51 protein-coding genes and 2 pseudogenes (1 of these 53 running past the window's edge) are annotated in these 57,671 nt (G+C 71.5%); 22 read left to right on the top strand and 31 right to left on the bottom strand.

Going from position 1 to position 57,671, the window contains the following annotated elements; genetic code table 11:
• The 3 genes and pseudogenes from Mam01_RS25340 to Mam01_RS25355 all read right to left on the bottom strand — a co-directional run.
• On the bottom strand, positions 1-5,650 hold a 5,650-nt coding region (locus Mam01_RS25340), incomplete at its 3' end, for a non-ribosomal peptide synthetase (RefSeq protein WP_204287714.1).
• Between the two features lie 1,061 nt (positions 5,651-6,711).
• A pseudogene (locus Mam01_RS25350) lies at positions 6,712-8,349 on the bottom strand (ABC transporter ATP-binding protein); the annotation flags it as partial.
• Positions 8,350-8,384: 35 nt separating this feature from the next.
• Entirely contained in the window at positions 8,385-8,594 is a 210-nt protein-coding gene (locus tag Mam01_RS25355; RefSeq protein ID WP_150938947.1) for an MbtH family protein, read from the bottom strand.
• A gap of 248 nt (positions 8,595-8,842) precedes the next feature.
• Between Mam01_RS25355 and Mam01_RS25360 the strand changes: the two genes are divergently transcribed.
• Both Mam01_RS25360 and Mam01_RS25365 read left to right on the top strand, forming a co-directional pair.
• On the top strand, positions 8,843-9,508 hold the full coding sequence (locus Mam01_RS25360) for a response regulator transcription factor (RefSeq protein ID WP_150938945.1): 666 nt from the start codon (positions 8,843-8,845) through the stop codon (positions 9,506-9,508).
• 26 nt (positions 9,509-9,534) lie between these two features.
• Complete coding sequence (locus tag Mam01_RS25365; RefSeq protein WP_204287715.1) at positions 9,535-10,788, top strand: sensor histidine kinase; 1,254 nt, start codon at positions 9,535-9,537, stop codon at positions 10,786-10,788.
• A gap of 186 nt (positions 10,789-10,974) precedes the next feature.
• On the opposite strand, the gene Mam01_RS25370 is transcribed toward Mam01_RS25365, so the two are convergent.
• The 9 genes from Mam01_RS25370 to Mam01_RS25410 form a co-directional block, all read right to left on the bottom strand.
• Positions 10,975-11,778, bottom strand: coding sequence for an alpha/beta fold hydrolase (locus tag Mam01_RS25370; protein WP_204287716.1), 804 nt, complete (start codon positions 11,776-11,778; stop codon positions 10,975-10,977).
• Positions 11,779-11,793: 15 nt separating this feature from the next.
• Positions 11,794-13,284, bottom strand: a complete 1,491-nt coding sequence (locus Mam01_RS25375) for a tryptophan 7-halogenase (protein ID WP_204287717.1) — start codon at positions 13,282-13,284, stop codon at positions 11,794-11,796.
• A gap of 20 nt (positions 13,285-13,304) precedes the next feature.
• Positions 13,305-14,651: a (3,5-dihydroxyphenyl)acetyl-CoA 1,2-dioxygenase DpgC gene (gene dpgC, locus Mam01_RS25380; RefSeq protein ID WP_204287718.1), complete on the bottom strand. Its 1,347-nt coding sequence runs from the start codon at positions 14,649-14,651 to the stop codon at positions 13,305-13,307.
• A complete protein-coding gene (gene dpgB, locus Mam01_RS25385) occupies positions 14,648-15,301 on the bottom strand; it encodes an enoyl-CoA-hydratase DpgB (RefSeq protein WP_204287719.1) in 654 nt (217 codons plus the stop codon). Before dpgB ends, dpgC begins: the two co-directional genes overlap by 4 nt.
• Before the next feature lie 26 nt (positions 15,302-15,327).
• Positions 15,328-16,437, bottom strand: a complete 1,110-nt coding sequence (gene dpgA, locus Mam01_RS25390) for a 3,5-dihydroxyphenylacetyl-CoA synthase DpgA (RefSeq protein ID WP_239101600.1) — start codon at positions 16,435-16,437, stop codon at positions 15,328-15,330.
• Positions 16,438-16,759: 322 nt separating this feature from the next.
• On the bottom strand, positions 16,760-17,941 hold the full coding sequence (locus Mam01_RS25395) for a TIGR04500 family putative peptide maturation system protein (protein ID WP_204287720.1): 1,182 nt from the start codon (positions 17,939-17,941) through the stop codon (positions 16,760-16,762).
• 1 nt (position 17,942) lies between these two features.
• On the bottom strand, positions 17,943-18,929 hold the full coding sequence (locus Mam01_RS25400) for an MvdC/MvdD family ATP grasp protein (RefSeq protein ID WP_204287721.1): 987 nt from the start codon (positions 18,927-18,929) through the stop codon (positions 17,943-17,945).
• 97 nt (positions 18,930-19,026) lie between these two features.
• On the bottom strand, positions 19,027-19,179 hold the full coding sequence (locus Mam01_RS25405) for a hypothetical protein (protein ID WP_204287722.1): 153 nt from the start codon (positions 19,177-19,179) through the stop codon (positions 19,027-19,029).
• A gap of 17 nt (positions 19,180-19,196) precedes the next feature.
• Positions 19,197-19,352 (bottom strand): hypothetical protein, encoded by a 156-nt coding sequence (locus Mam01_RS25410; protein ID WP_204287723.1) that lies wholly within the window; start codon positions 19,350-19,352, stop codon positions 19,197-19,199.
• A gap of 245 nt (positions 19,353-19,597) precedes the next feature.
• Between Mam01_RS25410 and Mam01_RS25415 the strand changes: the two genes are divergently transcribed.
• From Mam01_RS25415 to Mam01_RS25425, 3 genes are all read left to right on the top strand, one after another.
• Positions 19,598-21,748 (top strand): peptidase domain-containing ABC transporter, encoded by a 2,151-nt coding sequence (locus tag Mam01_RS25415; protein WP_204287724.1) that lies wholly within the window; start codon positions 19,598-19,600, stop codon positions 21,746-21,748.
• A gap of 251 nt (positions 21,749-21,999) precedes the next feature.
• The gene (locus tag Mam01_RS25420) at positions 22,000-23,109 is read left to right on the top strand and encodes a hypothetical protein (protein WP_204287725.1); all 1,110 of its coding nucleotides are present in this window, start codon (positions 22,000-22,002) and stop codon (positions 23,107-23,109) included.
• A gap of 193 nt (positions 23,110-23,302) precedes the next feature.
• Positions 23,303-24,709, top strand: coding sequence for an AMP-binding protein (locus Mam01_RS25425; protein ID WP_204287726.1), 1,407 nt, complete (start codon positions 23,303-23,305; stop codon positions 24,707-24,709).
• Between the two features lie 19 nt (positions 24,710-24,728).
• On the opposite strand, the gene Mam01_RS25430 is transcribed toward Mam01_RS25425, so the two are convergent.
• From Mam01_RS25430 to Mam01_RS25440, 3 genes are all read right to left on the bottom strand, one after another.
• Positions 24,729-25,334: a DUF1707 SHOCT-like domain-containing protein gene (locus tag Mam01_RS25430; RefSeq protein WP_204287773.1), complete on the bottom strand. Its 606-nt coding sequence runs from the start codon at positions 25,332-25,334 to the stop codon at positions 24,729-24,731.
• An 80-nt stretch (positions 25,335-25,414) separates the two neighbouring features.
• Positions 25,415-25,834: a hypothetical protein gene (locus tag Mam01_RS25435; protein WP_204287727.1), complete on the bottom strand. Its 420-nt coding sequence runs from the start codon at positions 25,832-25,834 to the stop codon at positions 25,415-25,417.
• 195 nt (positions 25,835-26,029) lie between these two features.
• Positions 26,030-26,428 (bottom strand): histone-like nucleoid-structuring protein Lsr2, encoded by a 399-nt coding sequence (locus tag Mam01_RS25440; protein ID WP_239101601.1) that lies wholly within the window; start codon positions 26,426-26,428, stop codon positions 26,030-26,032.
• Between the two features lie 139 nt (positions 26,429-26,567).
• On the opposite strand from Mam01_RS25440, the gene Mam01_RS25445 reads away from it, so the two are divergent.
• Both Mam01_RS25445 and Mam01_RS25450 read left to right on the top strand, forming a co-directional pair.
• On the top strand, positions 26,568-27,323 hold the full coding sequence (locus Mam01_RS25445) for a DNA-formamidopyrimidine glycosylase family protein (RefSeq protein ID WP_204287729.1): 756 nt from the start codon (positions 26,568-26,570) through the stop codon (positions 27,321-27,323).
• Positions 27,320-28,429 (top strand): spore photoproduct lyase family protein, encoded by a 1,110-nt coding sequence (locus Mam01_RS25450; RefSeq protein ID WP_204287730.1) that lies wholly within the window; start codon positions 27,320-27,322, stop codon positions 28,427-28,429. Before Mam01_RS25445 ends, Mam01_RS25450 begins: the two co-directional genes overlap by 4 nt.
• Before the next feature lie 108 nt (positions 28,430-28,537).
• Here the strand turns inward: Mam01_RS25450 and Mam01_RS25455 are convergent, their stop codons facing one another.
• Positions 28,538-29,335, bottom strand: coding sequence for a class I SAM-dependent methyltransferase (locus Mam01_RS25455; RefSeq protein ID WP_239101602.1), 798 nt, complete (start codon positions 29,333-29,335; stop codon positions 28,538-28,540).
• Between the two features lie 96 nt (positions 29,336-29,431).
• Here Mam01_RS25455 and Mam01_RS25460 point away from each other — a divergent pair, with 96 nt between their 5' ends.
• The 4 genes and pseudogenes from Mam01_RS25460 (at position 29,432) to Mam01_RS25470 (ending at position 31,828) form a co-directional block, all read left to right on the top strand.
• Positions 29,432-30,025, top strand: a complete 594-nt coding sequence (locus tag Mam01_RS25460) for a TetR/AcrR family transcriptional regulator (protein ID WP_204287731.1) — start codon at positions 29,432-29,434, stop codon at positions 30,023-30,025.
• 122 nt (positions 30,026-30,147) lie between these two features.
• Positions 30,148-30,927 (top strand): class I SAM-dependent methyltransferase, encoded by a 780-nt coding sequence (locus Mam01_RS25465; protein ID WP_204287732.1) that lies wholly within the window; start codon positions 30,148-30,150, stop codon positions 30,925-30,927.
• Positions 30,928-31,112: 185 nt separating this feature from the next.
• A pseudogene (locus Mam01_RS37740) lies at positions 31,113-31,358 on the top strand (hypothetical protein); the annotation flags it as partial.
• 131 nt (positions 31,359-31,489) lie between these two features.
• Positions 31,490-31,828 carry a VOC family protein gene (locus Mam01_RS25470; RefSeq protein WP_239101603.1) on the top strand — a complete coding sequence of 113 codons (339 nt, stop codon included), beginning with the start codon at positions 31,490-31,492 and terminating at the stop codon, positions 31,826-31,828.
• Between the two features lie 111 nt (positions 31,829-31,939).
• Here the strand turns inward: Mam01_RS25470 and Mam01_RS25475 are convergent.
• Positions 31,940-32,814 (bottom strand): IS5 family transposase gene (locus Mam01_RS25475; RefSeq protein ID WP_373868724.1). Its coding sequence is split into 2 segments (ribosomal slippage): positions 31,940-32,424 and positions 32,424-32,814, totalling 876 coding nucleotides; the frame shifts between segments, so codons are not numbered across the junction.
• Positions 32,815-32,862: 48 nt separating this feature from the next.
• On the opposite strand from Mam01_RS25475, the gene Mam01_RS25480 reads away from it, so the two are divergent.
• A complete protein-coding gene (locus tag Mam01_RS25480; protein ID WP_204287734.1) occupies positions 32,863-33,117 on the top strand; it encodes a hypothetical protein in 255 nt (84 codons plus the stop codon).
• Positions 33,118-33,214: 97 nt separating this feature from the next.
• Here Mam01_RS25480 and Mam01_RS25485 read toward each other — a convergent pair whose 3' ends face one another.
• Positions 33,215-33,832 carry an HAD family hydrolase gene (locus Mam01_RS25485; protein ID WP_204287735.1) on the bottom strand — a complete coding sequence of 206 codons (618 nt, stop codon included), beginning with the start codon at positions 33,830-33,832 and terminating at the stop codon, positions 33,215-33,217.
• 469 nt (positions 33,833-34,301) lie between these two features.
• Complete coding sequence (gene tnpA / locus Mam01_RS25490; RefSeq protein ID WP_204287775.1) at positions 34,302-34,694, bottom strand: IS200/IS605 family transposase; 393 nt, start codon at positions 34,692-34,694, stop codon at positions 34,302-34,304.
• A 49-nt stretch (positions 34,695-34,743) separates the two neighbouring features.
• On the opposite strand from tnpA, the gene Mam01_RS25495 reads away from it, so the two are divergent.
• On the top strand, positions 34,744-35,940 hold the full coding sequence (locus tag Mam01_RS25495) for an RNA-guided endonuclease InsQ/TnpB family protein (RefSeq protein ID WP_204287736.1): 1,197 nt from the start codon (positions 34,744-34,746) through the stop codon (positions 35,938-35,940).
• 152 nt (positions 35,941-36,092) lie between these two features.
• On the opposite strand, the gene Mam01_RS25500 is transcribed toward Mam01_RS25495, so the two are convergent.
• Positions 36,093-37,043, bottom strand: a complete 951-nt coding sequence (locus Mam01_RS25500) for a Gfo/Idh/MocA family protein (protein ID WP_204287737.1) — start codon at positions 37,041-37,043, stop codon at positions 36,093-36,095.
• A 127-nt stretch (positions 37,044-37,170) separates the two neighbouring features.
• Between Mam01_RS25500 and Mam01_RS25505 the strand changes: the two genes are divergently transcribed.
• Complete coding sequence (locus tag Mam01_RS25505) at positions 37,171-37,818, top strand: Ohr family peroxiredoxin (RefSeq protein WP_204287738.1); 648 nt, start codon at positions 37,171-37,173, stop codon at positions 37,816-37,818.
• Between the two features lie 72 nt (positions 37,819-37,890).
• Here the strand turns inward: Mam01_RS25505 and Mam01_RS25510 are convergent, their stop codons facing one another.
• Complete coding sequence (locus Mam01_RS25510; protein ID WP_204287739.1) at positions 37,891-38,667, bottom strand: lytic polysaccharide monooxygenase; 777 nt, start codon at positions 38,665-38,667, stop codon at positions 37,891-37,893.
• 191 nt (positions 38,668-38,858) lie between these two features.
• Here Mam01_RS25510 and Mam01_RS25515 point away from each other — a divergent pair, with 191 nt between their 5' ends.
• Both Mam01_RS25515 and Mam01_RS25520 read left to right on the top strand, forming a co-directional pair.
• The gene (locus tag Mam01_RS25515; RefSeq protein ID WP_225312068.1) at positions 38,859-39,266 is read left to right on the top strand and encodes an ArsR/SmtB family transcription factor; all 408 of its coding nucleotides are present in this window, start codon (positions 38,859-38,861) and stop codon (positions 39,264-39,266) included.
• Entirely contained in the window at positions 39,259-40,434 is a 1,176-nt protein-coding gene (locus Mam01_RS25520) for a cation diffusion facilitator family transporter (protein ID WP_204287740.1), read from the top strand. The genes Mam01_RS25515 and Mam01_RS25520 overlap by 8 nt, the downstream gene beginning before the upstream one ends.
• Before the next feature lie 18 nt (positions 40,435-40,452).
• Here the strand turns inward: Mam01_RS25520 and Mam01_RS25525 are convergent, their stop codons facing one another.
• Together Mam01_RS25525 and Mam01_RS25530 are read right to left on the bottom strand one after the other, a co-directional pair.
• Complete coding sequence (locus Mam01_RS25525; RefSeq protein ID WP_204287741.1) at positions 40,453-41,373, bottom strand: hypothetical protein; 921 nt, start codon at positions 41,371-41,373, stop codon at positions 40,453-40,455.
• Positions 41,374-41,863: 490 nt separating this feature from the next.
• A complete protein-coding gene (locus tag Mam01_RS25530) occupies positions 41,864-42,436 on the bottom strand; it encodes an RNA polymerase sigma factor (RefSeq protein ID WP_204287742.1) in 573 nt (190 codons plus the stop codon).
• Positions 42,437-42,683: 247 nt separating this feature from the next.
• Between Mam01_RS25530 and Mam01_RS25535 the strand changes: the two genes are divergently transcribed.
• The 5 genes from Mam01_RS25535 to Mam01_RS25555 all read left to right on the top strand — a co-directional run bounded on the left by Mam01_RS25535 (position 42,684) and on the right by Mam01_RS25555 (position 48,310).
• Entirely contained in the window at positions 42,684-43,733 is a 1,050-nt protein-coding gene (locus tag Mam01_RS25535) for a glycosyltransferase family 9 protein (protein WP_204287743.1), read from the top strand.
• 263 nt (positions 43,734-43,996) lie between these two features.
• A complete protein-coding gene (locus Mam01_RS25540; protein ID WP_204287744.1) occupies positions 43,997-44,560 on the top strand; it encodes a hypothetical protein in 564 nt (187 codons plus the stop codon).
• A 264-nt stretch (positions 44,561-44,824) separates the two neighbouring features.
• A complete protein-coding gene (locus tag Mam01_RS25545; protein WP_150938880.1) occupies positions 44,825-45,292 on the top strand; it encodes a DUF6220 domain-containing protein in 468 nt (155 codons plus the stop codon).
• Positions 45,289-47,454 (top strand): multicopper oxidase family protein, encoded by a 2,166-nt coding sequence (locus Mam01_RS25550; RefSeq protein WP_204287745.1) that lies wholly within the window; start codon positions 45,289-45,291, stop codon positions 47,452-47,454. The genes Mam01_RS25545 and Mam01_RS25550 overlap by 4 nt, the downstream gene beginning before the upstream one ends.
• A 142-nt stretch (positions 47,455-47,596) precedes the next feature.
• Positions 47,597-48,310 (top strand): SH3 domain-containing protein, encoded by a 714-nt coding sequence (locus Mam01_RS25555; RefSeq protein WP_204287746.1) that lies wholly within the window; start codon positions 47,597-47,599, stop codon positions 48,308-48,310.
• Positions 48,311-48,675: 365 nt separating this feature from the next.
• On the opposite strand, the gene Mam01_RS25560 is transcribed toward Mam01_RS25555, so the two are convergent.
• Positions 48,676-49,596, bottom strand: coding sequence for a GNAT family N-acetyltransferase (locus Mam01_RS25560; protein WP_204287747.1), 921 nt, complete (start codon positions 49,594-49,596; stop codon positions 48,676-48,678).
• A gap of 127 nt (positions 49,597-49,723) precedes the next feature.
• Between Mam01_RS25560 and Mam01_RS37420 the strand changes: the two genes are divergently transcribed.
• A complete protein-coding gene (locus Mam01_RS37420) occupies positions 49,724-51,418 on the top strand; it encodes a glycosyltransferase family 39 protein (protein ID WP_204287748.1) in 1,695 nt (564 codons plus the stop codon).
• Here Mam01_RS37420 and Mam01_RS25570 read toward each other — a convergent pair.
• The 7 genes from Mam01_RS25570 to Mam01_RS25600 all read right to left on the bottom strand — a co-directional run.
• A complete protein-coding gene (locus Mam01_RS25570) occupies positions 51,408-52,265 on the bottom strand; it encodes a carbohydrate ABC transporter permease (protein WP_204287749.1) in 858 nt (285 codons plus the stop codon). The two genes, Mam01_RS37420 and Mam01_RS25570, sit on opposite strands and share 11 nt — an antisense overlap.
• Positions 52,262-53,188 carry a carbohydrate ABC transporter permease gene (locus Mam01_RS25575; RefSeq protein ID WP_204287750.1) on the bottom strand — a complete coding sequence of 309 codons (927 nt, stop codon included), beginning with the start codon at positions 53,186-53,188 and terminating at the stop codon, positions 52,262-52,264. The genes Mam01_RS25570 and Mam01_RS25575 overlap by 4 nt, the downstream gene beginning before the upstream one ends.
• Positions 53,189-53,195: 7 nt before the next feature.
• Positions 53,196-54,368 (bottom strand): extracellular solute-binding protein, encoded by a 1,173-nt coding sequence (locus Mam01_RS25580; RefSeq protein ID WP_239101604.1) that lies wholly within the window; start codon positions 54,366-54,368, stop codon positions 53,196-53,198.
• Positions 54,369-54,755: 387 nt separating this feature from the next.
• Positions 54,756-55,343 carry a GTP-binding protein gene (locus Mam01_RS25585; RefSeq protein ID WP_150938866.1) on the bottom strand — a complete coding sequence of 196 codons (588 nt, stop codon included), beginning with the start codon at positions 55,341-55,343 and terminating at the stop codon, positions 54,756-54,758.
• Complete coding sequence (locus Mam01_RS25590; RefSeq protein ID WP_150938864.1) at positions 55,324-55,698, bottom strand: DUF742 domain-containing protein; 375 nt, start codon at positions 55,696-55,698, stop codon at positions 55,324-55,326. The genes Mam01_RS25585 and Mam01_RS25590 overlap by 20 nt, the downstream gene beginning before the upstream one ends.
• Positions 55,695-56,129: a roadblock/LC7 domain-containing protein gene (locus tag Mam01_RS25595; protein ID WP_204287751.1), complete on the bottom strand. Its 435-nt coding sequence runs from the start codon at positions 56,127-56,129 to the stop codon at positions 55,695-55,697. The genes Mam01_RS25590 and Mam01_RS25595 overlap by 4 nt, the downstream gene beginning before the upstream one ends.
• Positions 56,126-57,671, bottom strand: partial view of a sensor histidine kinase gene (locus Mam01_RS25600; protein ID WP_204287752.1) — the 3' portion only. The gene runs 740 nt beyond the window's last position; only the last 1,546 of its 2,286 coding nucleotides appear in the window; the start codon falls outside the window, past its right edge; it ends in the stop codon at positions 56,126-56,128. Before Mam01_RS25600 ends, Mam01_RS25595 begins: the two co-directional genes overlap by 4 nt.

The raw sequence follows: 57,671 nt of genomic DNA on the forward strand, positions 1-57,671 counted from the left end.
CGCCCACGCCCAACTCGCGCAGGTAGGAGGCGAGACGGTTGGCCGCCTCCTCCACCTCCCGGTAGGACACGCCGACCCCGTCACACCACACCGCCACCGCATCCGGCGCCCGATCGGCCCACTCCTGGAACCAGTCCAGGACCGTCCCGGCTACCACGGGGGTAGCGGTGGCGTTCCACCCCTCCACCACCGACCGCCGCTCGGACTCCTCCAGCACATCGACCTGGCTGAGCCGTACAGAGGGGTCGGAGGCCACCTGCTCCAGCACCCGTGCCAACCGCCGCGCGAACGCCTGAGCAGTGGACTCGTCGAACGACTCCGTCAGGTAGTCGAGGCGGAGCCGCAGTTCGCCGATCGGATTCACGCCCAGGGCCAGGGAGAAGTTGGTCGCCTCCCGGACTTCCGTTCCGACGAGCTTCAACGGCTGAGGTGGTTCGCTGTCGCCCGCGCGATAGTTCTCGAAGGCCATCAGGGTGTCGAAGGTCGCACCCGGCCCCGCCAGACGCTGGATCTCCGTCAACCCCAGGTGTTGGTGATCGAGCAGTTCCGACTGGGCTGCCTGGACCTCCGCCAGGGTTCGTACGACCGAGGCGGCCGGATCCAGGCGTACCCGCAGCGGGATGGTGTTGATGAAGAGCCCCACCATGTGTTCCATGCCGGGAAGCTCGGCGGGCCGCCCGGCGACGGTGACGCCGAACACCACATCTCGACGCCCGCTCAGCATCCCCACGAGCACCGCCCACGCCACCTGGAGCACCGTGTTCAGGGTCACGCCCTGCCGGCGGGCCAGGTCTCGCAGGGCCTGGGTCAGCTCCCGATCGGGTTCGACCACGACCTGACCTGTGGTGGACCCCGTTGACGCCGATGCGACCAGCGTCGGCTCCTCCACCCCGGCCAGCGCCCGCCGCCACGCCTCCCGTGCCGCCTCCTTGTCCTGCCGGCCCAGCCAGGCCAGGTGCTCCCGGTACGGCGTGACAGGTGCCAGCGTTCCTGCGTCGCCACCTCCGGAATAGGCGGCCCATAGCTCTCTCTGCAGGATCGGCAGCGACCACCCGTCGAGCACCACGTGATGCAGCGTGATCACCATGCGGTGTTGATCGGTGGCCAGCTTGACCAGGAGGACCCGCAGCAGCGGTGGTGCGCCCAGGTCGAACCGCCGGGCCCGCTCCTCGTCCGCCAGGCGCTGCGTCTCCGTCCGGGCCTCGTCCAGAGGAAGCGCCGACAGGTCCACCTCGCGCCACGGCAGCGCGGCCCGCCGTACGATCGCCTGCACGGGGTGCTCCAAGCCGCTGACCTGGTGGAACCCCGCGCGCAAGCTGGCATGCCGTTCGAGCAGCGCCTCCCAGGACGCCCGCAACGCCCGCGCGTCCAGCGGCCCTTCCAGTTCGAGGGCCATCTGTTCCGCGTAGACGTCCCGCGTCTGGTCGTCGTACAGGGCGTGGAAGAGCAGCCCCTCCTGCAGTGGTGACACCGGCAGGACCTCGACCAGGTCAGGAACGTCCGCCTCAAGCCGCTCGATCTGCGCCTGGTCGAGAGGCACGAGAGGAAAGTCGGAGGGAGTGTGCCCGCCACTCCCGGGGGCGGCCGTGTGCGCGACGAGGCCGGCCAGCATCGCCGCCCACGCGTCGACCAGGCCCTGCGCGGCGCTCTCGGACAGCAGCCGCTTCGGCCAGGCAAGGGTCAGTACGAGCGACGGTCCTTCCGCGAGGTCTCTGACCATGCCTTCGGCTTCGAGGGCGTGCATGACCGGCGACCGGTTCGCGATGCCCTCACCAAGTCCGTTGTCCTCGGCGAGCTGCCAGCTCCGCTGCTGGGTCGTGAACCGTCCCAGGTAGTTGAAGCCGATCTGCGCCCTGGGGATCGCCGCCAACTCCGCGGCGGTGTCGTGGTTGAGATAACGGAGCAGGCCGTATCCCAAGCCGTCGCCGGGGAGCGCCCGCAGCTGCTCCTTGACGCGCTTGACCGCTCGTCCGGCGGACGGGCCGCCGTTCCGTACGTCGGTGAAGTCCACGGCTCCGGCGTCGAGCCGGGCCGGATGGATGCTCGTGAACCAGCCTGCGGTCCTGGTCAGGTCCTCGCCGTCGGCCAGCGGCACCCTGCCGTGCCCTTCGACGTCCACGACAATGCCGTCGCCCACGTCCCGTCCGTCACGCGACTCGGCGACGGCCGTGACCAGTCCGGTCAGCAGGATGTCGTCGATGCCCGCGTGGAACGCGGCCGGCACCGTGGTCAGCAGGGCCGTGGTGACATCCGCGGGTACGGTCGCCGCGACACGCTGCACCGTCGCGCCGACGTCCCGAGCCGGGTCCAGGGGTTCGGTGGTCAGCAGCGGCTCGGGGCCTAGAAGAAGGGCGAGCCAACCGGGCAGTTCCGGCGTCCGCGCGCTCGCCTCGGCGGTGAGCTCCCGAGCCCAGTGGCGATAGGACGTCGGGACGGGTTCGAGGGTGATCTCGTGCCCGGCGGACAGCTTCTCGTAGACCTCGGCCAGATCGGGCAGAAGTACGCGCCAGGAGACGCCGTCCACGACAAGGTGGGCGATGACCAGCAGCAGCCGTCCGGGCTCGTCGGGCCCGGCGTCCAGCCAGACCACCTGGACCATCACCCCGGCCAGCGGATCCAGCCGTTCAACCGCCGCCCTGGTCTGCTCGTCAACCTGACGCGCCCAGTCCGCGCCGGCCCCCTGCCCATCGACTTGCCCCGCCCAATCCGCAGCAGCCCCCCGCTCACCGACCCGGCCCGCCCAATCCGCGCCGTTCGCCTCCACCCGCCGCACCCACGTGGTGATGTCGGCCGCCTGCGGCACCACCAGATGCGGTTCCGGCACGGTAACCAGCCGGGCACGCAGCACCTCATGGCGATCCGTCACCGCCTGAACCGCAGCCACCAAAGCGTCGAAGCTCAGCCCCGGCGGTGTGACCAGCACAGCGGACTGGAACACCTCACCCAGCGCCGCCGGAGCCACCCGCTCCAGCAACTCCCACATCACCGGCGTCAACGGGATCTCACCCACGCCCGGCTCACCGCCGCTTCCCGACGCGGCCTGGCCGACGGTACGGACGACACCGGCGAGCGCGGCCGGAGACTGGTGATCGAACACCTCACGGGTGGTGATGACCAGTCCAGCGCGGCGGGCGGCGGCCACCAGCAACATCGACATGATCGAGTCGCCGCCCAATTCGAAGAATGACGCCTCCGCCCCGACCTGATCCACGCCCAGGACCTCGGCGAACAGCCCGCAGAGGATCTCTTCCATCGGCGTTTCCGCCGCCCGCCCCACACCGGGCAGATCGGGCGCCGGTAGGGCGGCCCGGTCCAGCTTCCCGTTGACCGTCAGCGGAATCGCCTCGATCGGCACCACCAGCGGAACCATGTAGTCCGGCAACCGCGAGGCCGCATACTCCCGCAACGCCGCCACATCCACCCACCCGGCACCCGCCCCGCCAGCGGCCCGGCTCCCGGCCTCGCCACTCGCGGCGTCCGGACCGGCGACTTCCACGCTCGCCGCGCTCGGGGAACCCTCCCCGCCCAGCGCGCCGGAGCCTGCGACGTCCGGGCTCGCAGCACCCGCGCTCGCGGTGGCCGGGCTGATAGCGGCGGAGGCTTGCGCGCCCAGGTTGTGGGCGAGGACGACATAGGCGACCAGGCGCTTGTCACCCGGGCGGTCCTCACGGACGATGACGGCGACCTGCGCCACCGACTCATGGCTCGCGAGGACGGCTTCGACCTCGCCCGGTTCGATGCGGAACCCGCGGATCTTCACTTGTTCGTCGGCCCGGCCGACGAAGGCAAGCTGCCCGTTGTTGAGCCAGCGGGCCAGGTCGCCGCTGCGGTACATCCGCTCCCCGTCTGCGAAGGGGGCGGCGACGAACCGCTCGGCAGTCATTGACGGTCGTCCGACGTAGCCGCGGGCCAGGCCGGTGCCGGCGATGTACACCTCCCCGGTGACGCCGGGCGGGACCGGGCGGAGGAAGTCGTCCAGCACGAACACGCGGGTGTTGGCGAGCGGCGCGCCGATCGCCGGGTCCTGCTCCACCGGGATCGCTATCGGGCTGGCGGTGGTGATCACACTGGCCTCGGTCGGGCCGTAGGTGTTCCACACCTCCGCCCCCGACCCCAGCCACCGTGCGGCCAGGCGGGCGCTCAACCGCTCGGCACCCAGAACCCACCGACGCACCCCCGGCACGGCCTCCGGGTCCAGCACACTCAGCAGGGACGGCACGACGCTGGCCACCTCGACGCCCGCAACGGCGATCATCTCTGCGAGGGCGCCGGGTTCGGCCCGCTCGGCCTCCGTCGCGATCGCCAGCGTTCCGCCGGCGGCCAGGGTGACGGCGACGTCGAGTACGGCCGCGTCGAACCCGAAGGAGGCGAACTGCAACGCCGTCACCCCCGGCCCCACATCCAGGGCGGGCCGCATCGCATGCGCCAGGTTCACCACCCCGGCATGCGGCACCGCCACCCCCTTCGGCCGCCCCGTCGACCCCGACGTATAAATCACATACGCCAACCCCGCCGCCTCGACCGCCACACCGAAGCGCTCCGCCGGTTGCGCGTCGATGCGCTCCGCCGTGCGCTCGTCGTCCAGCACGACCACACGCAACCCACCCACATCGGCGTTGGCGTCGGCACCTGCACCGACGTCAGCGTTGGCGTTAGCGATGGCGGTGCCGTTCGCATCCGCGTCAGCGGTCGCGCCCGCACCCAGGTCTGCGTCGGCGGTGGCAGCGACGTTCGCACGCACACCTGCGGTCTCCACCGCGTCGATGTCGGCGCCGGCACTCGCGCTCGTGCCGGTGTCGGTGTGGGGGGTGGTGATGCGGGACAGGGTGGCGGTGGTACCCATAACTACCTGGGCGGCGCTGTCGGCGAGGATGAAGCCGATCCGGTCGGCAGGGTAAGCAGGGTCGATCGGCACGTATCCGGCTCCGGCTTTCCAGGCCGCCAGGATCGACACGACAAGCTGGACCCCGCGCGGCAGTACCAGCCCGACCCTGGACTCGGCCCCCACGCCCAACTCGCGCAGGTAGGAGGCCAGGCGGTTGGCCGCCTCCTCCACCTCCCGGTAGGAGACACTGACCCCGTCGCACCAGACCGCCACCGCATCCGGCGCGCGATCGGCCTGCTCCTCGAACCGGTCCAGCACCGTCCCGGCCGCCACAGGGGCGGCGGTGTCATTCCAGCCCGCCACCGTCAGCGAACGCTCCTCCGGCGTCAGCACGTCGATCTCACCGATGGGGGTGGCAGGAGGAGCAGCGGAGGCGTTCCTCGCGAATGTCGTGAACATCCGCCTGTAGGCCGCCTGCCCGTCTTCCCGGCTGTCCTCGCAGACCCCGCATGCATCGCCCGGAGCGGTCATGGACCCGTCGTCCGTAAGGGTCTCTTCGGCCAGCCGTACCAGCTCGTCCACACGGCTCCCCGGCTTCACCTCAAGCCGGACCGGTGAGCGATGCCCTTCGACGTCGAGGACGACCTCACGTGCTCCGCTCACGCGGTGGAGATAGGCCGTCGCGATGGCGACGGCCTCGGCCGGAGACCGGTCCAGCCACACCACCGGCTCCGGCCGCTCGGCGAACCGGATGTGCCAGCCGCCGGCGACGAAGCACCTCGTGAGCCGACCGGCGGCAGAAGGGAGGGGACGGGAATCAGACACAGCGGAGCTCCCACCGATTCTTAGCTCGATCGACATTCCCGAGGTGCCGGCGTGTGGCCGGGGTCCCGCTGTCTCCGCTGGTTCGCTGTCCGCCAACGTTCACCGGGGTGGAGGGAGCGGAGCGGAAGGGAGCGAGGACCGCAGCGAAGGCCCAGCGAAGCGGGCTTCGCGAGGACCGGAGGTTCCTTCCGCCGCAGTGACCGACTCGGCCAAAGAAGGACCGGAGGTTCCTTCCCGCGCAGTGACCGACCCGGCCAAGGTCCGTGGACTTCCCACTAAGGGCGTCCCGGGGGCGGCCCGCCGTGGAACGGCCCGGGAGGCCCTCCGGGTACGGGACCGGGACCATTGGGGCCGGGACCGGGACCATCGGGGCCGGGACCGGGACCATCGGGGCCGGGACCGGGACCATGAACACCGGGATAGGGACCGGGAGGGCCACCCGGGCCCGGGCTGCCGGGACCATGACTACCAGGACCGTGACCGCCGGGACCGTGGCCACCGGGACCATGGCCACCGGGACCATGGCCACCGGGACCATGAACACCGGGACCATGAACACCGGGACCATGAACACCGGGACCATGAACACCGGGACCGTGGCCACCGGAGAAGGGGCCGGGAGGGCCACCGGGCACGGGGCCGTGACCACCATGACCGCCAGGACCGCCGGGGCCGGGCCCGCCGAAATGAGGGCCGCCGGGATAGGGGCCGCCCATGGGCCGGGGTCCGGGGTGGGCGAGGTGACCGTCGTGGGGAGCCGCCCCGACCGGGAGCGGACCGGCGGCGAAGTCGTCCGCAGGAGCGGAGTCGCCGTTCAGCGAGGACGGCCGGCCGGCGAACTGCGTGTGGTAGAGCTCGGCGTACATTCCGCCGCGCTCCAGCAGTTCCTCGTGGGTCCCGCTCTCCCTGACCTGTCCCTTGTCGATGACGAGGATCTGGTCGGCGTCCCTGATCGTGGAGAGCCGGTGGGCGATGACGAGCGAGGTGCGTCCGGTCAACGCGGTCTTGAGCGCCCGCTGCAGGGCCGCCTCCGACTCGGAGTCGAGGTGCGCGGTCGCCTCGTCCAGGACGACGATCGGCGGGGCCTTGAGCAGCAGCCGGGCCATCGCGATGCGCTGCTTCTCGCCGCCGGACAGGCGGTAGCCGCGGTCGCCGACGACGGTGTCGAAGCCGTCCGGCAGGGATGTGATCAGGGGCCAGATCTGTGCGGCCCGGCACGCCTCGACCAGTTCCTCCTCGGTCGCGCCCGGCTTGGCGTAGAGCAGGTTCTCCCTGATGGTCTGGTGGAAGAGGTGGGCGTCCTGCGTGACCATGCCGACGGTGTCGCGGAGCGAGTCGAGCGTCAGGTCGCGCAGGTCGCGGCCGCCGATCCGTACGCTGCCCTCGACCGGGTCGTACAGCCGCGGCACCAGGTGGGTGATGGTGGTCTTCCCCGCTCCGGACGGCCCTACAAGCGCGGTCAGTTTCCCGGCCGGCACGCGGAAGCTCAGCTCACGCAGCGTCCAGGCGTTGCCGACGCGTTCCACGGCGGGCAGCGCGATCGACTCCAGGGAGGCCAGCGAGACGTCGGCGGCGGCCGGATAGCGGAAGGACACACCGTCGAACTCGATGTCGGGCGCGGCCTCGGTGACGGGCAGGGGCGCCGCGTCCGGCTTCTCCGCGATGAGCGGCTTCAGGTCGAGCACCTCGAAGACGCGGTCGAAGCTGACCAGTGCCGTGAGGATGCTGCTCTGGGCGCTGGAGAGCTGGTTTATCGGGCCGAACAGCCGGGTGAGCAGCGTCGCGAGCGCGACCAGCGTGCCGATCTGGAACACGCCGTTGATCGCCAGGCCGCCGCCCAGGCCGTACACCATGGCGGTGGCGAGCGCGCTCAGCAGGGTGATCGACAGGAAGAGGAGCTGACCGTAGACGTACGTCCGGACGCCGATGTCGCGGACCTTGGCCGCCAGCCGGGAGAACGCGCGGGTCTCGGACTCGGGCGAGCCGTAGAGCTTGGCCAGCAGGGCGCCCGTCACGTTGAAGCGCTCGTTCATCAACGAGCCCATCTCGGCGTTGGTCTCCATCATCGTCCGGGTGAGCCGCTGCAGCCGGTTTCCGACGAGCTTGCCCGGCAGGACGAAGAACGGCAGCACGAGCAGGGAGATCAGCGTGATCTGCCAGGACAGCGCGAACATCGTGATCATGACGAGCACGAGCGTCAGCCCGGCGGAGGCGACGGTGGACAGCAGCGACGTGACGGCCTGCTGCGCCCCGATCACGTCGGTGTTCAGCCGGCTCACCAGCGCGCCGGTCTGCGCCCTGGTGAAGAACGCGAGCGGCTGCCGCTGCACGTGGTCGAAGACCTGCGTGCGCAGGTCGTAGATGAGCCCCTCGCTGATCCGCGCGGAGTAGGCGGCGACGGCGTAGCCGAGCCCGGCCGACAGGACGGCCATGCCGGCCGCGGCCAGGGAGGTCCAGACGACCACGGGCACGTCGTGCCTGAGGATGCCGTTGTCGATGACGGCCTTGAACAACAGGGGCGTCGCCACCGTGATTCCGGCATTTATCACGGTGCAGCTGAAAAGTAAAATGATATGGCGAAGATATGGCCTGGTGTACGGCAGGATCCTTCTCGTGGTGCCCGGCTTGATCTGCTGCCTGGACACCGGCGAATCGGGCCCCATTCCGCGTATCATCACCGGCCCCGGGCCGCCGATCATCGAGGATGTCCCCCGTTTCCGCGGTCGCCCGGCACCTACTGCCCCATCTGGTCGATGAGGCTCTTCGGGCGCATGTCGGTCCAGTTCTCCTCGACGTAGTCGAGGCAGGCCTTACGGGTGTCCTCGCCGAACACGACCTTCCAGCCGGCCGGCACGGTGGCGAACGCCGGCCAGAGCGAATGCTGCCCCTCGTCGTTCACCAGGACGTAGAAGGTGCCGTTTTCATCGTCGAAGGGATTGGCCATGACCACTCCAATTTAATTGTCCGCGGCTGACCGGGGTCACACTAATCCGGCCCTTAGGGACCGGCAAGGGCCGCCCGTCCAAGTGCGCGTTCCCCGCACTTGGACGCCAATTCATCGGCGTCCGCCAATTGATTTACGGCCGCGAATAACGACGAACGCGCGATGATACGTCGCGGAAACCGCCGCTGGACGATGATGGAGGAACTTGTCAAGGTTGATGTCGTCTGACGGGAAGCGGGGACGGACCAGTGCGAGTGCTGGTGGTTGAGGACGACGAGGAGATGGCGCAGACCGTGGCGGTCGGCCTGCGGCGCGCGTACATGGCGGTGGACGTCGCGCTGGACGGCCCGAGCGGCCTGGAACGCGCGTTGTGCAACGACTACGACGTGATCGTGCTCGACCGCGACCTGCCGGGGCTGCACGGGGACGAGGTGTGCGCCAAGCTCGTCGAGGCGGGCTGCCGGAGCCGGGTGCTCATGCTGACGGCCGCCGCGACGACGGAGGACCTGGTCGACGGCCTCAACCGCGGAGCCGACGACTACCTGCCCAAGCCGTTCGACTTTCCCGCGCTGCTCGCCCGGATCGGGGCGCTGGCGCGGCGGTCGCATCCCGCGGTGCCGCCGGTGATCCGCCACGGCGATCTCGTGCTGGACACCGCCCGTCGCACCGTCACCAGGGGCGGCCGGGTGCTGGATCTGGCGCCGAAGGAGTTCGGCGTGCTGGAGTTGCTGCTGGTCTCCAGGGGCCGGGTCGTGTCGGCGGAGGAACTGCTCGAACGCGTCTGGGACGAGGCCGCCGACCCCTTCACCAACGCCGTGAAGATCACGATCAGCAGGTTGCGCACGAAGCTGGGCGACCCGCCGATCATCCAGACCGCGGCCAAGCGCGGCTACCAGATATCGGGGAGCCCATGAGCGGAATTTCCGGATTATCCAGGCGGGTGGCCCTGAAGCACCTGCCGCGCCGCACCGTCCGGCTGCGGCTGACGTTCCTGTACGGCGGCCTGTATCTGGTCTCGGGGGCGGCGCTGCTGGCCGTCACCTACATCCTGGTGCACCACGCCGTGTCCAGCCAGGTCGTCTCGGGCCAGACGCTGCTCCCTCCGCACGACGGCGGTGGCCTGCAGCCGGGCGGCGTGCCGGGCCCGGGTCCGGGCAGCTCCGAGGGGGCGGTCATGGACATGCTCCCGCCGGAGGCGGCCGAGGCGATGGCGCACCAGCGCTCGACCCTGCTCGACCAGTTGCTCATCCAGTCGGGGATCGCGCTCGGGATCATGTCGCTGATCTCGCTCGCGCTCGGCTGGATCGTGGCCGGCCGCATCCTGCGCCCCCTGCGTACGATCACCGCGGCCGCCCGCGACATCTCGGCGACGAGCCTGAACCGGCGCCTGGCGCTCCAGGGTCCGAGCGACGAGCTCAAGGAGCTCGGCGACACCTTCGACGACCTGCTGAGCCGGCTGGAGGCGAGCTTCCTGGCGCAGCGGCAGTTCGTCGCGAACGCCTCGCACGAGCTGCGGACGCCGCTGGCCCGGCAGCGCACGCTCGGCCAGGTCGCCTTGTCGGACCCCGAGGCGAGCGTGGACTCCCTGCGCGCGGCGCACGAGCGGATCCTCGTGGCGGGCGCGCAGCAGGAGCGGCTGATCGAGGCGCTGCTCACGCTGACCCGCGGGCACGCGGGGATCGAGGTGCGCCAGCCGTTCGACCTGGGACAGCTCACGCGGGAGGTGACCGGCGCGCGCACCCAGGAGGCGGCGCTGCGGTCGGTGACGCTGCGGGTGCGGACCGAGCCGGCGACGGCCGCGGGCAACCGGAACCTGGCCGAGCGTCTCGTCGTCAACCTCGTGGACAACGCGATCAAGTACAACGCGGACGACGGCTGGGTGGACGTGTCGGTCCGCGTGATGGCCGGTCACGCGGTGCTCACCGTCGCCAACAGCGGGCCGGTCGTGCCACCCGAGGCCGTCGAACGCCTCTTCCAGCCGTTCCAGCGGCTCGGCACGGCGCGTACGGGCGGACGCCGGGACGGGCTCGGCCTGGGGCTGTCGATCGTGCAGGCCATCGCGGCGGCCCACGGCGCCCGCCTCACGACGGTCGCGCGGCCCGAGGGCGGCCTGATCACGACGGTCTCCTTCCCCGTCGTGACCATGCACCGCGCCCTGAACGGCAACGGCGCGATGCCGGTACGGACCGGCTGAGACGCCGGGCCGTGTCCGGCACTCGCTAGGTCGTGTCTGACAAATCAAGCCCTGCTGCGCGTGGCCCAGGCGGCGCCTCGCTGCGTTGTCGTCGTCGCCGATAACGCTGTTATCGGCTCCTCCTCCGCCTTGCGATGCATCCACCTGGATCCCCGCTCGCGACGGGCAGCATTTGTCAGACACTCCCTAGCCGCGGCCGAAGAACTCGATGATCGCGGCGTTCACCTCGCGGGGCCGCTCCAGGTATCCGTAGTGCCCGCAGCCGGGGATCTCCAGGTGGAGTGCCCCCGGGATCGCCTCGGCCACCTCCCGGGGCAGCCGCGGCCGGATGATCAGGTCGTCGGCGAAGCCGATGACCAGGCAGGGGCAGTCGATGTCGCGGTAGGCCGGCAGCCGGTTGGGGATGACCTGGAGGCTGAGCTGCCCGCGCACGCCCGCGCGGTCCACCGCCGACATCTCGAACACGTCGAGCCAGTCCCTGATCTGCTCCTCGTCGCTGAGCGTGCGCGGCGACAGGTTCGACACGGCCTGGAGGTAGGCGCCGAAGCGCGGCGGCAGGACCGTCCCGCTGTCGCACAGTTCGAGCTCGGCGGCCGTCATCGCGTCCACGAACGCGTCGGTGCGGCCGCAGGAGGCTATCAGGACGGCCTGCCGTACGAGGCCGGGCCGGGCCAGGAGCAGCTCCTGGACGATGATCGCGCCCAGGGAGAAGCCCACGACCCGGCACGGTCCCAGTTCGAGGTGCTCGATGAGGCCGGCGACGTCGGCGGCCATGTCGTCGAGCGTGAAGCCGCCGGGGCACAGATCGCTCGGCGGAACGCCCCGGTTGTCGACGGTGACGACGCGATGGCCGGCCGCCTTCAGCGCGGGCACCTGGTGCGTCCGCCAGATCCGGCCGGGCGCCCCGGTGCCCGTGACCAGGACGACCGGGTCTCCGGAGCCGTAGTCGTCGTAACCCAGGGTGATCCCGTTGACCCGGGCGACCGGCATCGTGTCCCCTCCCGCCTACGCCTTGGCCGGCAGCCAGAACAGCCCGTCGTTGCTGGTGACGAGGCCGCCGGGGAACATGGGGACGTCGGGCCCGAGATCCTCGCCGAGGAAGGCCCGGCTCTGCACCTGGGCGCCCTCCTGCATCGCCTGCCGTACGGCCGACGACTTGAACAGAGGTGCCATGTTGCCCTCGCGGTCGGCGGCCAGCTCGTCGATCGCGGCGGCGAACTCGGCCGACTTGTCCTTCATCCGCACCGCGGCCGACTCGGCGTCCCTGAGGGCGAACTCCGAGGAGGACACGCCAGCGACGAGCTCGACGAAGGACTCCAGCTCGGTGTGCCCGCTGTGGGTGACCTTCTTCGCCGACCAGAAGTAGGAGTCCTCGTCCCGGTGCATGTCGTAGAACGACATCAGGAACTCGTAGAACACGCCGTACTCCCGGCGGTAGCGCGCCTCGAACTCGGTGAAGGCCTCCTCCTCGCCGACCAGCCCCGCGAGGGCGCTGTTGATGGAGCGCGAGGCCAGCAGGGCGCTGTAGGTGGCCAGGTGGACGCCCGACGAGAAGACCGGGTCGACGAAGCACGCCGCGTCGCCGATCAGCACGAACCCGGGCCGCCAGAACGTGGTGTGGTGGTAGGAGTAGTCCTTCCGCGCGCGGATCTGGCCGTACTGACCCTCCGTCACGCGGGTGGCGCCGGACAGGTAGTCCTTGATCAGCGGGCACTCGTCGATCAGCGCGGACAGCGAGGCCTCGGGGTCGCCCTGGACCTTCTCCGCGTTCTCCCTGCGGACGACCGCGCCCACGCTCGTGAGGGTGTCGCTGAGGGGGATGTACCAGAACCACCCGCTGTTGAAGGCGACCGACAGGATGTTGCCGGAGTAGGGCGCGGGCAGCCGCCTGCCGCCCTCGAAGTAGCCGAACAGCGCCAGGCTGCGGAAGAACTCGGAGTAGACGCGGGTGCCGCCGACCCGCTTGTAGATGCGGCTGCCGTTGCCGGAGGCGTCCACCACGAACCGCGCGTACGCCCGGTGCTCGGCGCCGTCCTCGCCGGAGTACGTCACGCCGACGACCCGGCCGTCCTCCTCGATGACGTCGGACACCTGCGTCCGGAAGCGGACCTCCGCACCCTTCGACACGGCGTTGTCCAGCAGGATCTTGTCGAACTTCGACCGCTCCACCTGGTACGCGTACGACGTGGAGCTCGCGATCTTGGGGGACACCGAGAACGAGAACGTCCACGGCTCCGGCTTGGCGCCCCAGCGGAACGTGCCGCCCTTCTTGTGGGTGAATCCCGCCGCCGCCAGGGCGTCGGTCACTCCGATCATTTTGCACACGCCGTGGATCGTCGACGGCAGCAGCGACTCACCGATCTGGTACCGGGGAAAGGTCTCCTTCTCCAGGACGAGCACCCGGTGGCCCTGCATCGCCACGAGAGCGGCCAGCGTGGCGCCGCCCGGGCCGCCGCCCACCACCACGACATCGAATTCCTCGCGTTCCACCGGCATTGCCTCCTTTTTCGTTCCCTTTACCGGGATCCCGGCTTGGCACCGAATTTGCCGACCTTGTCGATTACGTCCTCGCTGTAGAGGCGGATGGCCTGCTGGAGCGCGAATTCCGCCATGTAGGTGCGGAAGGCGTCGACGGACTCGTCGGCGAGGTTCAGCATCCGCCGGTTGGCCAGCACCGCCGCGCCGTCGAGCCGGGCCAGGGCGCGCTCGACGGCGGCGTCCAGCTCGGCCGGCTCCACGATCTCGTCGGCCAGCAGCCGCGCGTCCGGCTCGGAGGCCCACACGCGGCGGCCCGTCAGGATGACCTGGCGGGCCAGGCGTGGCCCGGCGAACCTGGTCAGCCTGAGGTTCGCGACCCCCGGGACGATCCCCTCCTTGGCCGCGGGCAGGCTGAAGTAGGCGTCGGAGGCGGCCAGCACGTGGTCGAAGACCAGCAGGAGCTGGGTCGCACCCCCGATGGCGAACCCGTCCACGGCGGCGACCCAGGGCTTCTCGACGAACGGCGAGTGCCAGGCGCCGTCCCGTACGCGCACCCCACGCATGATCTTGTGGAGGTAGCCGAGCTCGCGCCGCAGCAGGAAGTCGACCAGGGAGATGCCCCCGGAGCTCAGGCTCTTGAGGTTGATGCCGGCGCTGAAGACCCGCCTGCCCCGATAGCGGGGGTGGCTCATCTCCCCGCCCCGCACGAGGCACACGCGGACGCCGGGGTCGAGCAGGGCCAGGTCGACCGCGGTCTCCATGTCGTCGACCTGCCGGCCGTCCTCGGCGTTCAGGCAGTCGTCGCGGCACAGGGTGAGACGCGCGACCCCGTCGTCACGCACCAGCCGTACGGCCTCCATCTCGGCCACGCCGGTCCTGAGGAACTCGGGCAGCAGGCGCAGGGCGCGCGGGGTGGGCCGGAGCATCGCGTCGATCAGGTGGCGTCCGGGCCGGGGCGAGGCGAGGATCGCCCGCAGGAAGATGCCCTGGTCGATCTCGCGCCCCTCCTTGCCGGCCTGCGGCCGGTCGCGCTCGGCGGCGAGCTGCGCGGCGGTGGGCACCAGCCCGGGGAACGCCTCCGCGGCGGCCTCGACCAGCTCGCCGACGCGCAGTTCGCGCTTGCCGCCCTCCGTGAGCCGGTCGTGGACGTCCTCGGCGTACGCCTCCATGAACCGTGTGCGGAGCAGCCGGATCTCGTCCTTGATCTCGGTGGCCGTCGCGCGCTCCGCCTCCGTGCGGGCACCCGGCTCGGGCAGCTCGGCCAGCCGGGTCTCGGCCCGTTCGGCCGCCTCGGACAGCGCCGCGCTCGCGACCTCCAGGACCGTGCCGCTCACAATGCCGCTCACAATGCCGCTCACAATGCCGCTCGCGGGGTCCGCTCTCATGAGGCCGCGCTCCTGCGCAGGGCGCGGTCGCAGGCCGCCAGGTGGGTCCCGAGCGCGTCCTCGAAGCTGGTCCTGGCCGCGTCGAACATGAGCTGGCGCCGGATCGCCAGGTCCCTGCCGGGCAGGTCGTCCGTGAGCGCCGCCAGGGCGGCGGCGGGATCGTCGCTCAGCCCGTCGAGGAGGTGCAGCGCCAGCGCCCGCTCCGCGGAGATCGGCGCGCCGCCGAGCACCGCCCGCCGTACGCCGCCGACCCCCGCCTGCTGGGTGAGCCGGTAGAGCGCCATGCCGGGCCACACGGCGTCGCCGTACGCCGGGACGACCAGACGGGCGCCGGGCGTGGCGACCCTGAGGTCGGTGGCCAGCAGGACCTCCAGCGCGGTGCCGCCGCAGTCGCCGAGGACCACCGCGCAGGTGCGCACGGGCAGCCGTTCGAGGCGGCGCAGCGCGCGCTCCCACTTGGACACCAGGCCGATGTCGAGCCCGCCGGGCGCGGGGCCGAACGTGGTGCCGGACGCGGCGCCGTCCGGGACGCCGGACAGGGCGATCACGACCGGGCCGGGGTCCGCGTGGTCCTCGGCGGCGTCGCAGAGCGTCTGGACCGCCTCGACCAGCCCGGCCGACAGAGGGAGAGCGCCGTCGACCGACAGCATGGGTTCACCTTCGCTTCCGGGCGGCCTCACCACTGGACCAGCGCCGTCTCGATGGTGGAGCCGGGCCCCATGGTCATGAGCACGCCGTAGTCGCCGGGCCGGGCGACCTCCTCGGCCAGCAGGCGCTCGTAGGAGAACAGGAACGAGGCGCTGGAGACGTTTCCGTAGTCGCGCAGGACGCCGATCGTGTGCCGGACGTCGTGCCGGCTGAGCCCGAGGTTGACCATGACGGCGTCGATGACCTTCTTGCCGCCGGAGTGGACGAGCCAGTGCCCGATCTCGCTGCGGCGCAGCCCCGTCCCGGCCAGCAGGCGGTCGACGACGATCTCGGCGTGCGCGCCCACGACGTAGGGGATCTGCGGGTCGAGGAAGAAGCTGAACCTGTCCTGGGCCCGGTCCCAGTCGTAGCGCATCGCGTCGAGGGCGTCGGTGATGATGAGGCTGGCGAACTTGAGGATGCGCGGCCCGGCGGGCGCGGCCTCGCCCGCGCCCGCGACCAGGGCGAGCGCGGCGGCGCCGTCGCCGAAGAGGCTGTTGACGACCGCTGTGCGCATGGTGCCGTCCAGCGCGTACGCGGCCGAGCACGCCTCGCTGCACAGGACGACCGCGAGTTCGCCGGGATGGGCAGCGGACCAGCCGGACACGACGCCGAGCGCGTTCAGCCCGGCGTTGCAGCCCATGCCGACGATGTCGGAGCGGCTGCAGTGCGGGTCGATGCCGAGCTCTCTGATGATCAGGGCGCTCAGGCCGGGGGTGAGGAAACCGGTGGAGGTCACGCAGCACAGGTGACGCAGGTCGGACAGGCCCGCGCCGGCGTTCTTCAGGCACGATTCCAGCGCCCGCGCGCCCATCTCGACGGCGAGCCTCTTGTGTTTGTCGAGCAGGTCGCCCTGGGGCTCCGGGGCGCGCCTGCCGCTCTCGTCCGCCGGGGGCAGCGTCAGGTGACGCCGGGTGATCGCGCTGTTGAGGAACACCGAGCGGATCTTGGGGTTGTCGATGTCGAGGAGTTCGAGCACTTCGGACTGCGTGAACGACGTGTCGGACACCGCGGTGCCCACGCCGGCCATGCGCGAGATCTCCGGCAGCCGGGGGGTGGCCGTGACGACGGCGGCGGGGCGCTCCATGCTGATCGTCATCGGTACATCCATCCCCACGTCCGGAGCTTGCTGCGGAGAATTGTCTTCACCTGGTCTTCCGTCATTTCCTCACCTCTGGCGAAAAATCCGGAACAGAGGTGAGAACCGTAATCTCCACAATGGAAGATCAGCAATGGAAAGTGTCCAAGTGCGGAATTCTCCGCCCGCGACCACCGCTTCAGCAAGCCCGGGACGGCGGGAACAAAAATCACAAAATCCGTGATAATTCAACGACGGGACGGTTTATTACGCGGTCTCGCTCACGCGCCGTCGCCGACGTACTCCATATAGATGTCGATCGTGCCGTTTTCCCGCCGGGCCGTCACCCGCCGGCGGCCGGGGACGTCGGCGAGGCGCCGCGCGAACCGTCCGGCGCCCGGAGCGCCCGCGTGACCGATCCCGTCTGCAGTGCGGTGCCCCACATCCACTCGACGCTCGCCTCGGCGCGCCTGCGCGCGAGCCAGTCGTCGAAGATCCGGTTCTCGATCGCGCGCCGGGTCTCGTCGTCGAGGACGGCGGGGCGCACCTCCAGTACGCAGGTGACCAGCGGCTCCGGCCCGCCGCCGAGGACGTCCCCGGCGCCGGCGCCGGCGGCCTCCGGGCCGAGTTCGCGGCGGTACACGAGCGCCGGCCGGACGTCCGCGCCGTACTCGAAGGCCTCTTCTGCGGCCTTCGCGAAGATCTCCGCACGCGCCTCCCCGACGTCCTTCCCGGCGTCCTTCCCTGCGATCGGGACGAGCGGCCCGCTCCCAGGCCGTTCGATCCCGGGACGTCCGATTCCGGGCCGTGCGCCGTTTCGCAGCCGCCTGGCCGCCGTACGGGCGGCTTCGAGGTGGGGATACCGCAGGCGTAGAACGCTGAGGCGGTCGTGGCCGTCCCGGTCGGCGGCGAACCGTCCGGCCGCGCCGTCGGCGGCCACCCGGCGGCGCAGCCGGGCGATGGCGGCCTCCTGGTGGACGATCGTCTCCAGCGACGCGTGGTCGAGCCCGCGTTCCGCCATCCAGTCACGGGTGGCCCGGACGGTGAGCAGGCCGCGGGCCCGCCGGAAGGCGTCCATGGCCTCCTGAAGCTCCTCGGCGGACAGTTCGACCGGCTCCCGCTCCAGTTCCTGCTCCACCAGGGCGGCGTTCACGAGGCGGGCGGCGAGCGAACTGTCCCCCCACAGCCCGTCGAGCACGGCCATGGCCTGCTCCATCCTGACGTCGACGCCGTCGACGCGGACGACGACCTGCTCGCCGGCGCCCTGGCTGCCGCGCAGCGGCCACGGGACGGCCCGGGCCGGCGCGAACGCGACGGACACCGTGCCGTCCGGCGCCGTGATCAGCAGGTCGTAGTGGTGGCTCCCGCCGGGATGGTCGCGCTGCCAGACGAGGCGCATCGGCACGTCCGGGTGTCCGGCTCGCAGGTCGCCCAGCAGGCGCCTCGCGTCGGCCGGCTCGGCGCCGGAGACCCGGCGCAGGAAGGCCAGGGCGTCGTTCAGCAGGTGGTCGGGGAAAAGCGGCACGTCAGGCTCCTCGCAGGAGGTGTTCGCAGATGGCCTCGCTGATCGGAAGGCCGGTGAGGTGCTCCACCCACAGCCACTGCGCGTTGGGGTTCACCTCGAGGAAGACGTGACGGCCCTCGGGGGTGAGGATCAGGTCGATCGCCCCGTACGCGAGGCCGAGCCGCTCCATGAGGGTGAGACAGCGCGCGGCGACGTCGTCGGGCAGGCGGTGCGGACGGTGCGGGGTGATCCCGGTGTCGTAGCGCCGCCAGTCGACGGCGGACCGGTTGGACACCTGGGAGTGGATCTCCGCGGCGAAGATCCGGCGGCCGACGACGGTGACGCGCAGCTCCAGGCGCTTGTCCACCCGCTCCTGCACGATCATCGGGCAGAACCGCAGCCCGTCGGCGTACGCCAGGTCGCGGGGCGACACCGGCTCGCTGAGACGCGTGACGGTGAGGCCGTCACCGACGCCCTCGATGAAGGGGATGTGGAACGTCTTGGTGATGACGCGGCCGTCGTGCCGCCCGTGGAACTCGAAGAACGCCTCAGGGTCCGTGGTGATGAGCGTGTCCGGTACGGCGAAGCCGAGCTCCGCCGCGAGGGCGAGCTGGGAGGCCTTCTGGCCGGACCGCCGCCAGACCGACTCGCGGGCGGGCAGCTGCGGGCACGGCAGGTGCTCCCACAGATCGCTGAGCAGGCTCTGGCACTCCCTGGCCGCGTGCGCGGCGACCGCCGGTTCGGTCAGCTCCGGATGCGGCGCGGGCGGGCTGGGACGGCGCCACCACAACGCGGTGACCGTGTCGAGCGCGATCTCCTCCCCACCGCCCCGCAGCAGGCGCGTCATGCGCCCGTCCGCCGTGTAGCCGACCTCCACCCGCCAGGAGACGGGGAAGCCGCCGGGGTCGAAGACGGTGACCCGCGCGCCGCGCTCGGCGAGCAGGGCGCCGACGCGGTCGGCGTGGGGATCGTCCTCACCCGTGAGGACGAGAACATGCGGAGATGGCAAGGCCGGGCCTTTCGTGATCACGGTGAAGGCGGGAGCGCCGACGCGGGCGCTCCCACCCCGTGCCTCAGCGGCGGTTCAGAGGCGTTTCACAGTCCGCTCAGAGGGCGATGTCGTCCCAGGAGCACATGTTGCCGCCGTACGAGCCCGTGTTGTACTCGGGCCACATGCCGCCGCTGACGCCCCGCAGGGTCTCCTCGTCGAGTTCGGCGCCCACGGCGTCGATGTCGGCGAGAACGGTCCGCACAGTCATTCCGGTGTCTCCTCGTGCTAGCAGTAGACGTCGTCGCGGCTGGCGTACAGGCCGGTGTGGCTGTAGGCCCCCTCGGGGTCCATGCCGCCGTTGATCCCCTGCAGCCGGCTCTCGTCCAGCTCGGCGCCGACCTCGGAGATGTCGCGCAGCTCCGTGCGCGGATTCCTGCCCATGTGATCTCCCTCCTTTCCGTACGGGAGCCGGGGCGGCTCCCACGCTCCCAAGGCTCGGTGGAAGATCTTGGAACCGTCTTGCGGGCAGATTGGAGGGAGGCTGAGCACCGCTGCAACCGCAGGTCGGGGGCATGTCCGGCCTTCTCGCCGGGCCCCCGGCGGCGTCGGCAGGCGGCCCCGGGACCCGTTCCCGCGCCGGATGATCCAAGTCGCCGCGCAGTGGGCGGCGGAACACTGCGGGACCCATGAGGTTCAATCGCACACGGGTCCCGCTGCTGTTCCAGGACTCCATGACCGAGTGCGGCGCCGCCTGCCTCGCCATGGTCCTCGGGGCGCACGGTCACCACACCACGGTCCGCGCGCTCGCGGACGAGATGGGGATCGGGCGCGACGGCGGGACCGCTCTCTCACTCATCCGGGCGGCACGCCGGCGGGGCCTCACCGCACGTGCCTTCTCGCTGCCCGCGGAGGCGATCCGGCACGTCCCCCTCCCCGCCGTGGCCCACTGGGAGTCGCGCCACTTCGTCGTCGTCGAGGCGCTCGGGCGTGGCCGCGTCACGATCGCCGATCCGGGAACGGGACGTCACCGGATCGATGAGGAGGAGTTCGCCGGGTCCTTCAGCGGGGTGGTGCTCGTCTTCGAACCGGGGCCGGAGTTCGCCCGAGGGCGGTTCGGGCACGCGCGGAGCCGTTCATGGCTCCAGTTCATCCGTACGGCGTTCGCCGCGCGGCGGCCGCTGGTCGCCCTGCTGGCCCTGTTCAGCGTCGTGACGCAGGCGTTCGGGCTCGTCCTGCCCGTCCTGACCGGGCTGATCGTCGACCGGGTGGTGCTCGCGGGCGAGCGGGATCTGATCACCGCCCTCGGCGCGGGCCTGCTCGCGGTCTTCGCCACGCACACGGCGGTGGGGGTGCTGCGGGCGTTCACGCTCGCGGCCCTGCGCGTCCGCGCGGACGCCGACCTGCTGGAGATCACCGCGACCCGCCTGCTCGCGGCGCCGTTCCGGTTCTTCGCCGGGCGGACGTCCGTGGACCTGTCCAACAAGGTCATGGGAACCGTGCTGATCAGGGAGATCGTGATCGGCCAGGCCCTCCTCGCGGTCTTCGACGGCCCGCTGGCGCTGGGATACCTGGTCGCGGTGGCCGTCCGCAGTCCGCTGACCGGCGCCTGCCTGCTGGCCTTCGCGGCGGCCCAGGTCGCCCTGCTGCTGGCCACCCGGCGGCACGTCAGCGACCTGGCCCGCCGCGAGGCGGACACGCGCAGCGACGTCCAGGGCCGGCTCGTCGAGGTGGTGCGGGGCATCGAGAGCATCAAGGCCTCGGGTTCCGAACCCCGCGTCCGGCACCGGTGGACGAAGCTGCTGGCGGTGTACGTCGGCCGGGCCGGGCGCAGCAGCCGGGCCCAGGGCCTGCAACAGGCGGTGTTCGACGCGCTCAGGTTCACGGCCCCACTGGTCCTGGTCTGGGTCGGGGCGGGGCAGGTCGTCGGCGGGGAGATGTCACTGGGCGAGATGCTCGCGCTGCAGGCGCTCGCGGCCGTCGCGCTCTCCCTGCTGTCCTCGCTGATCGGCGGTCTGCAGGCACTCCAGGCGGCCCGGCCGTACGTGGACCGCCTGGCCGACGTCTGGGAGGCCGAGGCGGAGCCGGTCCCCCCGGACGCGGTGACCGCCGAGGTGAGCGGCCGCGTCAGCGCGGAGGGCGTGGGCTTCCGGTACACGGCGGAGGCGCCCTGGGTGGTGCGGGACGTCAGCGTGGAGGTGGCGCCGGGCCGGAAGCTCGCCCTGGTGGGCCGGTCGGGCTCGGGCAAGACGACCCTCGCCCGCGTGCTGCTCGGGCTCTTCGCCCCCACCGAGGGGGAGATCCGCTACGACGGCCTGCCCGCCTCCCGCTTCGACCCGGGCGCCCTGCGCCGCCAGTTCGCGGTGGTGCCGCAGGAACCCGTGCTGTTCACCGGGACCATTGCCGAGAACATCGCGCTGAACGCGCCGGGCGCGCCGGCCGAGGAGATCGCCGAGGCGGCCCGCCTCGCCTGCGTCCACGACGACATCATGGCCATGCCCATGGGGTACGGCACCCTGCTCGCCGAGGGGGGCGGCCTGTCCGGCGGGCAGCGGCAGCGGATCGCCCTGGCCAGGGCCCTGCTGTCCAGGCCGAGGCTGCTGCTCCTGGACGAGGCCACCAGCCACCTCGACACGGCGACGGAGGCGGCGATCGAGGCCAACCTCGCCGGGCTGGACATGACGCGCATCGTCATCGCCCACCGGCTGAGCACCGTGCTGGACGCCGATCTCATTCTCGTGCTGGAGGCCGGACGGGTCGTGGAGGCAGGCGCGCACGCCGACCTGCTGCGGGCGGGCGGGCCGTACGCGCGCCTGGCCGGCGGCTCAGCGCGGTCGTGACCGGCGACGGGCCGCCCCAAGATTTTTCACGCCGTTTGTCACCCTTCCGACCTGCCCAGAAGCCGCCGGGCCGCCGCGCGGCGACGAATCCGCCCGCATGGATTTGGAGTAGATGGGAAAGGTCTCCACAAACCCACGGAAGAGACACGGTTTGACAACAAATATAACGATCGCCACTGTCGGGTAGCGGAGCGACGCGCTCCGGCCGCCAGTCCGGCGGAAAACCTCACACCGCACGATATGGAGGAACGGTGACGCCGACCAACCCCCACCGCCCGAAGGAAGGACAGTCGTCCGGCCCGGGCGGACCTCGCAGGCGCATCTCCCACCCCATGATCCTCGCCACCGCGTTCGTCCTCACCGCGACCGGCGGCGTCGGAGTGGCGGCGGCCTCCGCCGCTCCCGTCACCCCGCCGACCGACGCTCCGGAACCCGTGGTGACGGCCACCGTGACGATCACGCCCACGCAGGAGACCATCCCCGCCGAGACCACCACCCCCGCGACCGCCACCACGGTGCCCCTCGTGGGCCCGTTCATCGGCGTGCTGCACGGCGAGGTGGTCGTGCCGGCCAGGAACGGGTGTGACACCGTCACGGTGTTCACCCAGACCGGCCAGGCCGTCGCCGTGGCCGAGGGCTCGGTCACCGTCCGGAGCCAGGACGGCTTCGAACAGTCCTACGCCGTCGACGACTCGACGCGGGTGTTCACGGGCCGTCGCGGCGGCGAGATCCGGCAGGACGCCTGGGTCTCGGTGGTCGCCGCGGTGCCCGCCTCCCAGTCGCCCGCCCCGCCGAGCCCGACTCCTCCGACGACGCCTGAAGCCACCCCCACTCTCCCCGAGGAGACCCCCACAGCGCCCGAAAGCACGCCGACTCCTCCCGAAGCCACCCCCACTCCCCCTCAGGAGACGCCGGCTCCCCCCGGGGAGACCCCCACGCCCGCTCCCGAGACCCTGACCCCTCCGGCTCCGGAGGCTCCCGCGGCGCCGGGCGCGACGGACTCCGTCGCGCCGAAGACCGAACCGTCGCCCGCCGCCTCTCAGGGGGAGACCGCGGCGGCCGCCTACGTCTTCGATCTCTCCCGGCCGAGCAGGAAGCTGTGGAACCTCGGCAAGGGCTCGCCGTACTTCCCGCACTGGCGCTCCGGCAAGCTGGCCTGGCACACGCCGAAGCCCTGCGCGACGCCGACGGTCACGCCCACGGCGCCGAACGACACTCCCACCGAGACCCCCACAGAGACCCCCACCGACACCCCGACCGCACCGACCACCCCGAGCGCTCCGGCGGAGACGCCCACCGACCCCGTGTCCCCCACCGCTGAGCCGACGCTCCCGGACGCCCCGGCTCCGCCCGGGTCCTGATCGCCCCGTACGGCCGGCCCTCGCCTCGGCGCGAGGGCCGGCCGTACGGCTGCCCGGCGTGAGAAGAGGCCGCGCGCCGGGAGGCGGCCATCCCCGGCGCGCGGGAGGAAGCCGCCTATACTGCCGCTGCCGGCGGATCGGAGCGATGCCTTCCGTGCCACCCTCGAAGTACCGACGAAAGGTGACGCAGGCCATGCTGGAAGGACTTCGACAGGCGGCCGGAAGAGACGGCGCCGCCGCCGTACGGCTCGGAGACGACGCGCTGGCGCCGGAGGAACTGCTGCGCGCCGCGAGCGCCGTGGCCGGCGGGATCGCGGGCGCCCCCTCGGTCGCCGTCCACGCCACCCCGACCATGGACACCGTGATCGCGGTGGTCGCGGGACTGCTCGCGAACGTCCCGGTCGTGCCGGTGCCCCCCGACGCCGGGCCGATGGAGCGCGACCACATCCTCCTGGACTCGGCTCCCGCGCTCATGCTGGCGGCGAAGGGCGCGCTGGAGGACCCGGGCGTCTCCGGCATCCCCGTCGTCCCGGTGGACGACGTCGCGGGCGCGGAGACGTCCTTCCTCAGCCCGGAGCCCGGCTCGACCGCCCTGGTGCTCTACACCAGCGGCACGACGGGCCGCCCGAAGGGCGTGCGGATCTCCCACGGCGCGATCACGGCCAACCTCGGCGCGCTCGCGGAGGCGTGGGCGTGGACGGAGGAGGACACCCTGGTCCACGGGCTGCCGCTGTTCCACGTCCACGGCCTGATCCTTGGCGTGCTCGGCGCCTTCCACACCGGCTCGGCACTCGTACACACGGGACGGCCGTCCCCCCGCGCGTACGCCGCGGCGCCGGGGACCGTCTACTTCGGCGTCCCCACCGTGTGGTCGCGGGTCCGCGACGACCCGGAGTCGGCGCGGGCGCTGCGCGGCGCCAGGCTGCTGGTCTCCGGCAGCGCTCCGCTCCGGCCGGCGCTCTTCGACGACGTGCGGGCCCTCACCGGGCACGCCCTGCTCAACCGGTACGGCATGACCGAGACGCTGGTCACGCTCAGCGGCCGGGCCGGAGAGGACCAGACACCCGGCTGGGTCGGGACCGCCCTGCCGGGCGTGGAGACCCGGCTGGTGGCGGAGGACGGCGCCCTCCTGCCCCACGACGGCTCCGCCCTGGGCGAGCTCGAGGTGCGGGGGCCGAGCCTGTTCACCGAATACACCAACGCGCCGGAGGCCACGGCGGCCTCGATGACCGCGGACGGCTGGTTCCGCACCGGCGACCTGGCGATCGTCGGACCCGGTGGCGCCCACCGGATCATGGGCAGGGCGTCGACCGACTTCATCAAGACCGGCGGCTTCAAGGTGAGCGCCGCCGAGGTGGAGGACGCTCTCCTGGCGCATCCGGCGGTGCGCGAGGCCGCCGTCGTGGGCGCCCCCGACGACGATCTCGGGGAGCAGATCCACGCCTACGTCGTGGCGGACGCGGTCGCGGCCGACGAGCTCGTGAACTTCGTCGCCACCGAGTTGTCCGTCCACAAGCGGCCCCGGCAGGTGAACTTCGTGCCGGAGCTGCCCAAGAACCGGCTCGGCAAGGTCGTCAAGGGCGAGCTCGGCCGCCGGTGAGCGCATCGGGGGGCGCGGCTCAGCGGTCGCGCCTGCGCTTGGTCCTGCCGCTCACCCCGCCGAACAACGCCAGGCCCCGCACCACGACCACGGGCGCCGAGGGATCGATGTCCGGGCCGTTGTTCACGTCGAAGCCGCCGAATATGCCCGTCCCGTGACAGCGCAGCTCGACCCCCTCGGGCACGATGATCTCGGCGCCGCCGAAGATCGCGTTGACCGTTATCTCGACCTCCTTCGCCTCGAACTCGGCGGAGGTCAGGTCGAACTGCACCCCGCCGAAGACGGCGAGCGCCCTGGTCCGCCGCCGTACCCTCCAACGGCCCTTGCGCACGGCGCCGCCGAAGACGGCGACGACGCTCTCGGGCTCGGAGGTCGCGTCCGGGTGGTAGGACACCGGGGTCGCGGCCGGACGGTGCCGGTCGACCTGCAGGTCGTGGGTGAGCACGTCGAGCTCACCCACGGTCTTCGCCTGGTAGAGGGTGTCCAGGCGTTCGGAGTACTCGTCATGACTCAGCTGGCCGTTGCTCAGGGCCTCGCCGAGCAGGGCGGCGACCTGCTCCCTGTTGCTGTCCGAGGCACGCAGGTGCGACGTCCGCGAGTCACGACGCTCGGGGGGGTTATCCATGACGGTCACGATAGTTCTCCTCGGCGGCCGGCGCCCCTCCACACGCCTGACGGGCGTGGAGGGGCGCCTTCCACCGGTGTTTAGTTGTAACAGCCGTAGTCGTCGTAGCAGTCGTAACCCCAGACGGCGTTGGCCCAGAGACAGGTGTCCCACCAGGAGTCGTTCCACGAGGGAACGACACTGCCGCACGTCTCCCCGTACCCATAGGAGGAGGTGGTGCCCCAGTTGTTGAAACTGTTGTCGGCGGTGTTGTTGATACCGACGGCGGAGTAGCCGTCTCCGTACCCGGTGGTGCCGCACGGGTTGAGGGCGGTGGTGCGCCAGTTGTCGAAGCTGTTCGCGAAGGTGTTGTTGAACAGGACTTCTTCAGCCGGGCTCGAGTATCCGTATTCGGTTGGAGCGGTCGCCGCGCCCGCGGCCGTGGCGCTCAGCGCGAGAGCGCCACCGGCGAGCGCGGTGGAGAATGCGAATCCGGCGATGACCTTCTTGAGCTTGGACATTCGTCCCCCCTAAAGGATCAACTGCCTGATTTGCACGACATGCACTCTTAGAGTGCTATGTCGTTTAGTGACCGTTGTGCCGCCATCACCCCGCGCTTGCATGGTTTCCAGGCCGAATGACCGATAAACGGCGATTTACCGTGTTTGATGCCTCATTGTGAGCATTAGAGCGTCACAAGTCCACTTATGAGTTATTCATCCCGAAATGTCCGATTCTGTGTCGCCTGCGGACGCCTCCTCGGAGGCCTCCTCCGGAGCGGCGTCGGGGTGGGCCGCGACGAACCGTTCGAGGATCTCGTCGGGCACCTTTCCGCGCGCGGGCACCTCCAGCCCCTGCTCGCGGGCCCACTCGCGGACGTCGGTGAGCGTGTGGCCGCGCAGGCGCGGCGAGGCGTCCGCGGCCTTCTTCGCGCGCGACGCCTGCTTCACCTCGCGGGCGTTCTCCAGGACTTCCTCGACGAAGGCGAGCGCCTCGTTCAGGCGCTTGTGGTTCTCGTCGCACAGGTCGATGGCGAAGGTCCGGTTCAGCAGCGGGAACTCCCGTCTCGCCACGTCGTCGCCCTCGGAGTGGTCGAGGTCGTCAACCAGTATCACCTTCTGCGCCACGTGCCGCCCTTTCCCAGGTGGATCTACGTCTTTGCGAACCGTGGCATCCTACTCGGGCCGGTCCCCCGCCACTCGCCGGTGCGCCGGCCGGGTGTGACTTCGGAGGCGGGGCGGGTAGGGCCAGGGCATGCCGGAAGGGCATCTGGTCCATCGCCACGCACGCGAGCAGCACGACGCGCTCGCCGGGCGCGTGGTCAGGGCCACCAGTCCCCAGGGCAGGTTCGACGCGGGCCCGTACGACGCCAGGGTCGTCGAGCGCGTGGAGGCCCTCGGCAAGCACCTGCTCTACCGACTGGAGGGCGCCCCGCCCATCCACGTCCACCTCGGCATGCGGGGCCTCTTCCTGCGGTACGACGACCCCTCGGCCGAGCCGCGCAGGGGCACCCGGCTGCGCCTGGCCACCGGCGACGTGGCGTTCGACCTGATCGCCCCCATGCGGTGCGAGCCGCTGGGCGAGGAGGAGCTCCGGGCGCTCAGGGCGGCGACCGGCCCCGACCCGCTGCGCGCGGACGCCCGCCGGGAGGACGCCGTACGGCGCCTGCTCGCGGCCCGCTCCCCGGTCGGCGCGGCCGTGCTCGACCAGCGGGTGTGGGCCGGGATCGGCAACGCCTGGCGGGCGGAACTGCTCTTCCTCGCCGGCCTCGATCCCCGCGCCGCCGGCATCGGCGCGGAGGCGGCCGGGCGGCTGTGGGACACCGCCGTGCGCTATCTCGCCCTCGGCCGCGACGCCGGGCAGGTGGTCAGCGACCCGGACGCGCCGGACGAGCGCTGGGTCTACAAACGTGAGCGCTGCCGCCGCTGCGGAACCGCCGTCCGCACCTGGACGCTGGCCGCGAGGACGGCGTACGCGTGCCCGCTCGACCAGCCCGCGCATGCCCCTTGACCTGGGAAGTCACGCCGCCGCCCGGGCGTTACACCCAGGTGAACGAAGGCCACCGGCTCCTGGACATCCGCCGCCTTTACGTCGAGCCCGCGGCGGCCGAACTGCCGCGCGGCAAGGAGATCCTCCAGCGGTTCCCCGACGCCGAGCGCGTCGAGATCGAGTCGCACCACCGGATCCCCGAGCTGTACGGAGACGAGGCGAACGTCGCCCGCTGGGTGAGGATCAAGACCGAGGCGCTGGTCCTCGGCGTCAAGAAGTCGCTCACCGCGCGGCCGAACGGCCGGTCGAGCGACTTCATCGCGCCCTCCACCGCCAACGGCTGCGCGATGGCCTGCGCGTACTGCTACGTGCCGCGCCGCAAGGGCTACAGCAACCCGATCACGGTGTTCGCGAACATCGACAAGATCACGGGGTATCTCGCCCGGCACGCGGGACGGCAGGGCGTCAAGCCCGAGCCCAACCAGGTCGACCCGCACGCCTGGGTGTACGACATCGGCGAGAACTCCGACTGCTCGGTGGACGCGACCGTCTCCGGGAACGTGCGCGACCTCGTCGGCCTGTTTCGCGACCTGCCGAACGCCAAGGCGAGCTTCGCGACCAAGTACGTCAACCGCGAGCTGCTCGGCTGGGACCCGCGCGGCCGTACGCGCGTCCGGTTCAGCCTGATGCCGGCCGCGGACGCCAAGCTGCTCGACATCCGCACCTCGCCCGTCGCCGACCGCATCGCGGCCATCGACGACTTCGTCGAGGCGGGTTACGAGGTGCACGTCAACTTCAGCCCCGTCGTCGTACGGGACGGCTGGCTGGAGGACTGGGCGGAGCTGCTCGGGCAGCTCGACGACGCGCTGGGCCCGGCGGCGCGCGCGCAGCTCGCCGCCGAGGTCATCTTCCTGACGCACAACGACCGGCTGCACGAGGTCAACCTCGGCTGGCATCCCAAGGCCGAGGAGGTGCTGTGGCGCCCCGACCTCCAGCAGCCCAAGCGCTCGCAGACCGGCGGATGGAACGTCCGCTACAAGACCGGCCACAAGGGCCGCTACGTCACCGCGCTCACGGATCTGATCGCCGACAGGCTGCCGTACTGCACCGTCCGCTACGCGTTCTGATCGCCTGACGCGGTCCCGGCTCACCGAGCCTGCCCGCCGCTCTCGCGGACGACGTCGGGCCTGTTGGTGATGATCCCGTCCACGCCCGCGCCGGCCAGGCCGTACGGGTCAAAGGCGCGCGGCGGTGACCACGACCGTCGCGTAGGCCATGGTGAAGCCGCCGCCGATCGCGTCGATCGCGGCCCCGACCTCGGCGAGCATCTCCGACAGCGTGTCCGGCGGGAGCCGGGTCAGGATCCCGGACGTGGGCAACTGGTCCAGCCACTCGTCTCGGGTGTAGAACCGCTGCCAGTCGAACCGCCACTCCTCGGGCTCGCCGAACGCGCCCGCCTCCCTGATGCCGTCGGCGGCCCTGGCCAGCAGTGGCCGATATCCGTCGAGGGCCGTCTTCGGCGGGCCGCTCTCCTGCGGGGGAAAGCCGGGTATCACCCGCCGGTAGACCTCGGCGAGGGCCCCCGCCAGAGCGGTCGGTGGCTCGAACACGTGCCAGAACGCCGCCAGACGGCCACCGGGGCGCAGCACCTCCGCGGCCTTGACCGCTCCGGCGACCGGGTCGACCCAGTGCCAGGCCGTCCCGGCGACGACCGCGTCGAACGTACGGCCGGCGGGGTGCCAGGCCTCGAACGTCGCCACCTCGACCTCGATTCCACTGCCGCGCGCGAAGGCGGCCATCCGCGGATCGGGTTCGACGCCGAGCACCCGGCAGCCCGCCGACCGGAACTGCCGCGCCTCGATGCCGGTGCCGCAGCCGACGTCGAGGACCTCGGGCCCGGGACATGCCGCGACGATCCGTTCCACCATGGCGTCGGGATAGGCGGGCCGGGTGCGGTCGTACCGCTCGGCGTCCTCCCCGAACGACTCCGCCATCTGCCTGGCCTCGTGTGGTGCGCCTTCGAAAGTGGGCATGTGCCCACTTATAGTGGGCACATGCCCACTCGTCAACCACGCTCTTCAGAGGGTGGCACCGGTAAAGTCGGTCGTGGCGGAGAGGAGGGACGAACGGTGCCGACGGGAGTGGCCCTCCGCGACGTACGCACGCAGTTGTTCGAGGCGGCCGAGCGCGTCCTGCTCAGGGACGGACCGAGCGCGCTGACCAGCCGGGCGGTCACCACCGAGGCGGGCTGCGCCAAGGGCGTCCTGCACCGGCACTTCGCCGACTTCGACGCCTTCCTCGCCGAGCTGGTGCTCGACGGCATCGCCAGGATCGACCGGCAGGCCGCCGCTCTGCGCGCGTCCGCCGGGACCGGCACCGTCGCCGGCAACCTCACCGACGTGCTGACGGACCTGTTCGGGTCGGTCGCCGTCGCGATCGTCAGTCTGATCATCTCCCGCGACGGCCTGCGCGCCCGGCTACGTCAGGCCAGGCCCGGCCAGGGCCTTCCGCTCCTCACGGAGGCCGCGGCCATGCTCGCCGTCTACCTCGCCGCCGAGCGCGACCTGGGCCGGATCGCGGCGGACGCCGACGTCGACACGCTCGCTCCCACCCTGCTCGGCGCCTCACACCTGCTGTTCGCCGACCGCGACGGCGGTCCGCCCCAGGCCGACGCCGTGCACAGGATGGTGGACACCGTCATCGCCGGTGTCGTACGCGACTGAGCCGCGAGCCACACCCTCCTGCGCATAATCACGTGAGCGCCGGAAGCGCTGCGGCTAACGTGACGAGGTATGACGAGGCTGGCGCTCTTCGACCGGGGAACCCGTTGTTCCGGTGGCCGGGCGTGAACGACGACGACCGGCTGATGTTGCGCCGTACCTTCACCGAGGACGCCGCGCTGTACGACCGGATGCGGCCCGGCTACCCGGCCGCGATGTTCGAGCACATCCCCCGGGGCAGCCGGGTGCTGGAGATCGGCTGCGGCACCGGTCAGGCCACGGTCACCCTCGCCGGACGCGGTTGCGCGGTCACAGCGGTCGAACTCGGGGCCGACATGGCGGCGCTCGCCCGCCGCAAGCTCGCCCCGTACGCCGGTGTGGAGGTGGTCAACGCGGCCTTCGAGGAGTGGCCGCTGCCCCCGGAGCCGTTCGACGTCGTCTTCGCCGCCACCAGCTTCCACTGGCTCGACCCGGCCACACGCGTGGGCAGGTCGGCCGACGCGTTGCGGCCGGGCGGCCGGCTGGCCGTCGTCTCGACCGAGCACGTCGCCGGTGGCACCGAGGCGTTCTTCGCCGAGGTGCAGCGCTGCTACGAGCGCTGGGACCCCGCCACGCCGCCCGGCCTGCGGTTGACACCCGCGAGCGACATCCCGTACGACAGCGACGAGATCGACGCCTCCGGCCGCTTCGCCCCGGTGCGGTTCCACCGCTACGAGTGGGACCACGCCTACACGACGCGGGAGTATCTCGACCTGCTCAGCACCTACTCCGGCCACCGCGCCCTGCCCGCCGAGGCCCGTACGGGGCTGCTCGACTGCATCGCGGCACTCATCGACAGCCGGTACGGCGGACACATCGTCAAGCGCTACCTCACCCAACTCGCCCTCGCGGACAGGCTCGGCTGACGGGCAGGCTCGGCTGACGGGCAGGCCACCTTCTCCGGTGCCGCCACGCTTCAGATCTATCCCGTCACATCTTCCGGCAGCATCCTCCCGACGCTCCGCCAGGCTTGTCGGCCCTGACGGCTAAGCTCGGTTCGAGGTGTCGCCCAGGGCTACCGTGGTCGTGAGGGGGAAAGCACAACCTCGCACCCGTCAACGCCCTGCTCGCGCATTGGTGGCACATGGCCAGGATGAAGGCCGCCGGGGAGTACGAAGCGGTCCTTGAACACGGCGCCCGCGTCCAAGAACAGATCGAAAGCGGTGAATACGTCCCGGGCAGACCCTTGCGGGAGGTCCTAGCCGAACGAGCGTCCCAGCTCGGCGTGGATCTCGACCTCCAGGGTGTGTATCGAAAGCGCCGCTCGCAGCCGCCCGTTGCTCTGAGGCAGGGATAAACCGCTACCTCAGCGGTGGATGTGGCGAGTACGGTGTGGCTGTAGGCCGGTGATCACGTGCAGCGGCGGCTCACGGAGACAGACGCGCGGACACGAAGGAGCGAATGGTGCCAGGCGCTGTACTGCGAGGGGTGACTCTGGACTGTGCCGACCCGCAGACGCTGGCGGGCTTCTACGGTGCGCTGACCGGGATGCGCGAGCTCTTCAGTACGAGCGAGTTCGTCGCTCTGACGAACGGCTCCGGCTGTGATCTGGGATTCCAGCGGGTTGACGGATACCGGGCTCCGCAGTGGCCGGGTCAGGACGTGCCACAACAGTTCCACCTGGATTTCCGCGCTGACGACCTCGATGCGATGGAAGAGCTGGCGCTGGAACTCGGCGCGGCCAAACCGGACCATCAGCCCGGCGACGGACGCTGGCGAGTATTGCTGGATCCGGCTGGCCACCCCTTCTGCCTGACGTCTTCCTGACATCGTCGGCGTGACAGGTGTCCCCCGTCAGATGCCGTAGCGCTCAGGCTTGGGCGAGCTGTTTATCAGCTGCTCGCCGCCTCGGAGAGGGCATGGCGTCGAATGTACTGGTCACAGCCACTCGTTGATGGCCGCTACCAGGACGGTTGCCTCGTATCTGACCGCGAGTTTGTCGTACCTCGTGGCCACGGCGCGGTGTCTCTTGAGGCGATTGATGCCGCACTCGACTGCGTTCCGAGCCTTGTAGTCCTCCGGGTCGAACTTCGGTGGACGGCCACCGCGGGAGCCAAGTTTCCTTCGGTTGCGGGCCTGGTCGGCCTTGTCCGGGATGGTGCACTGGATGCCGCGTCTGCGCAGGTAGGAGCGGTTCTTGCGGGAGGCGTACGCCTTGTCGGCGCGTACTCGGTTCGGCGTGGTGCGCGCTCTGCCCAGCCCCAGGCGACGCACGCGGATCTTCTTCAGTACGGGTTCAAACTGCGGGGAATCGCCACGCTGCCCGGCCGTGATCACGATCGACATGGGTTTCTGGCCCTGCTCGACGGCCAGGTGCAACTTGGTGGTCAGGCCGCCACGCGAGCGTCCGAGCCCGTGGTCGTCCGGCTCGGTGGCGACGCCACCGGGCGGTTCGACCTGCAGGTCCCCCTTTTCCGTGCTCCGGCGGCGTGCTGGTGGGCCCGGCAGACGGTGGAGTCGACGTTGATGTCCCAGGTGATCAGCTGCTTCGCGTCCGCCTGGGCCTGCAGCCCGGCGAAGATCCGCTGCCAGGTGCCGTCCCGCTGCCAGCGTCGGAACAGGTCGTACACCCGACCCCAGGGCCCGTACCGCTCCGACACATCCCGCCACGGTGTCCCGGTCCGCGTCCGCCACCGTATGCCGTCGATCAGCCTCCGCCTGGCCCAGATCGGCGGCCGGCCCGGCTTCGCGCCCATCGGCAACAACGGCTCCAGCCGGGCCCACTGCGTATCCGTCAGATCTCCACGTGCCACGGGACAAGATCATCCCAGCTCAAGCTCTACTTCCGATACACGCCCTAGATGTACACGGTCGGCAAGAGCAAGCAGGCAGACGAGCAGATCACCGCCCTTCCGGTGGAGGCGCTCGCGGCGTTCCACGAGGTGACCGTGTTCCTCCAAGTCGCACCGTGGAGCGGCAACCCCTTCGTGAGAGAGCGTCCCGACGCCCCGATGCGGACGCAGACGTTCGGGGACGGCGGTTCTGGCATGGTCACTTGCCTGATCATCGAGTATCGGCGCCTCGTGGAGATCATCCACGTCGCCTGGTACGGCTGAACAGACAAGCAGGACAAGCGCGTAGCGGGCCTCGGGTCGAATCGACCGGTTGGCCGAGACGAGAGTCTTGGCCGATGAGGATCAGTTCGGCTGAGGGTCAGCCGAGCAGGGGGGTGAGAGCGGCTTCGAGGTCAGGCACGCCGGTGAACAGGACGGCGGTCATACCGAGCGCCCGGGCCGCCTCGACGTTCTCCATGCGGTCGTCCACGAAAAGACATCGGTGCGCCGGAACCCCCGCCCGCTCGGCGGCGATCTCGTAGATGCGGTGGCCGGGCTTGGTCACTCCCACGCGGGCGCTGCTGACCACCTCGTCGGCGAAGTGGGCCAGGCCCAGCCACGCGAGGTCGTCCTCCAGGTCCAGCGTCGCGTTGGTCACGAGCACGACGGGCAGGTGCGCCTGGGCCCGGCGCAGCAGGCCGAGCACGTCCTCGTCCACTCGTGTCGGTGTCTTCATGAACGCCGTGACCAGGGCGCGGGCCCGCTCCGGCGGCACCTGCCGGGCCAGGGCGGCCTCGGCCGCGTCCTTCCACTGCTCGACGGTGATCTGCCCCAGCAGGGCCGGCAGGCCGACCTCGGGCGCGAAGACGACCTTCGTCGTGGTGCCCTCGGCGAGACCGGCCGCGCGCTCCAGCTCGGCCAGTTCCGTCTGGTCATGGAAACGGATGACGCCGTCGAAGTCGCACAGCACCGCGTCGAACGGCCGGGGGGTCGCCATCGCCCATGCATACCACGGAGTGGCCCGCATCCACGGCGCTCCGCTCACGGCAACGGGCTCCGGCCGGTACTCGGGTGATGTCGAAAGCGGGCGCCTGACTCCGTCCCAGCGGGTGACGGCGCCCTTCCGTGAGGCAACGCGGAACGGAGCGGCGGACAGACGACCGGTAGGAGGCCGGAATGCGCAAAGTGATCGCGAATGAGTGGATGACGCTGGACGGGGTGGTGCAATCTCCCAGCTATGCCGACGAGGACGTGACCGGTGGCTTCCGGCACGGTGGCTGGCATACCCGCTACTTCGACGAGTTGTCCATGACCTGGGTGATCGAGAATGTGCGCGGCGCGGGCGGCTACCGGATTCGTCCGCAGTGCTCCGGGCTTCAGTTCAGGCCGGGGGTGAAGCGGACTTGCCCGCGTAGCGGGGCAGGGCAAGCCGATCCGCCGCCAACCAGCTCATGCGTCCAGCGGGCTCAGACGGGGCGGTCTTGCTGCTCGATGTACTGGCGCAGGACGCGGATCGGTGCGCCGCCCACGCTCCCGGCGAAGTAGGAGCCCGACCACAGCTTGTTCGCCCGGTAATAGTGGCGGGCCGGTTCGGGGAACTCGGTCCGCATCCGCCGGGAGGACACCCCTTTCGCCGAGTTGACGAGGCAGGACAGGGCGACCTTGGGCGGGAAGTTCACCAGCAGGTGCACGTGGTTGGCCTCGCCGGTGAACTCGGCCAGTTCGCATCCAAAGTCCGCGCAGACGTCCCGCATGATCTGCTCCATGCGCTCCAGGTGTGCCCCGGTGAACACCCGATGCCGGACCTTGGTCACGAAACCAAGTGAGCGTGCAGGACGAGAACGCGGAGAGCCTGCCAGTTCTGAGGTCTCCCTGTAATCAACCACGCACCCTCGGTAAAATCATGGTGTGCGGCTCCGGTACAACTTCCGCCTCTATCCGACGCCGGGCCAGCGTCACGCGCTGGCCCGCGCGTTCGGGTGCGCGCGGGTGGTGTTCAACGACGGGCTGCGCGCACGACACGACGCACGCGAGAACGGACAGCCGTACATCTCGGATGGGGAGTTGTCCAAGCGGGTTATCACGCAGGCGAAGAACACCCCCGATCGCGACTGGCTGGGCGAGGTGTCCGCCGTGGTGTTACAGCAGGCGCTGGCGGATCTGAACACCGCCTACCGGAACTTCTTCGCCTCGGTCACGGGAAAGCGGCAGGGGCCGAAACTCGCCCCGCCCCGGTTCCGGTCCCGCAAGGACAACCGGCAGGCGATCCGCTTCACCAAGAACGCCCGGTTCTCCATCACCACGGGCGGGAAACTACGGTTACCGAAGATCGGCGATGTGCCGGTTCGCTGGTCGCGGGACCTGCCCGCCGGACCATCTTCGGTGACGGTGGTCAAGGACAGGGCCGGCCGATACTTCGCATCCTTTGTGATCGAGGTCGCCGAGCGGCCCCTGCCATCGGTCGAGCCCGAGACGGGGATAGACCTGGGGCTGTCGGCCTTCGCGGTCCTGTCGAACGGCCGGAAGATCGACTCCCCGCGTTTCCTGCGCCGAGCCGAGAAGAAGCTCAAGCGGCTCCAGCGGGCGCTGTCGCGCAAAGCCGAGGGATCGAACAACCGGGCCAAGGCCCGGCAGAAGGTTGCCCGTCAGCACGCGAAGGTCGCCGACGCGCGCCGCGAGTTCCACCACCAGCTCTCCACTCGGATAGTCCGCGACAACCAAGCGATCTACGTGGAAGACCTGGCGGTCAAGGGGCTGGCGCGCACCAGGGTGGCCAAGAGCGTGCATGACGCGGGCTGGTCGGCCTTCGCCGGCATGCTGGAATACAAAGCCCGCCTGTACGGCCGGATTTTCCACCGGATCGACCGGTGGTTCCCCTCCTCCAAGCTCTGCTCAGGATGCGGGGCACTGGCCGAGTCGATGCCGCTTGCCGTCCGGTGGTGGACCTGCCCCTGCGGGGCGGTCCACGACCGGGACGTCAACGCCGCGATCAACATCCTCGCCGCCGGACGGGCGGAGAGACCAAACGCCTGTGGAGCGCAGGTAAGACCAGGCCCTGGCCTGGCACAGCGCGAGGAAGCAGGAAGCCTCAGAGGTGCCGCGTGAACGCGCGGCACGGGCTGAATCCCCGGCCGTCAGGCCGGGGAGCGCGTCAACTGCTGGGACGCGGCACCTACGAGCGCTTCGCCGCCCACTGGCCGACCTCGCCCGGAGGGGGAGGCTGACGGCCGGGGCCGGGGCCGGGGGGGAGGGTGCGGTCAGCGGAGCAGGTCGAGGGCCCGGGCGGTGCCGAGGGAGTCGTCGACGGCGGTGTGCCGGGGCTCGGCCTCGCCGCGCAGCACCTCGTGGATGTGGCGGATGCCGAAGGAGAATGTCGAGCCCTCCCCCGGCTCGTGCCGCTGGACCGGCCGCTCCTCGCGCCAGACCTCCATCACGTCGTGCGGCTTCGGGTGGAAGGGATTGGTCAGGCGGATCTCCCCGCCGGTGCCGACCAGCCGGGCGTACGTCGTGAACGGCAGGTCGAAGCTGCAGCTCAGCAGCAGGCGGCCGGGATCGAACTCGAGCACTCCGGCGGTCTCGACGTCCACCCCGGCCTCGCCCTTGACCGTGACGGCGTGACCGGCCACGGCCTCGCGGCCGAACAGCAACTGCGCGAACCGTACGGAGTAGCAGCCCACGTCGTAGAGGGCGCCGCCGCCGAGGGCCGCGTCGAGCCTGATGTTCTCCGCGCCCTCGAGCTGGAAGTGGAAGGACGACCAGATCTCCCGCAGGTCGCCGATGGCGCCCTGTTCGAGGAGCTCGCGCAGCCGGGCCGTCTGCGGGTGGAACGGGAAGACGAACGCCTCCCAGAGCGGGCGGGCCGACCGGCGGGCCACGTCGATCACGCTTTCGGCCTCCGTGGCCGTGAGGCAGAGCGGCTTCTCGCACAGCACCGCCTTGCCGGCCTCCAGGGCGGCGATCGTCCACGGCGCGTGCAGGGCGTTCGGGAGCGGGACGTAGACCGCGTCGATGTCCGGGTCCTCGATCACGGCCTCGTACCCGCGCACCGCACGGCCGACGCCGTTCTCACCGGCGAACGCCTCGGCCCGCGCGAGGTCGCGGCCCGCCACGACGGCGGCCGTGCCGCCGCCCGCCTCGCGCAGACCCGGAAGGAACGCCCGGGCGGCGATGCCCGCCGTGCCGAGGATGCCCCACCGAACACCGCTCATACCGATCCACTCCTCGTCGCCCAGATCCTGCGGGGACGGTAGCACAGGTGAATCTTTGCCCCTGGATTCCGATATCAGGCAGGTCAGAGGGGTACGCCACCCGCCGATCCATGACGGGGGAAACGCGATGAGCGAGGAAATACGGCGGTTCACTCACCTGCCGGGCGACCGGGCACCGGGGCCCGACTATTCGGGCCCCGGGGTGGAGGCGGAGCTCACCGGGCTCATGCGCCCGGACGAAGCCCGGCCCGGAGCCCGACCCAAGGACCGGGCTGGCGAACAGCCCGGCGAGGCGGCGCAGCCAGGCCCGGCCCGGGAAGGCGGGCCGGGGCAGGAGCGGCGCGGCGATCGCGGCGGTGACGGGTCGTACGACGGCCTCTACACGGCCCGCGCCTCGTCCGTCCTGGGAAAGGTGGCCTCCGACGACGGCCTGCTCGACGTGCGCATCAAGGCGCCCCCGGAGCTGGGCGGGCCGGGCGGGGAGACCAACCCCGAACAACTGCTCGCGGCGGCGTACGCGTCGTGCTTCCACAACTCGCTGACCCTGGTCGCCGGACGCCAGGGCACCCGGACCGCCGACGCCACCGTCGACGCCTCCGTCACGCTGCGCAAGAGGGGCATCGCCGACGACTACACGATCAGTACGGACGTGACCGTACGCCTGCCGGGGGTCGAGCCCGAGACGGCCCGGCGGCTGGTGGACGAGGCCCACCGCGAGTGCCCGTACTCCCGCGCCTTCACACAGGGCGCCGAGGTCCACGTCCACGTCGCCTGAATCGCGTCCCTGACCGTACACGGCCCGTGCCCGGGGGAACACGGACCGCGTACGAGCCGGCCGGGACGGGACTTAGACCCTCTGCCAGAGCGCCGGGACGTTCGGCGGCTCCCAGCCGGTGAGCGCGGTGTGCGCCTGGATGCATCGGTAGGTCAGGCCTGCGTAGGTGACCCGGTCTCCCACCTTGTACGCCGTACCGGCTGCCCAGGTGCCACCCGGGACGGTCGGGGTCGGCGAGGGACTGCGCGTGGGAGAGGCGCTGGGAGAAGGACTGGGCGAAGGGCTCGGCGAGGGGGTGCGCTGCGGCGTCGGGGACGGGCTCGGGCTGGGCGTCCCACCCGAACCGACCTGGAGGTCGACGCAGGCGTAGAAGGCGTTCGTCGTGTCGGCCACGTTCCAGACGGCGAGCACCTTCTGCCGGCCCGTACGGCCGCCCAGATTCACACTGTGGGTGACCATGGCCGGCGGCTGCGCGCCGTGGTCGTCGAAGACGGCGATCCGCGTGCCTCCGATGTAGTACTCCCACGTGCTCGTCGAGTGGCGGGCGGTCAGCGTCCAGGTGAAGGTGACGGTGTTGCCGACGCTGGTCGCGGGCCACGACCGGCTCTCGTCGTCGAGCTGGGCGAACCGGGCGTTGCCGCCGCTGCAGCTTCGCAGCCCCTTCGGCCCTTCCACGCTCTGGGGTTCGTACACGATGTCGCCGCAGTTGGGGACGCGGCCCTGCGCGCACATCGCCTGCCGGCTCGCCGGCGACACGATGTATCCGTGCGCCTGGGCGGGCGAGGCGACGAACACGGTGGCACCGATGACGACCGTCGCCGTCGCGAGGAAGGTCAGCGCTCTTCGCATGTGGTGCTCCTCACTGCTGGGGGGTGGCGCAAATATAAAAGAAAGTTTCCTAAGAGTGAAGGCCCAATAGCTGCGTCTACCTGCGACATTAAGATCTTTTAGGATGGATCGGTCCACCAACGCCGCCGCCGGTGGAGCCCCCCGGACCGCGGGTCGTTGACAGGGCGAACCGGTCACCTAAACTTCTTCATGTGAACGACCGTTCAAACGTTGTGGACATCGAGACCGCCGACTCCTGCATGCTGCCCGTGGTCGACGCCGGCCGGGTGGAGAGCGTCAGGCGGGTCATGCCGGGCCCGGAGACGATGGAGGACCTGGCGCAGATCTTCGGGCTGCTGTCCGACCCCGGACGGCTGCGGCTGATCGCGGCGCTGCTCGAAGGCGGCGAGATGTGCGTGTGCGACCTCGCCGCGGCCACCGGGCACAGCATGTCCGCGGCGTCCCACGCCCTGCGCCTGCTGCGGGCCCACAACGTGGTGAAGGTCCGGCGCACGGGAAGGATGGCCTACTACCGCCTCGCGGACTCGCATGTGCGACTGCTGTTCGATCTGGCGATCACGCACATCACGCATGAGGAGAAGGACCGGGACGATGAGTGAGACCGGCACAGGGCACGAACCCCCGCACGACACCCCGCACGAAACCCCGCACGAGGACCTGCGGGGACCCCGGCGCGGGACGGAACAGGGACACGGACATGGTCGCGCCCCCGGCCACGCTCATGGTCACGGGCACGGCCACGCGGTCAGCGCCGAGGCCGACCGGCGACTGCTGACCGGCGCGCTGGTGCTCATCCTCGGCTTCATGGCGGCCGAGGTCGTCGTCGGTGTCGTCGCGCGCTCCCTCGCCCTGGTGTCCGACGCCGGGCACATGCTCACCGACGCCATCGCGATCGCCTTCGCGATCGTGGCCATGCGGATCGCCGCCCGGCCGCCCCAGGGCGGCTTCACGTACGGCCTCAAACGCGCGGAGATCATCTCCGCGCAGATCAACGGCATCACGTTGCTGCTGCTCAGTGTCTGGTTCGTCTACGAGGGCGTACGCCGGCTGATCGAGCCGCCCGAGGTCGCGGGCGCGTACGTGGTCGTGACGGGGATCGCCGGGATCGTGGTCAACCTCGCCGCGACCTGGCTGCTGAGCAGGGCGAACCGGTCGAGCCTCAACGTCGAGGGCGCGTTCCAGCACATCCTGAACGACCTGTTCGCGTTCGTCGCGACCACGGTCGCCGGCGCGGTGGTGTGGGCCACCGGCTGGAGCCGGGCCGACGCCCTGGCCGCGCTGGTCGTGGCCGCCCTGATGCTCAAGGCCGGCTGGGGCCTGGTGCGCGACTCCGGCCGGGTCTTCATGGAGGCCGCCCCCGCGGGCATGAGCCCCGCCGAGATCGGCCGCAGGACGGCCGCCCTGGAGCATGTGGTCGAGGTGCACGACCTGCACATCTGGGAGGTCACCTCCGGCTATCCGGCGATGTCCGCGCACATCCTGGTCTCTCCCGGATCCGACTGCCACGCCGTACGGCAGGCCGCCCAGCGGATGGTCCACGACGAGTACGGCATCGCCCACACCACCCTCCAGGTCGACCACGCCCCTCCGGACCTGCTCGCCATCGGCGGCCCGGCCGAGCCCCACTGCGCGGAGGCGCACGGCCCGGCGCACACCAACGGACGGCCTCCCGAGGACGCCTCCGGCAGGCGCGGCCCGAACGGGTGCCCGGGACGCCGCAGGATCAGATTCCCCCGCCCCGACCGCCTCTCCGATCGCCCCAGCTGACCGTCGCGATCCGCCGGTTCACCCCGCCGGGGTCCGGTCGTCGAGCGTCCATCCCCGGCGAAGGAACAGCCGGTAGCCGACGACGGCGGGAACGTCGATCCCGAGCTTTCCGGCATCCGTGGTGAGGATCTCCTCGCTGGAGCCGAGGCGGCCGGTGCCCGGATCGATGACGAGCACCAGCCTCCTGGGCAGTCCCCTGGTCACGTCCAGGGCGACGGCCTCCCCGGCCCGGCCCGCCCGGTCGGTCGTCCGGCCCAGATAGCCGAGCGGCTGGCCCGCCAGCATCCGCCAGAGCGCGGCCGAGAGCCGGGGAGGGACGTTCCACTCGCCGTGGAGGTCGACGACGGCCCGCACCAGCTCCTCGGCCTCGGTCACGTCACCGGGCACGGGCCCCGGCGGCAGGAGGGCCCGGCGGAGGGCGGCGGCCTCCGCCGGCAGCCGGTCCGGCGACCGGCTCGACAGCGCGGCGCCCGCCGCGAACACGTCGTCCGACGTGGGGGCCACGTCGGCGGCGACCGCGGCCAGCCGCTCGCTGCCGTACCCGATGACGATCGGCGTGCCGCGACGCTCGACCCGCCGCACCGGGTCCGCCGGGGAGATCGGCGTCCACTGCTCCGTGACCGTGGGCACGACGGCGGTGCCGGTGCGACCACCGGAGACGGTGACGTTGAGAATCCACTCGTTGAGCCGCAGGTAGCTGTATCTGGCGCCCGCCGGTCTGGTCGGGTCCGGTTGCCGTCCGGCGGCCTTCGCCAGCCGCAGCAGGATCGGACGCGCGGGCGGCAGGCTTCCCGTCATCGACGACTCACTCCCCGATCGGTGGTAGGACAGCATGGCGACGGTCGGGACACGGGCGGCGGGTTCGTCCGCGGGCTCGCTCGCGGGACCCCGCCGCGTGATCCCCGCGAGGAGAGCGATCACCACGGCCCCGGCCGTCACCCACGCGACCGTCGCGCGCCGGACCGGCAGGCGCCCGGCTGACCGGCGCCTACTGGGGTGTCCACGGACCTTGGCCGGGTCGGTCGCTGCGCGGGAAGGAACCTCCGGTCCTTCTTTGGCCAAGTCGGTCACTGCGCCGGAAGGAACCTCCGGTCCTCGCGAAGCCCGCTTCGCTGGGCCTTCGCTGCGGTCCTCGCTCCCTTCCGCTCCGCTCCCTCCACCCCGGTGAACATTGGCGGACGACGCACCAGCCGACAGGCGCCGGACCAACGGGCGCCGGGCCGTCGCGGCGGGGGCACGCCGCCGGCCGGAGCGCCGCCCAGCCCCGGGAACCGCTGTCGGGTCCGCTGCGGGATCCGCTGCCGGGTCCGGTGACGTGGAGACGATGGCCCGCAGCGTCGCCCGCGCCCGTGGAGTCCACGCGGCTCCGGCGAACGTCTCCGACGGCGCCGGATCGATTGGCGCCAGCATCCGCCGTACGTCGGTGAAGTCATCGGTCACGACCCGCGCTCCTCTCCAGCGGACCGGGCCGCGGCGCGCCGGGCGGGGTGACGGCCACCCCGTGGTCGCGCAGGGCGGCGAGGAAGCGTTGCCGGGCGCGGCGGGCGCGGGCGGCCATGGTCGCGGGCGAGCATCCGAAGACCACCGCGGCCTGCGAGACGGACAGGTCCTCCCAGCCGATCAGCCGGAGGATCTCCCGGTCGGCCGGGCTCATGCGGTGGAGGACCTCCTCCAGCGCCGTGGCCGCCACCACGTCCTCACCGTGGTCGCGGGCGACCGTCCGCCCGGACCACGCGAAGTTCGCCAGGCGGGCGAGCAGGCGCACGCTCCGCCGTTCGCGCCGTTCCTCGTTCGCGATGACACGCCGCGCGACCCCGTACAACCAGGGCAGCACGTCCGCGTCCCGCAGCGGCACGTCCCGCAGCCTCCGCCAGGCGATGGAGAACGTCTCCCCGGCGATGTCACCGGCCGTGTCCTCGCCCACCCGCCGTGCCGCGTAGCGCAGGACACTCTCGTAGCAGGTGTCGAACATCCGCGTGAACCTGACCACCTGCTCCGACATCCATGTCCCGCCCTCCGTCCGTCCGCACCTGTCTATGTCCGGCACCGCCCGGCGGATGACAGCCGGACGCGAAAAGACTTGCGGCCGGGGGCGCGGGCGGCGGCTCGGCGGCGCTGTTTGCCGTACGACCCCAGGGGTATCAGCCGCGCATGTCCACCCCGTCTGACCTCGACGTTCTCGTGCCCACCAGGAATCGCCCCGGTGCGCTCGCCGTGACGCTGGTGGGTCTCGCACGACGGGGACGGCGATGGGCGGGGTGATCGAGGGGGTGAACCGGATCGCGGTCCTGCGGGCCAACGCCCTGGGTGACCTGGTCCTGGCCATTCCCGCCCTGGAAGCGCTGCGCCGGGCCTACCCGGGGGCGCGGCTGACCCTCCTCGGCAGGCCCTGGCACGCGCGTTTCCTGGAGGACAGGCCGGGCCCGGTGGACGACGTCGTCGCCCTGCCGCCGATCTCGGGCGTCTCCTCGACGGCGAACGGCCACGAGGCCCCGGAAAGCCTGTTCAAGGAACTGCGCGAGCGGCGGTTCGACCTCGCCGTGCAGATCCACGGCGGCGGCCGCCACTCCAATCCGTTCGTCAGGGCGATCGGCGCCCGGGTGACGGCCGGGTTGTGCTCACCGGACGCCGAACGGCTCGACCTCTGGGTGCCGTACGTCCACTTCCAGCACGAGATCCTCCGCCACCTGGAGGTGGCGGCGCTGGTCGGCGGGACGTCCGACGTGTTCGAGCCGTGGATCACCGTGACCGGCGCCGACCGGGCCGAACTGGCCCGCGTGTACGGCGCGCCGCCGCCCGGCCTGGTGGCCCTGCATCCCGGGGCGACAGATCCGCGGAGACGCTGGCCGGCCCGTTCCTTCGCCGAGGCCGCCGACCGGCTCGGCCGGCCGGTGGTGATCACCGGTGTCGAGGCCGAGCGCGAGGTGGCCGAGAAGGTGGCGGCGGCGATGCGACGGCCCGCCGTCATGGCCGTCGGGACGCTCGGCATCGGCGGCCTGGCGGCGCTCCACGAGCGGTGCGACCTGGTGATCTCCAACGACACCGGCCCCCGGCATCTGGCCGCGGCGGTGGGGACCGCCACCGTGAGCGTCTACTGGTGCGGCAACCTCATCAACGCCGGGCCGCTCACCCGCACCCGGCACCGGTCCCTGATGTCCTGGACCGCCGAGTGCCCGGTCTGCGGCGTCAGCGGGCTCGATCCGCGTGTGGAGCGGTGCCCGCACGACGAGTCGTGGGTGGCCGAGGTCACGGTCGACGAGGTGGTGGAACAGGCCGAAGACCTGCTGCGCGGCGAATGAGGACCTGACACGGCACCCTGCCCCTCCGCCCGGCGCTCCGGCCCCCCTCCGGCCGGGAGGCCGTCCGCGGGAGCCGTGCGGGCAGATGCGCGGACGCGGGCCGGCGCGCGGACGCCGCCAAGGTGCGCGGACGCGGGCCGGCGCGCGGACGCCGCCAAGGTGCGCGGACGCGGGCAAGGTGCACGGACGCGGCGGGCCGTACCGCCTGGGGGACAAGACGGCTGCAAGGTCCCTCCAAGACTCCCGCCCTAGGGTCGGCCGACATGAGCAAGAACCTCGTCATCGGCGGACTGCTGGCAGCCGTGTCGGCTGTGGGCCTGCAGGCCGCTCCGGCCCATGCCGCCACGCCCCGGACCGCGACCCAGGCCGCCTCCACACAGACCGCCGCAGGACAGTCCGCCGCAGGACAGTCCGCCGCGGCACAGGGCACTACGGCGCCGGCCGCGTGGACGCGGCCCGCCCCGGCGCCGCTCCACTGGGGGCCGGTGCGTTCGCGGGCCGGGCACCGCGGCTACGCCACGGCCGACGTCTGGATCACCCGGTTCACCGCGGAGACCTTCGTCGTCTCCGGCAGCCTGTACGACCGCGACGCGCACGGCGGCCACTGCGCCTACATCAGGGCGCGCTTCCACTACATCGGCGGCGGCACCGGCTGGGCCCTGCCGCGTACAACCTGCGCGTCGCGGAACGCGTTCCGGCTGTCGTCGGACGGCCGGATCAAGCGGGTGGACGTCAAGGTCTGCGTCGTGGACCGGGCCCGCCGCACGACGCTGAACTGCCACAGCGACGCCATCACCCCCGCCATCATCGCCGGCTGGCCGCAGTGACGGCGTACTCCCCGCGTGGTAGCGGCCCGCGCCGCTGATGCGACGGCGGTAGCCACAAGCCCCTTCCGGCGTGCGACGACGCGGGCGGCCCCCGGCGGCGACGATCGGAGCGCCGCCGGGAGAGCACACGGCCGGGCGGAAGACCTGCCCTCGTACTCCCCGAGCGGTAGCCGACGTGACTCTCACAGAGGGACGACGCGCCGGTTCGATGTGGGACACGATCCCGGTGATCCCCACAGTCCGCTCATCGAAGGGAGCACCGCCGTGCGCAAGGTCTACGCCGTATTCGCGGGACTGCTACTCGCCGCCGCCGTCGTGCAGATGTATCTGGCGGCCGTCGGCGCGTTCGACAAACCCCAGGACGACTCCTCGTTCGCCGCGCACAGCATGAACGGCATGCTGGTCATCCCGGTGCTGTCGCTGGTGGCCACCGCCGCCGCGGCGGCGGCCCGGGCGCCGGGGCGGCTCATCGGCCTGACCGCCCTGCCGGTGGGGCTGGTCGTCGTACAGTCGCTGATCGTCGCGCTCGGCGGCGTGTTCGAGGACGCGGCGGGCAACACCACCCCGCTCTCCCTGGCGATCCTCGGGCTGCACGCCCTCAACGGCATGGCGGTCATGGGCGTCTGCGGCATGGTGTTCGGCCGGGCCCGGCGGCTCGCGTGGACCGCCCCTGCCTCGAAGGAAGACGCCGTGTCGGGCCACGTGGACGGCTCGGCGGTGCGCGCGTCGTGACCACCGACCGGCTCATGGCGCTCGACCTGCTCGTCTCGGTCCTGGCCGCGGCGGCGTGGGCGGGCGCGGGGGCGGCGGCCGCCGCCCGACGCCCGAGGACGGCCGCGGCCCTGATGGCGGGGGCCATGGTCGCGTCACTGGCCCGGGCCGGGTCCGTTCTCGCGCTGGCCGGGGCCGGCTGGTGGTTCGTCCAGGAGAAGGTCACGGTCGCCCTGCCGTTCCTCCTGACGGCGAGCGTCGTCACCGCCGTGACGGCGGGGCCACGGCTGCTGGCCGCGTCCCGCGCGACCTCGGCGGCCGGACGGGACGCCGTGGGGTCGCCCGCGATCGTGGTCCCCCTGCTCGGGGCCGGGTACGCGGCGGCGGCCGGTCCCGTGCAGACCTTCCTGCTGGGGTATCCGGCGGAGCCGGGCTCCGCGCTCATCCTCCTGGCCGTCGTCGCGGGGGCCGTACTGGTGACATGGCGGGCGATGGCCCCGCGGGTGCCCCTGCTGCGCGCGGCGACGGCGGCGACGGTCGCCGCCGCCCTGGCCGGCGGGGTCCTCACGTTCCTGCCGGCCACCATCGCCGGAGCCACGACACCGGGAGCCGCCCTGGGAGCCACCACCTCCGGAGCCGCCACTCCTGAAGCCGCCACCACCGGAGCCACCACCCCCGAAGCCGCATCTCCGGGAGGCGGCGCACTGGGAGACGGCGCCCCGGCTACCACCCCAGCCGCTGACGCCCCTGCCGAGGGCGGTCACGACATGCCGGGACATGCCGCGTCCGCCCAGACGTCCGCCCAGACGTCCGCGCCCGGCCGCCCGGTCACGGATTTCCGCGGCCCGGCGGAGCCCGCGCCCGGCGGCACCGTACGCCGGTTCACGCTGACGGCGCGCACGGCGACCGTCACGCTGTCGTCCGGACGGAAGGTGGCCGCCTGGACCTTCGACGGACAGGTTCCCGGCCCGCCGATCACCGCCACGCAGGGCGACCTCGTCGAGGTGCGGCTGCGCAACGCGGACATCACGGAGGGCGTGACCCTGCACTGGCATGGCTACGACGTGCCTTCGGGCGAGGACGGCGTGCCGGGGCTCACCCAGGAGGCCGTGCCGCCGGGCGGCGAGTTCGTCTACCGGTTCCTGGCCGCCCAGACGGGGACCTACTGGTACCACACGCACGAGGTGTCCGACATCGGCGTACGGATGGGTCTCTACGGCATGTTCGTCGTGGCGCCGAGAGGGTCCGCGACCACCGGCGTGGATCTCACCCTTCCCGTGCACACCTTCGCGGGCACGACCGTGGCGGGCGACCACGACCAGCCCATCCTCCAGGGGGTGGCGCCGGGCACACCGGTGCGGCTGCGCCTGGTCAACACCGACAACACTCCGCACCGGTTCACCCTGGCGGGCACGGTCTACCGGCTGGTGGCCGTGGACGGCGCGGACCTGAGCGGGCCGGGCCCGCTGAGCCGGGCCGGGCTGAGACTCCCGGCGGGGGGCAGGTACGACCTCGCCTTCACCATGCCGTCCGGCCCGGTGGTCCTGCGGGCCGACGACCGCACCGAGGTCGTACGCCTCACGGCTACGGCGAGCGGCACCGGTCACGCCTCCGAGACCGACGCTCCCGGCACCCAGCACACGTCCGACAACGCCACAGACGCCGGGGACACCGGGGACTCCGCGGCGGCGGCCGGGTGGCCGGAGCTCGACCTCACCCGGTACGGAACGCCGGCGCCCACGCCGTACACGTCGCGGTCCCGCTTCGACCGGCGGTTCACGCTCGTGCTCGACCGAGGGCTCGCGCTCGGGGACGGGCTGCCGATCTACGCGCACACGATCAACGGCCGCGCCTACCCGCACGTGCCCACCCAGGTGGTCAGGGAGGGCGATCTCGTCCGCCTCACCGTGGTCAACCGGGGCAGGGACACCCATCCCTGGCATCTCCACGGTCACCGGGTGCTGGTGCTCGCGCGTGACGGCCGCACCCCCACCGGGAGCCCTCTGTGGCTCGACACCTTCGACGTACGGCCCGGGGAGGTGTGGGAGGTCGCGTTCCGCGCCGGGAACCCCGGTCTGTGGATGAACCACTGCCACAACCTCAGCCACGCCGATCTCGGGATGATGCTGCACCTCGCGTACGAGGGGGTGACCACGCCCTTCCACGGCGGCCACGGCGGGTGAGAACCCGCGCCGGGTAAAAAATCCGGTCTCGCCGCCGGACGAGGTGTAAACGCACGGTAATCGGATCACAACTTCGGGTGAGCGGAGCAGGCCTGGGTCCCCCCGCCGGGCGTCGGGCGATGCCGACCCGAAGGGAGAGACCGTGAGAGTGGCCAGGAGCGTCGTTCCCGCGCTGGCGGTGTGGGCCTCGGCGGGATGGCTCAGCCTTCCCGCGTACGGCTTCGCGGCGACCCGCCCGCCAGCACCCGGCGGACCCGCGGCCGCCGTCCGCCCGCCCGTGCCGGGCGGGCCCGCAGCCGCCGTGCCGCACCGGGAGGCGGGCCGGCCACCCGGGCGGCCCGGGGCTTCCGGCTCCCGCCGGGAGGGCATACGCCAGGAGGTCACGCGCCAGATCGAGCAGGCCCCCGGGCGCGTGTGCGCCTACCGTCTCCAGGGCGTGAGCGCGGGAGGTTTCCTCCACGTACGCGCGGGCGCAGGGCACCGTCACGCCCCCGTCGGCAGGTTGCGGGTGTCCGACGGCGGCTTCGCCGGTTCCTGCGCCGCCAACCACGGCTGGATCGCGGTGCGGGCCGCCGACGGCGCGTCGGGCTTCGCCTCCGCCCGCTACCTGCACCGGCTCGATCTCAGCGGCCGGCCCTCGCTGTCGTGCGCCTACCGGCTGAGGCACGTGCACAAGGGCGGTTACCTCAACGTCCGCGAGGGCGCGGGGCTCGGCCACGTCCCCGTAGGGAAGATCCGCCCGGCGCAGGGCAACATCGCCGGGGCCTGCACCGCCGGCCACGGCTGGGTGGCCGTGGACACCGCCGACGGCATCCCCGGCTGGGCCTCGGCCCGCTATCTGCGGAAGATCCCATAGGACGTGCCGGGCCGTCCGCCGGCGACCGTGCGCCGGGGTTCCAGCCCGGCGCGCCGGCAGGTTCGGCCCGGTGCACCGGACGTCGCGCGTTCACGGGTGCCGCCTCCGTCGTCCCGTCCCCGGTGTCCCCCTGGCCGGGGACGGGAAGCACCCCCACCCGCCCAGGTCGTCACCCGAGCCCGGGTCAGGAAGCCCACGCCCCTTCCGGATCGATCGCGTCTACCAGGGGTCACGGGCTCCGCGCCGCCACACCCCGCAGAGAACAGGACGAGCAGCGCGGCGGACGACAGGGTTCGGGCAAGCGGCGAGAGCCACCCATGCTGGTCAGCCGAGGCCGGGATCGGTCGCGGTGTCAGCCGGGCTCGTCAGCCGAGGTCGGGGTGGGGGATGTAGCAGTCGAGCCGGAGGAGGTCCTCGCTGGTCATCAGCGTGTCCATATCGTCGATGCGCCATCCGGCGTCGAGCAGCAGGGGCAGCAGCGGGTGTGTGCCCGGCACCGCGATCTCGACGGAGCCCGCGCCCGAGCAGGCGTCGGCCGCCTCCAGCACCGCCTCCACGCAGTCCTGCGGGGTGTCGCCTCCGGCGGGCCCGATGACGGCCGAGTCACCGGCCACCCGCACGAACGCGTACCCCGAGGCCGCGACCCGCACCGTCACGCCGGGCAGGCCCGCGAACCAGCCGAGGGTCGCGATCCGCTCCCCGCCCGAGATCCGGGCGTCCAGAGCCGCCGCCGCGTCCACGTCGCGGGCTCCCGGCGCGAGCGGGCCGCTCTCCGGACGCGCGAGGGCCACCCCCGCGAGAGTCTCGTTCCCCGCCCGTCCCACCCGACCGCTCTCGGCCGGGTATCCGTTCCGTGCCGGGGGTGCGCTCTCGGCCGGGCGTGCGCTCTGTGGCGGGCGGCTGAGGTAGAGCAGGGGGCAACGGGGCCGCATACCGCGCCGGACGTACAGGGCGAGCGCCCTGAGGTCGGCCGAGGCGAAGGTCATCATGGGGGCGCCGGACGGCAGCAACCGCGACAGGATCATCCGGCCCGCTCCCGACGACTGATGGTCCGGCAGGACGAACAGGTCTCCGAGGTGCGTGATCCTCCCCCGGGGCAGGGTCGCGCCGAAACCCGCGATCGTGCCGTCCACCTCGCCGACGACCACGGTGCCGAAGTCGCGCTCCGCGTCCAGGAAGTCCGGCCTCTCCGGCCACCGGCCGAGAAGCCGGAAGTGGTCCGCGACGGCGCGCAGTCCGGGAACGTCCCCCTCCGTCGCGGTGCGGACGACGACGGACTCCGCCATCGATCTCTCCCTACGAGTTTTCCTCACGTTCGGTTCACCTTAGGCCCCGTTCTCCTTCCTGTTGCCCGGCGGGGCATCGGGTGGGACGCGAACGAGCCAGAGGACACCCGCAGGACACGGAGGACGTGTGAGGATCAGGCACCACGCCGGCGCCCGCCCCGGGCGGAGCGCTCGCGACGCGGCCGTGCCGGCCGTCCCGGCCCTGGCCGCGCTGCTCGCCTGCCTGTGGGGCATCAGGCGTGGGTCGATGTGGCAGGACGAGGCGACGACGTACGTCGTCGCGGGAAGGCCGCTGCCCGGTCTCTGGCGCACGCTCGGGAACGTCGACGCGGTGCACGGCTGCTACTACCTGCTGATCCATCCTCTTCTCCGGCTCGTGGGCGACGCCGTCCCGGCGGAGGTCGCGATCCGGATTCCCTCCGTCGCCGCCACGGCCGCCGCGGCGGCCGGCGTCGCGGCGATCGGACGGCGGCTGGTCTCCGGCCCGGCCGGCCTGTACGCCGGTCTCGTGTACGGCACGGCCCCCGCCGTCGTCGCCTACGGCCAGGAGGGACGGTCGTACGCGCTGGTCGGAGCCGCTGTGGTGGAGGCCACGCGGCTGCTCACGCGGGCGCTGGAGGACCCGGCACGCACGAGGAGATGGATCTGGTACGCCGTGGCGCTGGCGGTGGCGTGTCTGCTCAATCTCTTCGCCGCCCTGGCGCTCGTGGCACACGCGGCCACGGTCCTGGTCGTCGCCCGCGGGCGGACCGCCAGAGACGCGGGAACGGCCGCGGAGGCCGGTGTCCCCGGTGCGCCGCAGCGGTGGAGTGTGCCGCTCAGGTGGGCCGGAGCGAGCACGTGCGCCCTGCTCGCCGTCCTGCCGCTCGCGCGGATCGCGTTCGGGCAGCGCGACCAGGTGTCATGGCTGGAACGGCCCGGCTGGGCCGAGGTGCGCGCTCTCGTGGAACGGTTCGCCGGGTCCGGTCTCTCGCTCGCGGCGACCGTCCTGCTCGTCCTGCTGGGACTGACGCTGCGGGTGAGCGACCGGCGTGCGGACGGGGTGGGGCTCCTGGCGGTGGCCGTGCCGCTCGCCGTGCTGCCGCCCGCCCTGCTGATCGCCGTCTCGCAGGTCCACCCCTTCTACCAGGACCGCTACGTCCTGTTCTCGATGGCGGGGCTCGCGCTCCTGACGGGGGCGGGGCTGGCCCGGGCCGTACGGTTCGTGCCGGGACCGGCGCCGGAACAGTCACCTGGCCGGTCGCCGAGCGAAAGCACGGGTGAAACCCCGAGCCAGACCCCGAGCGGATCACCAGGCCAATCCCCCGAGCTGTCGGCGGGCCGGTGGCGGGGCGGGCCGCGGGCGGCCGTCGCGGTGACGCTGCCCGTGTTGCTGCCCGTGTTGCTGCTGGTGGCGTCCCTGCCTGACCAGGCCGCCGTACGGCGGATCGACAGTCGTCCGGACGACCCGGCCGCCGTCGCCCGGGTCGTCGGGCCGGGACGGCGGCCCGGAGACGCCGTGCTCTTCCTGCCCTCGATCCGCCGCCTGGTCGCCGAGGCGTACCCCGCCTCGTTCTACGGGGTCCGCGACGCGGCGCTCAGGGCCGGCGGCGCGGAGTCGGGCACGCTGGCCGGGCGGGAACTGCCCGCGGAGGACCTCGCCGCCGCGCTGAGCGCGGCGCCCCGGGTGTGGGTGGTGAGCCGTCCGCATCCCGCGCCCGCCGACCTGGCGTCCGCGCGGGACACGGCCAAGCGCGACCTGCTGCGGAAGGACTACCGGAAGGAGCGGGCCTTCCGGGTGCTCGGCTACACCGTGCGGCTGTACACGCGGATCAGCCCTTGACGGCCCCCGCGGTGAGGCCGCTGACGAGCTGACGCTCGGCCACGGCGTAGAAACCGAGGGCGGGCAGCATCGCCACCACGATGTAGGCCATGACCCGGGCGACGTCCGTCGCGTACTGGCCCTGGAACTGCTGGACGCCCAGCGGGATCGTGAACAGCCCGTCGTCGCTGAACACCACGAGCGGCAGCATGAACTGGTTCCAGCTGTTCACGACGGCCAGCACGGAGACCGTGGCGATCGCGGGCCGGGCCATCGGCAGCAGGATCCGCCAGAAGAAGCCGAACGGCGTGCACCCGTCGAGGATCGCCGCCTCCTCGATCTCTCCCGGGATGGCCCGGAAGAAGCCGCGCAGGATGATGATCGTCATCGGCATGCCGAAGGCCGCCTGCGGAAGGATCACGCCGAGCGGGTTGTCGAGCAGCCCGAACATCCGCAGCAGCACGAACAACGGCAGGATCGCCACCGCGAACGGGAACATGAGCCCGGCGGCGAACATCGTGAAAAGCGCCTCGCGGCCCCGGAAGGCGAACCGGGCGAACACGAAGGCCGCCAGCGCCGACACCGCGACGACCACCAGCGTGGTCAGCACCGCGATGTAGGTGCTGTTCCAGAGCATGCGCCAGAACGGCCCCGAGGCGAGGATGCCCCCGTAGTTCTCCGGCATCCAGGGGTCGGGCAGGCCGATCGGGTTGCTGGACAGCTGCCGGGTGGTCTTGAAGCCGCCGAGCACGGCGTACACCAGGGGAACGGCGACGAACAGCGCCGTGATCACGACGATCGTGTGCAGGGACAGGCTGCGCAGGGGACCGCCCGACGTCGGCGACTGCTTGTGGCGGCTGGTGCTCATCGCTGTTCTCGCAGCACGGTGGAGGCTCCTTGGAGGTCACGCCGCATGACGTATCTCTGGTAGAAGAGCGCGAACACGAGGCTGATGAAGAACATCACCACGCTGATCGCACTCGCGTAGCCGACCTGGAAGCGCTTGAAACCGAACTGGAACATCGTCACGGCCATGGTCTCGGAGGAGTGCGACGGGCCTCCGCCGGTGATGATCCAGACCAGGTCGAACAGCTGGATCGCACCGATGACCGACAGGAACACGCTGATGCGGATGGTGGGGCCGAGCAGCGGCAGCGTGACGTAGCGGAAGACCTTCCAGCCGGTCGCGCCGTCGATCTGGGCGGCCTCGGTGAGCTCCCGCGGGATGCCCTGGCGCCCGGCGATGTACAAGATCATGTGGAAGCCGAAGTACTTCCAGGTCATGACGATGAACACCGACATCATCACCGACGACGGGTCGGCGAACCAGTCGAGGGGGTCGACCCCGAACCAGCCCAGGACGACGTTGGCCAGGCCGTCCGTCGGCGACAGGATCATCATGAACAGGACCGCGGTGATCGCCTCGGACAGCATGTACGGGGCGAAGAACAGCAGGCGGAAGAAGGCCCGGCCGTGGATCCTCTGGTTGAGCAGCATGGCGATGCCCAGCGAGAGGGGAAGCTGCACCACCAGCGACAGGATGATCAGCAACACGCCGCGCCAGAGGTCGCCCAGGAAGACCTCGTCCGCCAGCAGGCGGGTGAAGTTCGCCAGCCCGACGAAGTCGGTGGGCAGGCCGCGCATGCCGTTCCACTTGAAGACGCTCGCGTAGAAGGCGAGCAGGATCGGCGCCACCACGAGCCCGAAGAAGAGCACGAGCGCGGGCAGCAGGAACAGGAGAATCGTGGTGAACCCCCGGAGCCGGTGGCTCCGGGGTCTCGTCGTCTTCACGCGGCAGTTACTCCGACTTCGCCGTTTCCGTGATGGCCTGCGCCACCTGCTCCGGCGTCTTGGTTCCGCCGATCAGCTGGGCCACACTGTCGTTGACCTCCTGGCCGACGGCCGGCGGGTACGCCTGGTCGAGGTAGAGCTGGAACCCGGTGGCCCCGGCGAGGTTCTTGGCGACCACGCTCAGGTTCGGGTCCGTGACCGCGTCCTCCTCGCCCTTCAGCACCGGGAGCACACCGCCGGTCGCGACGGCCTTGCGGTGCTCGGTGCTCTCGGTGAGGAACTTCACCCACTCGAGCGCCTCGGGCGGCGCCTCGGAGCCGATCGCGTAGCCGCCACCGCCGCCGAAGGCGTCGGTGACCGCGCCGGCGCCGCCGTCGACGGCCGGGAACGGGAAGAAGCCGAGGTCGTCGCCGAGACCCTTGCCGGCGTCCTTCTCGACCGCGGGCGCCCACTGGCCCATCAGCTCCATGGCGGCCTTGCCGTCGCCCATGGTCGCGGCCTGGCCGCCCGGGTCGCCGTACGTCGCGCCGAGGAAGCCCTTCTGGAACGGCTGGAGGTCCGCGAGCTCCTTGAGCTTCTGTCCCGCCTGCACGAAGGGGGCGCCCGTGAAGTCCTTGCTCTCACCCGCCTGCTTCAGCGCGTCGAGGCCGCCGATCCGCATGGCGAGGTACGCCCAGTAGTAGTGGCCCGGCCACTTGTCCTTGCCGCCGAGGGCGATCGGGGTGACGCCGGCCGACTTGAGCTTCTTGACGTCGTCGATGAGCTGCGACCAGGTGCTCGGGGGCTCGGCGATCCCGGCCTTCTTGAACAGGGCCTTGTTGTACCAGAAGCCCACCATGCCGATGTCGTCCGGGATCGCGTACGTCTTGCCCTCGATCTGGTACGCCGACAGCGCCGCGTCGGTGAACGTGCCGATCCAGGAACCGGCGTCGCCGGAGAGGTCCTTGACCAGGCCCGCGTCGACCTGCTGGCCGAGCACGCCGCCACCCCAGGTCTGGAAGACGTCCGGCGCCTTGCCGGACTGCGTGAGCGTCGTCAGCTTCGCCTTGAACGCCTCGTTCTCATAGGGAACGCTCTTGATGGTGATGTTCGGGTGCTTGGTCTGGAAATCCTTGATCGCCTGAGCGCCGTAGCTCTTCAAGGGCTCGGTGGTCCAGATGTTCCACCACTCGACCGTCACCTTGCCGCCGGCTGAGCTCTTGCTCTCGCCGGCATCGTTCCCGGTACTACTGCATCCCCCGAGGACAAGCGCGGACGCCGCAAGCAGCGCCACACTCCGACGACTCGAATTCACGGCGGTTTCCCTTCTGGATTCCAACCGAAACTTTCGGAATTCAGACCGATAGTTTCTGCGATGGGGCAGAGGTTACAGCGGGCTCACGCTCATATCAACGGCTGTTGTGCAGCTGTTACGCGCCGCTGGAGACGAAAGAAAGGCATGCCCGCCGCTCTAATCACAAAAGGGATTTGAAGGAATAAACCCGACTTAACTCCATGAACATCGCAAGTGACTTGAAAACGGAAGGAGGCCGTGTGGTGACACGGCCTCCGGAGAACGCGGGACGCGTCAGTGGGCGGCGGCGGTCGGCCGCCGGCCGTACGCGTGCTTGACGAGCGCGATCAGAACCTCCTTGCCCGACTCCCGCCTGCGCGCGTCGCACAGCAGGATCGGCACGTCCTGGCCGAGGTTGAGCGCGAGCTTGACCTCGTCCAGTTCGAAGACCGGTGCGCCCTCGAAGCAGTTCACCGCGACGACGAAGGGGGTGCCGCGCCGCTCGAAGTAGTCGACGGAGGGGAAGCAGTCGGCCAGCCTGCGGGTGTCGGCCAGCACCACCGCGCCGAGCGCTCCCCGGGCGAGCTCGTCCCAGACGAACCAGAACCGCTCCTGGCCCGGGGTGCCGAAGAGATAGAGGACGAAGTCCTGCCCGATGCTGATGCGGCCGAAGTCCATGGCCACGGTGGTGGTCGCCTTCGCCTCGACCCCGGACAGGTCGTCGACGCCGACGCTGAGGTTCGTCAGCGTCTCCTCGGTGCGCAGGGGCCGGATCTCCGAGACGGCGCCGACCATCGTCGTCTTGCCGACCCCGAAGCCGCCGGCGATCAGCAGTTTGATCGCCTTGGGCATCTTCAGGGTGTCAGAGTGCCCGGAGACCATCGAGCACCGCCTTGTACATCCGCTCGTCGAGCACGTCCATCTCCGGTTGGGGCTGCTGCACGGCCACGAACCCCCGGTCGAACAGGTCGCCGAGGAGGACCCGGACGATCCCGGCGGGCAGGTCCAGGTGGGCGGCGATCTCCGCCACCGACAGCGCCCTGCGGCACAGCCGCACGATCGCCTGGTGCTCGGGGTCGAGCCCGATCTCCGCCCCGGTGGTGGGGCGGATCGTCACCGCCAGCGAGATGAGGTCGAAGCGGTCCTGCGCCTCCGTACGGCCGCGCGCGATGACGTACGGCCGGATCGTCGGCGCGTCGAGTAAGCGTTCCTCGTCCGGGCTCCACTCAGGGTTCACAGGCGGACCTCCCTGCCCGTGGCCCGGTCGATCGTGGTCCGCGCGGGCGAGGTCAGGTACTGCCCGACCCGCGCGACGAGCATCGCCATCTCGTACGCCACCAGGCCCACGTCGGCGTCGCCCGTGCAGAGCACGGCCAGGCAGGCGCCCTGCCCCGCCACCGTCACCATCAGGAAGGCGGACTTCATCTCCACGATGGTCTGCCGTACGGGCCCGCCCTGGAAGCGCTCGCCGACGCCGCGGGCGAGGCTCTGCAGCCCCGACGCGACGGCGGACAGATGCTCGGCGTCCTCCAGGCGCAGGCCCTGGGATGTCGCCAGCAGCAGACCGTCCGTGGACAACACGATGCCGTGCTCGACTTCGCGGACCCGCGCGACAAGGTCGTCGAGCAGCCACGCGAGGTCCGCGGACGCCCCGGTCTTCTGTGTCACCGGTTGTCCTCCCCTTCACCTAGCAGCTTGGCGGCCTCGGATCTGCCGCGCCTGGTCCCCGACTGGAACGAGCCCATGATCTTGCGGATGTCATCCGGCGAGCGGTCCTCCTCGTCCTCCGGCTCCGCGCCGCCCTTCGGCTCCTCGGCGAGCGCCGGAGCGAGGCTCGCCTGGGGCACCCGGAACGGCAGCCCGGACGGGGTGAACGCGGCCGGCGGCTCGGGCCCGGCGGCCGGCTCGGCGGCGATCGGCGCGGGCCTGGGCGTCTCTGCTGCCCTCGGCACGGGAACCACCTCCTGGACTGGTAGCGGGTCCGCGTCGGGCGCGCCCACCAGCGCGATCTCGCGCGCCCCGCGTTCCCGTCGGTCGAGACGAGGACGGGTCTCCTGCTCGGGCTGTTCGTCACCGTTCTCCATGACGAGCTCGCGCGGCAGCAGGACGACCGCGGTCGTGCCGCCGTACGGCGACGCCTTGAGCGACACCCTGATGCCGTGCCGCTCGGCGAGACGGCTGACCACGTAAAGGCCGAGCCGGGCGGTGCTCGACAGGTTGAACTCGGGCGGATCGGCGATCCGCTGGTTGGCCGTCTCCAGGTCGTCGGGGCTCATCCCGAGACCCCGGTCCTCGATCTCGAGGGCGTACCCGCTGGCCACCACCTGACCGCCCACCTGCACCATCGTGTACGGCGGGGAGAACGACACCGCGTTCTCGATCAGCTCGGCGAGCAGGTGGATGACGTCGCCGACCGCGCGCCCGTTGAGCGCGGTCTGCCCCATCGGCAGCACGGTGACCCGGGTGTAGTCCTCCACCTCGGCCAGCGCGCCGCGTACGACGTCGACCATGGGCACCGAGCGCCGCCAGGCGCGGGCGGGGGACGCCCCGGACAGGACGATGAGGTTCTCGGCGTTGCGCCGCATGCGGGTGGCGAGGTGGTCGATGCGGAACAGGTCCTTCAGCTCCGCCGGGTCCGACTCGCGCCGCTCCATGACGTCGAGCAGGGTCAGCTGGCGGTGGACCAGCGACTGCGTGCGCCGGGCGAGGCTCAGCAGGATGTCGCGGATGCTCTGCCTGAGCTGCGCCTCCTCGACCGCGGTGCGGATCGCGGTCTCCTGCACGGTGTTGAACGCCGCGCCCACCTGGCCGATGACGTCCGGGCCGAAGTCCAGCGGCGGCGCCTCCGCCCGCACGTCGACCTTCTCGCCCTGCGCGAGGCGGGCGACCACTCCCGGCAGCCGTTCGTTGGCCAGTTCGAGCGCGGCCTCCCGCAGCTTCTCCAGCTGGCGGACCAGCGCCCTGGCCGTCGTGACCGACAGGATGATCGACGCGACGACCGCCACCAGGCCGAGCACGCCGGCCAGCAGGAGCCGGGCGATGACGCCGACGGCGACGGGGGCGGTCCGATCGACCAGGCGGTCACCGGCCTCCAGGATCGCGGTCTGCAGTTCCGCCAGAGCGGGCTCCGTCGCGGCCCGCCACTGCTCCGCGAGGATCGGCGGCAGGCCGCCGGGCCGCGTGCTCTGCATGACGTTCTCTTCGAGCGCG

This window comes from Microbispora amethystogenes, assembly GCF_016863015.1.
GTDB classification, from domain to species: domain Bacteria; phylum Actinomycetota; class Actinomycetes; order Streptosporangiales; family Streptosporangiaceae; genus Microbispora; species Microbispora amethystogenes.

What these genes read in the sequence shown, in the direction of transcription:
- Mam01_RS25410 (WP_204287723.1), bottom strand. Translation starts at nt 19,352, where the DNA reads ATGGGCAGGAATCCGCGCACGGAGCTGCGCGACATCTCCGAGGTCGGC.
- Mam01_RS25375 (WP_204287717.1), bottom strand. Translation starts at nt 13,284, where the DNA reads ATGCCGGTGGAACGCGAGGAATTCGATGTCGTGGTGGTGGGCGGCGGC.
- Mam01_RS25500 (WP_204287737.1), bottom strand. Translation starts at nt 37,043, where the DNA reads ATGAGCGGTGTTCGGTGGGGCATCCTCGGCACGGCGGGCATCGCCGCC.
- Mam01_RS25415 (WP_204287724.1), top strand. Translation starts at nt 19,598, where the DNA reads ATGAGGTTCAATCGCACACGGGTCCCGCTGCTGTTCCAGGACTCCATG.
- Mam01_RS25570 (WP_204287749.1), bottom strand. Translation starts at nt 52,265, where the DNA reads ATGAGCACCAGCCGCCACAAGCAGTCGCCGACGTCGGGCGGTCCCCTG.
- dpgB (WP_204287719.1), bottom strand. Translation starts at nt 15,301, where the DNA reads ATGCTGTCGGTCGACGGCGCTCTCCCTCTGTCGGCCGGGCTGGTCGAG.
- Mam01_RS25445 (WP_204287729.1), top strand. Translation starts at nt 26,568, where the DNA reads ATGCCGGAAGGGCATCTGGTCCATCGCCACGCACGCGAGCAGCACGAC.
- dpgC (WP_204287718.1), bottom strand. Translation starts at nt 14,651, where the DNA reads ATGAGAGCGGACCCCGCGAGCGGCATTGTGAGCGGCATTGTGAGCGGC.
- Mam01_RS25485 (WP_204287735.1), bottom strand. Translation starts at nt 33,832, where the DNA reads ATGGCGACCCCCCGGCCGTTCGACGCGGTGCTGTGCGACTTCGACGGC.
- Mam01_RS25370 (WP_204287716.1), bottom strand. Translation starts at nt 11,778, where the DNA reads ATGCCGGTCGCCCGGGTCAACGGGATCACCCTGGGTTACGACGACTAC.
- Mam01_RS25510 (WP_204287739.1), bottom strand. Translation starts at nt 38,667, where the DNA reads ATGCGAAGAGCGCTGACCTTCCTCGCGACGGCGACGGTCGTCATCGGT.
- Mam01_RS25530 (WP_204287742.1), bottom strand. Translation starts at nt 42,436, where the DNA reads ATGTCGGAGCAGGTGGTCAGGTTCACGCGGATGTTCGACACCTGCTAC.
- Mam01_RS25540 (WP_204287744.1), top strand. Translation starts at nt 43,997, where the DNA reads ATGAGCAAGAACCTCGTCATCGGCGGACTGCTGGCAGCCGTGTCGGCT.
- Mam01_RS25405 (WP_204287722.1), bottom strand. Translation starts at nt 19,179, where the DNA reads ATGACTGTGCGGACCGTTCTCGCCGACATCGACGCCGTGGGCGCCGAA.
- Mam01_RS25505 (WP_204287738.1), top strand. Translation starts at nt 37,171, where the DNA reads ATGAGCGAGGAAATACGGCGGTTCACTCACCTGCCGGGCGACCGGGCA.
- Mam01_RS25535 (WP_204287743.1), top strand. Translation starts at nt 42,684, where the DNA reads ATGGGCGGGGTGATCGAGGGGGTGAACCGGATCGCGGTCCTGCGGGCC.
- Mam01_RS25425 (WP_204287726.1), top strand. Translation starts at nt 23,303, where the DNA reads ATGCTGGAAGGACTTCGACAGGCGGCCGGAAGAGACGGCGCCGCCGCC.
- Mam01_RS25355 (WP_150938947.1), bottom strand. Translation starts at nt 8,594, where the DNA reads ATGGCCAATCCCTTCGACGATGAAAACGGCACCTTCTACGTCCTGGTG.
- Mam01_RS25560 (WP_204287747.1), bottom strand. Translation starts at nt 49,596, where the DNA reads ATGGCGGAGTCCGTCGTCGTCCGCACCGCGACGGAGGGGGACGTTCCC.
- Mam01_RS25435 (WP_204287727.1), bottom strand. Translation starts at nt 25,834, where the DNA reads ATGTCCAAGCTCAAGAAGGTCATCGCCGGATTCGCATTCTCCACCGCG.
- Mam01_RS25455 (WP_239101602.1), bottom strand. Translation starts at nt 29,335, where the DNA reads ATGCCCACTTTCGAAGGCGCACCACACGAGGCCAGGCAGATGGCGGAG.
- Mam01_RS25585 (WP_150938866.1), bottom strand. Translation starts at nt 55,343, where the DNA reads ATGGTCTCCGGGCACTCTGACACCCTGAAGATGCCCAAGGCGATCAAA.
- Mam01_RS25480 (WP_204287734.1), top strand. Translation starts at nt 32,863, where the DNA reads ATGTACACGGTCGGCAAGAGCAAGCAGGCAGACGAGCAGATCACCGCC.
- Mam01_RS25430 (WP_204287773.1), bottom strand. Translation starts at nt 25,334, where the DNA reads ATGGATAACCCCCCCGAGCGTCGTGACTCGCGGACGTCGCACCTGCGT.
- dpgA (WP_239101600.1), bottom strand. Translation starts at nt 16,437, where the DNA reads ATGACGATCAGCATGGAGCGCCCCGCCGCCGTCGTCACGGCCACCCCC.
- Mam01_RS25520 (WP_204287740.1), top strand. Translation starts at nt 39,259, where the DNA reads ATGAGTGAGACCGGCACAGGGCACGAACCCCCGCACGACACCCCGCAC.